This window comes from Gluconacetobacter entanii (genome assembly GCF_013155425.1).
Lineage (GTDB): Bacteria > Pseudomonadota > Alphaproteobacteria > Acetobacterales > Acetobacteraceae > Novacetimonas > Novacetimonas entanii.
Window position 1 is genome coordinate 1 of the sequence record NZ_JABJWD010000011.1, and the last position, 57,671, is coordinate 57,671.

At 65.3% G+C, this 57,671-nt stretch carries 45 protein-coding genes and 2 tRNA genes (1 of these 47 running past the window's edge); 8 read left to right on the top strand and 39 right to left on the bottom strand.

Annotated elements, in window-relative coordinates:
- The first annotated feature begins 132 nt into the window (after positions 1-132).
- Positions 133-528, top strand: a complete 396-nt coding sequence (locus HNH97_RS02930) for a transposase (RefSeq protein ID WP_171789806.1) — start codon at positions 133-135, stop codon at positions 526-528.
- Between the two features lie 89 nt (positions 529-617).
- On the opposite strand, the gene gltX is transcribed toward HNH97_RS02930, so the two are convergent.
- The 4 genes from gltX to HNH97_RS02950 all read right to left on the bottom strand — a co-directional run bounded on the left by gltX (position 618) and on the right by HNH97_RS02950 (position 5,132).
- Positions 618-1,952, bottom strand: a complete 1,335-nt coding sequence (gene gltX / locus HNH97_RS02935; RefSeq protein ID WP_171789807.1) for a glutamate--tRNA ligase — start codon at positions 1,950-1,952, stop codon at positions 618-620.
- Positions 1,953-2,023: 71 nt separating this feature from the next.
- Entirely contained in the window at positions 2,024-2,392 is a 369-nt protein-coding gene (locus HNH97_RS02940; protein WP_171789808.1) for a hypothetical protein, read from the bottom strand.
- Positions 2,393-2,453: 61 nt separating this feature from the next.
- Positions 2,454-3,692: a beta/alpha barrel domain-containing protein gene (locus HNH97_RS02945; RefSeq protein ID WP_227744566.1), complete on the bottom strand. Its 1,239-nt coding sequence runs from the start codon at positions 3,690-3,692 to the stop codon at positions 2,454-2,456.
- A gap of 36 nt (positions 3,693-3,728) precedes the next feature.
- Positions 3,729-5,132, bottom strand: coding sequence for a class II 3-deoxy-7-phosphoheptulonate synthase (locus HNH97_RS02950; RefSeq protein WP_110914535.1), 1,404 nt, complete (start codon positions 5,130-5,132; stop codon positions 3,729-3,731).
- Between the two features lie 335 nt (positions 5,133-5,467).
- Here HNH97_RS02950 and HNH97_RS02955 point away from each other — a divergent pair, with 335 nt between their 5' ends.
- A complete protein-coding gene (locus tag HNH97_RS02955; RefSeq protein WP_110095279.1) occupies positions 5,468-5,821 on the top strand; it encodes a hypothetical protein in 354 nt (117 codons plus the stop codon).
- A 185-nt stretch (positions 5,822-6,006) separates the two neighbouring features.
- Here HNH97_RS02955 and gorA read toward each other — a convergent pair whose 3' ends face one another.
- Positions 6,007-7,407, bottom strand: a complete 1,401-nt coding sequence (gene gorA, locus HNH97_RS02960) for a glutathione-disulfide reductase (protein WP_171789809.1) — start codon at positions 7,405-7,407, stop codon at positions 6,007-6,009.
- 246 nt (positions 7,408-7,653) lie between these two features.
- Positions 7,654-8,532, bottom strand: coding sequence for a ferredoxin--NADP reductase (locus HNH97_RS02965; protein ID WP_171789810.1), 879 nt, complete (start codon positions 8,530-8,532; stop codon positions 7,654-7,656).
- A 289-nt stretch (positions 8,533-8,821) separates the two neighbouring features.
- Between HNH97_RS02965 and HNH97_RS02970 the strand changes: the two genes are divergently transcribed.
- Positions 8,822-11,266 carry a helicase-related protein gene (locus tag HNH97_RS02970; RefSeq protein WP_171789811.1) on the top strand — a complete coding sequence of 815 codons (2,445 nt, stop codon included), beginning with the start codon at positions 8,822-8,824 and terminating at the stop codon, positions 11,264-11,266.
- Between the two features lie 295 nt (positions 11,267-11,561).
- Here the strand turns inward: HNH97_RS02970 and serS are convergent, their stop codons facing one another.
- The 8 genes from serS to HNH97_RS03010 form a co-directional block, all read right to left on the bottom strand.
- Positions 11,562-12,839 carry a serine--tRNA ligase gene (gene serS / locus HNH97_RS02975; protein ID WP_171789812.1) on the bottom strand — a complete coding sequence of 426 codons (1,278 nt, stop codon included), beginning with the start codon at positions 12,837-12,839 and terminating at the stop codon, positions 11,562-11,564.
- A complete protein-coding gene (tatC, locus tag HNH97_RS02980; protein ID WP_110912364.1) occupies positions 12,839-13,648 on the bottom strand; it encodes a twin-arginine translocase subunit TatC in 810 nt (269 codons plus the stop codon). Before tatC ends, serS begins: the two co-directional genes overlap by 1 nt.
- 11 nt (positions 13,649-13,659) lie before the next feature.
- A complete protein-coding gene (gene tatB, locus HNH97_RS02985; protein ID WP_171789813.1) occupies positions 13,660-14,271 on the bottom strand; it encodes a Sec-independent protein translocase protein TatB in 612 nt (203 codons plus the stop codon).
- A gap of 102 nt (positions 14,272-14,373) precedes the next feature.
- Positions 14,374-15,051 carry an SMC-Scp complex subunit ScpB gene (gene scpB, locus HNH97_RS02990; RefSeq protein ID WP_171789903.1) on the bottom strand — a complete coding sequence of 226 codons (678 nt, stop codon included), beginning with the start codon at positions 15,049-15,051 and terminating at the stop codon, positions 14,374-14,376.
- A gap of 104 nt (positions 15,052-15,155) precedes the next feature.
- Complete coding sequence (locus HNH97_RS02995; RefSeq protein ID WP_171789814.1) at positions 15,156-15,995, bottom strand: segregation and condensation protein A; 840 nt, start codon at positions 15,993-15,995, stop codon at positions 15,156-15,158.
- A gap of 47 nt (positions 15,996-16,042) precedes the next feature.
- A complete protein-coding gene (locus HNH97_RS03000; RefSeq protein ID WP_171789815.1) occupies positions 16,043-17,038 on the bottom strand; it encodes an SPOR domain-containing protein in 996 nt (331 codons plus the stop codon).
- On the bottom strand, positions 17,035-18,837 hold the full coding sequence (gene argS / locus HNH97_RS03005) for an arginine--tRNA ligase (protein WP_171789816.1): 1,803 nt from the start codon (positions 18,835-18,837) through the stop codon (positions 17,035-17,037). Before argS ends, HNH97_RS03000 begins: the two co-directional genes overlap by 4 nt.
- A gap of 109 nt (positions 18,838-18,946) precedes the next feature.
- Positions 18,947-20,128, bottom strand: coding sequence for a deoxyguanosinetriphosphate triphosphohydrolase (locus tag HNH97_RS03010; RefSeq protein WP_171789817.1), 1,182 nt, complete (start codon positions 20,126-20,128; stop codon positions 18,947-18,949).
- Positions 20,129-20,259: 131 nt separating this feature from the next.
- On the opposite strand from HNH97_RS03010, the gene HNH97_RS03015 reads away from it, so the two are divergent.
- Together HNH97_RS03015 and HNH97_RS03020 are read left to right on the top strand one after the other, a co-directional pair.
- A complete protein-coding gene (locus HNH97_RS03015) occupies positions 20,260-20,628 on the top strand; it encodes a HesB/IscA family protein (RefSeq protein WP_110912360.1) in 369 nt (122 codons plus the stop codon).
- Between the two features lie 6 nt (positions 20,629-20,634).
- Positions 20,635-21,417 carry an exodeoxyribonuclease III gene (locus HNH97_RS03020; protein ID WP_171789818.1) on the top strand — a complete coding sequence of 261 codons (783 nt, stop codon included), beginning with the start codon at positions 20,635-20,637 and terminating at the stop codon, positions 21,415-21,417.
- 167 nt (positions 21,418-21,584) lie between these two features.
- On the opposite strand, the gene HNH97_RS03025 is transcribed toward HNH97_RS03020, so the two are convergent.
- The 16 genes from HNH97_RS03025 to HNH97_RS03110 form a co-directional block, all read right to left on the bottom strand.
- Positions 21,585-22,439 carry a cell envelope integrity EipB family protein gene (locus HNH97_RS03025; protein ID WP_171789819.1) on the bottom strand — a complete coding sequence of 285 codons (855 nt, stop codon included), beginning with the start codon at positions 22,437-22,439 and terminating at the stop codon, positions 21,585-21,587.
- A gap of 6 nt (positions 22,440-22,445) precedes the next feature.
- Positions 22,446-24,263, bottom strand: a complete 1,818-nt coding sequence (aspS, locus tag HNH97_RS03030) for an aspartate--tRNA ligase (protein WP_171789820.1) — start codon at positions 24,261-24,263, stop codon at positions 22,446-22,448.
- A gap of 140 nt (positions 24,264-24,403) precedes the next feature.
- On the bottom strand, positions 24,404-25,504 hold the full coding sequence (gene mtnA / locus HNH97_RS03035) for an S-methyl-5-thioribose-1-phosphate isomerase (protein ID WP_171789821.1): 1,101 nt from the start codon (positions 25,502-25,504) through the stop codon (positions 24,404-24,406).
- Between the two features lie 357 nt (positions 25,505-25,861).
- The gene (gene htpG / locus HNH97_RS03040) at positions 25,862-27,733 is read right to left on the bottom strand and encodes a molecular chaperone HtpG (protein ID WP_171789822.1); all 1,872 of its coding nucleotides are present in this window, start codon (positions 27,731-27,733) and stop codon (positions 25,862-25,864) included.
- Positions 27,734-27,852: 119 nt separating this feature from the next.
- Complete coding sequence (locus tag HNH97_RS03045) at positions 27,853-28,503, bottom strand: NUDIX hydrolase (RefSeq protein WP_227744568.1); 651 nt, start codon at positions 28,501-28,503, stop codon at positions 27,853-27,855.
- A complete protein-coding gene (locus HNH97_RS03050; RefSeq protein WP_171789823.1) occupies positions 28,503-28,997 on the bottom strand; it encodes a cupin domain-containing protein in 495 nt (164 codons plus the stop codon). Before HNH97_RS03050 ends, HNH97_RS03045 begins: the two co-directional genes overlap by 1 nt.
- A 200-nt stretch (positions 28,998-29,197) precedes the next feature.
- A complete protein-coding gene (locus HNH97_RS03055; RefSeq protein WP_244949264.1) occupies positions 29,198-29,926 on the bottom strand; it encodes a hypothetical protein in 729 nt (242 codons plus the stop codon).
- A gap of 2 nt (positions 29,927-29,928) precedes the next feature.
- Complete coding sequence (locus HNH97_RS03060) at positions 29,929-32,145, bottom strand: beta-glucosidase family protein (protein WP_171789824.1); 2,217 nt, start codon at positions 32,143-32,145, stop codon at positions 29,929-29,931.
- A gap of 354 nt (positions 32,146-32,499) precedes the next feature.
- Positions 32,500-32,970 (bottom strand): cellulose biosynthesis protein BcsD, encoded by a 471-nt coding sequence (bcsD, locus tag HNH97_RS03065; protein WP_110095297.1) that lies wholly within the window; start codon positions 32,968-32,970, stop codon positions 32,500-32,502.
- Positions 32,970-36,737 (bottom strand): cellulose synthase subunit BcsC-related outer membrane protein, encoded by a 3,768-nt coding sequence (locus HNH97_RS03070; protein ID WP_276556966.1) that lies wholly within the window; start codon positions 36,735-36,737, stop codon positions 32,970-32,972. Before HNH97_RS03070 ends, bcsD begins: the two co-directional genes overlap by 1 nt.
- Before the next feature lie 131 nt (positions 36,738-36,868).
- Positions 36,869-41,461, bottom strand: coding sequence for a UDP-forming cellulose synthase catalytic subunit (gene bcsA / locus HNH97_RS17820; protein WP_265176126.1), 4,593 nt, complete (start codon positions 41,459-41,461; stop codon positions 36,869-36,871).
- Between the two features lie 276 nt (positions 41,462-41,737).
- Positions 41,738-42,856 carry a hypothetical protein gene (locus HNH97_RS18265; RefSeq protein ID WP_265176125.1) on the bottom strand — a complete coding sequence of 373 codons (1,119 nt, stop codon included), beginning with the start codon at positions 42,854-42,856 and terminating at the stop codon, positions 41,738-41,740.
- Complete coding sequence (locus HNH97_RS03095; protein ID WP_227744572.1) at positions 42,853-43,941, bottom strand: glycosyl hydrolase family 8; 1,089 nt, start codon at positions 43,939-43,941, stop codon at positions 42,853-42,855. The genes HNH97_RS18265 and HNH97_RS03095 overlap by 4 nt, the downstream gene beginning before the upstream one ends.
- A gap of 679 nt (positions 43,942-44,620) precedes the next feature.
- Entirely contained in the window at positions 44,621-45,097 is a 477-nt protein-coding gene (locus HNH97_RS03100; RefSeq protein ID WP_110912350.1) for an RrF2 family transcriptional regulator, read from the bottom strand.
- Positions 45,098-45,394: 297 nt separating this feature from the next.
- A tRNA-Glu gene (locus HNH97_RS03105) sits at positions 45,395-45,470 on the bottom strand.
- A 99-nt stretch (positions 45,471-45,569) separates the two neighbouring features.
- Positions 45,570-45,920, bottom strand: a complete 351-nt coding sequence (locus HNH97_RS03110; protein WP_110912401.1) for a hypothetical protein — start codon at positions 45,918-45,920, stop codon at positions 45,570-45,572.
- A gap of 50 nt (positions 45,921-45,970) precedes the next feature.
- On the opposite strand from HNH97_RS03110, the gene HNH97_RS03115 reads away from it, so the two are divergent.
- Together HNH97_RS03115 and rpoH are read left to right on the top strand one after the other, a co-directional pair.
- Positions 45,971-46,942 carry an RluA family pseudouridine synthase gene (locus HNH97_RS03115; protein WP_171789827.1) on the top strand — a complete coding sequence of 324 codons (972 nt, stop codon included), beginning with the start codon at positions 45,971-45,973 and terminating at the stop codon, positions 46,940-46,942.
- A 255-nt stretch (positions 46,943-47,197) separates the two neighbouring features.
- On the top strand, positions 47,198-48,097 hold the full coding sequence (gene rpoH / locus HNH97_RS03120; RefSeq protein WP_171789828.1) for an RNA polymerase sigma factor RpoH: 900 nt from the start codon (positions 47,198-47,200) through the stop codon (positions 48,095-48,097).
- 173 nt (positions 48,098-48,270) lie between these two features.
- Here the strand turns inward: rpoH and HNH97_RS03125 are convergent, their stop codons facing one another.
- From HNH97_RS03125 to argC, 5 genes are all read right to left on the bottom strand, one after another.
- On the bottom strand, positions 48,271-49,560 hold the full coding sequence (locus HNH97_RS03125) for an adenylosuccinate synthase (RefSeq protein WP_171789829.1): 1,290 nt from the start codon (positions 49,558-49,560) through the stop codon (positions 48,271-48,273).
- 89 nt (positions 49,561-49,649) lie between these two features.
- Positions 49,650-50,813 carry an ATP phosphoribosyltransferase regulatory subunit gene (locus tag HNH97_RS03130; RefSeq protein ID WP_171789830.1) on the bottom strand — a complete coding sequence of 388 codons (1,164 nt, stop codon included), beginning with the start codon at positions 50,811-50,813 and terminating at the stop codon, positions 49,650-49,652.
- An 82-nt stretch (positions 50,814-50,895) separates the two neighbouring features.
- Positions 50,896-52,077 carry a phosphoserine transaminase gene (locus tag HNH97_RS03135; RefSeq protein ID WP_171789831.1) on the bottom strand — a complete coding sequence of 394 codons (1,182 nt, stop codon included), beginning with the start codon at positions 52,075-52,077 and terminating at the stop codon, positions 50,896-50,898.
- 61 nt (positions 52,078-52,138) lie between these two features.
- Positions 52,139-52,222 (bottom strand) — tRNA-Leu (locus tag HNH97_RS03140).
- 76 nt (positions 52,223-52,298) lie between these two features.
- A complete protein-coding gene (gene argC, locus HNH97_RS03145; RefSeq protein ID WP_171789832.1) occupies positions 52,299-53,243 on the bottom strand; it encodes an N-acetyl-gamma-glutamyl-phosphate reductase in 945 nt (314 codons plus the stop codon).
- Between the two features lie 93 nt (positions 53,244-53,336).
- On the opposite strand from argC, the gene mazG reads away from it, so the two are divergent.
- Positions 53,337-54,158: a nucleoside triphosphate pyrophosphohydrolase gene (mazG, locus tag HNH97_RS03150; RefSeq protein WP_171789833.1), complete on the top strand. Its 822-nt coding sequence runs from the start codon at positions 53,337-53,339 to the stop codon at positions 54,156-54,158.
- Positions 54,159-54,253: 95 nt separating this feature from the next.
- Here mazG and HNH97_RS03155 read toward each other — a convergent pair whose 3' ends face one another.
- The 4 genes from HNH97_RS03155 to ntrX form a co-directional block, all read right to left on the bottom strand.
- A complete protein-coding gene (locus HNH97_RS03155) occupies positions 54,254-55,099 on the bottom strand; it encodes an inositol monophosphatase family protein (RefSeq protein WP_171789834.1) in 846 nt (281 codons plus the stop codon).
- Positions 55,100-55,311: 212 nt separating this feature from the next.
- Positions 55,312-56,598: a GTPase HflX gene (gene hflX, locus HNH97_RS03160; protein ID WP_110912400.1), complete on the bottom strand. Its 1,287-nt coding sequence runs from the start codon at positions 56,596-56,598 to the stop codon at positions 55,312-55,314.
- Positions 56,599-56,618: 20 nt separating this feature from the next.
- Positions 56,619-56,903: an RNA chaperone Hfq gene (gene hfq / locus HNH97_RS03165; RefSeq protein WP_110912341.1), complete on the bottom strand. Its 285-nt coding sequence runs from the start codon at positions 56,901-56,903 to the stop codon at positions 56,619-56,621.
- A 129-nt stretch (positions 56,904-57,032) separates the two neighbouring features.
- Positions 57,033-57,671: the final stretch of a nitrogen assimilation response regulator NtrX gene (gene ntrX / locus HNH97_RS03170; protein WP_110094501.1), read on the bottom strand. The gene runs 753 nt beyond the window's last position; only the last 639 of its 1,392 coding nucleotides appear in the window; the start codon falls outside the window, past its right edge — the gene reads right to left on this strand; the stop codon is at positions 57,033-57,035.

Consider the following 57,671-nt stretch of genomic DNA (forward strand, 5'->3'; position numbering starts at 1 on the left):
CAAACGGCTTTTTGAAGCGGTTTCTGACGATGCCGACATGGAATATGCGATGATCGACGGCACGGTGGTCCGGGTTCACCGCCATGGCCAAGGCGCAAAAGGGGGACCCGAAACCAGGCGATAGGGCGCAGTGTGACGGGCTGGTCCACCAAGATCGTCGCCATGACTGACGCCCTGGGCAATCTGGTCCGCTTTACGCTTATCCCCGGCCAGCATTACGACACAGTCGGGGTGGCGCCGCTTCTCGAACCCGCGGATTTCAAGGGTATTCTTGCCGACAAGGCATTCGATGTGCACTGGATCGTGGACACCATACGCGCGCAAGGGGCCCGCGTGGTCATTCCCCAGCGTCGGAACCGCCTCGACAGGCGACCCTTCGATGGAGCCCTGTTCAAGGCGCGCCATCTCATCGAGAACTTCTTCTGCAAGCTCAAGGAGTTCAAGCGTATCGCCATGCGGAGCGACAAGACCGACAGATCATTCGCAGCGATGATTTATCTCACCGCCGCAATCATCAATTCGCGTTAATTCCCAACAGACCCCAAAAACTCTAAAAAACAATCGGTTTGCAAAGGGCAATGCCCTTTGCCGGGTTTCAGGGCAACGCCCTGATCCCCTTACCGTGCCGCAATCCGCAGGCGTCCGGCCACGCGGTCATATCCCATCAGCGGCAGCAGGTCGCGCATCTCCGGCCCCTTTTCCTCCCCCGTCAGGGAAAGGCGCAGCGGATGGAACAGGGCCTTGCCCGTGCGTCCCGTTGCTTCCTTCAGGGCGGTGGTCCACGTCTTCCATGTCTCTGGCCCCCACGGTTCCGCAGGCAGCAGGTCCACGGCCTTGAGCAGGTAGTCACGCTCCTGCGCCTCCATGACGGGCGGCACGATGGAGCCGGCCACCACGTCCCACCAGTGGCGCAGTTCACCGATCATGTCCACGTTGCCCCGCACCGCCAGCCAGAAGGCCTCCGTCGCGCCCTCGGGCAGGCGCGGGCGCACCTCCTCGAACGACATGGTGTGCATGATGCGGCGGTTCAGCCCCAGCAACTGCCGCATGTCGAACCGCGCGGCGGAACGTGAAACGCGCGACAGGTCGTAACTTGCCGCCTGTTCGGCAAAGGACATCGGCTCCGGGTCATCCGCGCTGCCCAGGCGGGCAAGGTAGGAGACGATGGCCGAGGGCTCGATCCCGTCCTGCCGGAGCGAGCGCAGCGACAGGCCATCGAACCGCTTCGACAGCTTCCCGCCCCCTTCATCCAGCAGCAGCGGCAGGTGTGCGAAGCGGAAATGGTCCGCCGCAACACCCAGCGCCACGGCAATGTCGATCTGCACGCCGGTATTGGTGACGTGGTCCTCGCCGCGCACCACATGGGTGATGCCGGTTTCGATGTCATCGACGACGGAGGCCAGCGTATACAGCACCGTCCCGTCCGCGCGCACCAGCACGGGGTCGGAAATCGACGGCAGTTTCACCCGGCTTTCGCCCATCACCATGTCGTCCCAGCGCACCATGCGGTCCGACAGGCGGAAACGCCAGTATGGCACCTTGCCATTGGCTTCGGCCTGCGCGCGCTGCTGCGGCGTCAGCTTCAGCATCGCACGGTCATAGATCGGCGGCTTGCGCGCGCGAATCCGCGCCTCACGCTTGGAGGCAAGTTCCTGCTCGCTTTCGAAACAGGGATACAGCCGCCCCGTGGCCTTGAGATGTTCGATCGCCAGCGCGTAGCGGTCCAGACGGTCCGACTGCCGCACGAATTCATCCCATTCGATACCCAGCCACTGCAGGTCCGCCTGCAGGGCCGTGACATATTCCTCCCTGGAACGTGCCACGTCGGTATCATCGATACGCAGAAGGAACTGCCCACCATAATGGCGGGCATACAGGGCGTTGGCGATGGCCTGCCGGGCGTTGCCAACATGGATCAGTCCGGTCGGACTGGGCGCAAAACGGAGTTTCATGCGCCCTTTATGCGGGGATCGCGTGGGAAAAACCAGTCACCAGATGCACCATCGCATCCATGGCGGCGGGCCTAGTCCTCCTCATCCTCATCCTCTGCCCGGCGGGGGTCGAGCGCACGCCAGTCGCGTTCCATCTCCGACGCGCGGTGGGCGGCGAAATCGTCGAGTTCATTGGCCGAACGCCAGCCGTCATCGCCCGCTTCCAGCACTTCCGCATCCTCGCCATAGGCGAACCACGCCTGCAGCACTTCCCTGGGCGACAGGCCCGCGCTGCGGCAGCGTTCGATGCTGTCGCGAACATAGGCACGGGCAAAGGCATTGGCGTGGATCAGGTCGGGGAAACCGCCGATTTCCTCCACAATATTGTCTTCGGCGCCACCGGACAGGTCGATGATACGCACACGCCAGCCCCCTTCGGGAGCAAATAGAGTTTCCGACACGATCGGCCCTTTCGTTGGTGTGAACGGCAATGCCGGGACGCAATGGTCCCGGCCCCACCGGTCAGGAGTGGCGCACCGTATCGCGCCCGCGCGCATGGCGCAGCAGGAATTCCCGCCCGACCTTCACCCGCGGTTCCCCGTCATAGGCGACGATGTCCGCCGTGGCATAGGTTTCGGACCAGCGGTCGGGAATGAACGACCCCGTGCCGATCACATCCACCGGCGCGTGCGCGTCCGCCATGCTGAGGCATTTTTCCACGCTGAAGCCCGAGGACGCGACGATGCGCACATGCGGGAATCCGGCGGCGTCCAGCACCTCGCGCATGCGCCAGATCGCGGCGGCCGACACCCCCGTCCCCACAAGGTAGCGCAGTTCCTTGTCCGAGCGGTAGCGCCGGATCGTGCCCGGCGTGTTGCGTTCCAGCGCCGCATACGACCCCTGCGGGTCCAGCCCCTCCAGGAAACGGCCGCCATGGGTGTCGAGCCGCACGCTCAGTCGTCCCGCCGCCGCAAGGTCGGGGAAACGGCGACATACCTCCAGCGCGTCCGTCAGTTCGCGGCCGAAGTAATCCACCAGCACCACAAGGTCCGAATCGGGATAGACGGTGTGGAACATCTCCGCCGCGCGCAGGGTGGACCCGGCATAGCCGATCAGCGCATGCGGCATGGTGCCAAGGCCGAAGGCCGTGTCGAAGAAGGGCGCGGTGGCGTCATTCGCCCCCCCGATGAAGCCCATTGCGCCTTCGGCCTGCGCTGCGCGGCTTCCGACCGACGCGCCATAGGCCATCTGGACCTGCATTTCATATCCGGCACAGTGCCGCGCCTCCATCGCCATGAAGCGCACGTTCGGCAGGGCCAGCGCCATCTGGTACGCATTGTGCGCGGCGACGCAGACCGGCCCCAACTGCTGCAGCAGCAGGGTTTCAAGGTCCGCAAGATGGGCGAACGATCCCGTGACATAGGCCAGCGGTTCGCCCGCCCCCACCCATGCCCCTTCGGGGAACATCACGTCGCATGTCACGCTGATCCCGCGCGCCTGCGCCACCCGCGCCAGCCAGTCAACCATCAGGCGCGGGGCGGAGACGACCGGCCGGCGCAGGAACAGCGCGTACGTCACCGTGCAGTCCCCGAAATGGGTGACGATTTCACAGGTGCGGTTGAAATAGGCATCGGTGCGCGCCGCAATGGCCGCATCGTCGGGCACCCCGTAAAGGGGGGAGGAACATGCCCCGCCCGTCAGGCCGCCTTCCTCCGTGTGGCCCTGCCCCGGTGAAGACGCGTCATGGTCGGGTCTGGACATGTTTCCTCCGTCACTACCGCCCGTCTGGCGACAGGCCTACTTTCCCCCGGCGGGCGTGTGGTGCTTGCGGGTCTTGAGTTCCTCCGCCAGGCGGAACGCCATTTCCAGCGACTGTTCCGCATTCAGGCGCGGGTCGCAGAAGGTCTCGTACCGCTCGCCCAGGTCATCTTCGGTCAGGCACTGCGCGCCGCCGATGCATTCCGTCACGTTCTGGCCGGTCATTTCGAAATGGACGCCGCCGGGGAACCCGCCCTCGGCCTCGAACACATCGAAAAAGCCCTTCACTTCCGCAAGGATCGCGTCGAACGAGCGGGTCTTTACCCCATTCGTGGTCGAACTGGTATTGCCGTGCATGGGATCGCACAGCCATGTGACCGTCCGGCCCGTGCCCTGCACCTTGCGCAAAAGCTGCGGCAGGTGGTCGCGCACCTTCGTCGCCCCCATGCGCGAGATGAGCGAGATGCGCCCCGCCTCGTCCGTGGGGTTGAGGATGTCGAGAAGCCGTTCAAGGTCCTCGATGGTCGTAGTGGGGCCGACCTTGATGCCGATCGGGTTGCGCACGCCACGCAGGAACTCCACATGCGCACCGTCAGGCTGGCGCGTGCGGTCGCCGATCCACACGAAATGCGCGGAACAGTCATACCATTCCCCCGACGTCGAATCGATGCGCGTCATCGCCTGCTCGTACCCCAGCAGCAGCGCCTCGTGCGAGGTGTAGAACTCCGTCTCGTCCAGTTGCGGCGTGGAGGCGGTCGTCAGGCCACACGCCGCCATGAAATCCAGCGTCTCGCCAATGCGCTCGGCCAGCAGGCCATAGCGCTGCGCCATGGCAGAGCGTTCGACGAAGCCGAGGTTCCAGCGATGCACCTCATGCAGGTTGGCATAACCGCCACTGGCGAACGCGCGCAGCAGGTTCATCGTGCCGGCCGACTGGAAATAACCGGTTTCCATGCGCAGCGGATCGGGAATGCGCGATTCGGCGGTGAACGCCGCGCCGTTGATGTTGTCCCCGCGATAGGACGGCAGCGTCACGCCATCGCGCGTTTCCGTGTCGGACGAACGCGGCTTGGCATACTGTCCGGCCATGCGGCCCAGCTTGATGACCGGCACCTTGGCGCCGAACGTCAGCACGACGGCCATCTGCAGCAGCACGCGGAAGGTATCGCGCACGATGTCGGCGGTGAATTCGCTGAAGCTTTCGGCGCACGCGCCGCCCTGCAGCACGAACGCCTCGCCCCGCGCGGCCTGCGCCAGGTGGGATTTCAGGCGCCGTGCCTCCCCCGCGAAGACCAGTGGCGGATAGCGGCGCAGCCGTTCCTCCACCGCCTCCACCGCTGCGGGATCGGGATAGGTCGGCACCTGCCTGATGGGAAACGACCGCCAGCTTCCGGGCGTCCAGTTCTGCCGCGCGGAGCTGTTTTTCATGTGCGTCGCACTCATGGGTCGTGTCCTGTGTCCTCTGGTCAAAACGATATTCACCCCCGGGCGCGGACCTGCCATCCGCCTTCCTGCCCACGAGGGGGTTGCCTTTATGTCGAAAAAACCCCCGCTGGCAAAGCATCTTGTTATGCCGGGGGCACATTTGCTGTTATTATATGTCCCGCATGGCGTTGCCGGATCGCCACAGCAGGCGGCCCAATGCAGCATTGGCGGTCGCATTGTCGCCCGGTTCGTTCCATATGACACATCAACATGGATGGCCTGCTGCCATGCGCCTTACACTGCGTGGCGGGAATTGGCATTGTAAAGGGCCGTAAGCGGAAGGAAACCGAACCATGCTCATGTCGCGTGGAAAACTCATGACAGCACTCGCCGCGGGGCTGTGCCTGTTCAGCGTCAGCGCCAACGCCGCGCCCCCGGGTTCATCGGACCAGGATTCGGGTTCGGACAACAGCGAGGACCGCATGACCGTTCATGGTCAGCGCAACCGCCTGCCCCCCGGTTACCAGGATGCGCCGTCAATGGAACTGAACCATGGTCCCGACCCCGACCATGCCGAACATGTCCACCGCGATTCCGTGACCGGCACCGACCTGTCGCGCTTCGGCTCCTCCTATCAGGCGAGCGGAATCAATGGCGACGGGCAGCTTGGCGATTCCACCGGCAATGGCTGGGTCGCGCCGCGCTGATTTTTTCTTCCCTGTCCGTCAGGCCATCGGGGCCGGACGGACTTGGGGAACCTGAAAAAAGACTGCCTGTGCAGCATCGGGCAAATCGTTTCAGAAGTTTTTGGTGAAGCTTTTTCCAAAAAGCTTCGAAAGACGCCGCCTTTTTCGATCAAAAGGGGGCACCCGGAAACTTTTATTCCTTTTTCTTATTCTGCCGGGGTCTGCGGCGTCTCGCGCGTGCGGGTACGCATGGTCACGAATTCCTCGGCCGAGGTCGGGTGGATGCCGATCGTGCGGTCCCAGTCCTGCTTCGTCAGGCCGGCCGTCACCGCGATCGCCAGTCCCTGCATGATTTCCGGCGCGTCATCGCCCAGCATATGCGCGCCCAGCACCTTCTGGCTGGCCTGATCCACCACCAGCTTCATCACCGTGCGCTGCGGACTGCCGCCAAGCGTGTTGCGCATGGGGCGGAAGCGGCTGAGATAGATATCCACCGCGCCCTGATGCGCCGCTTCCTCCTCCGTCAGGCCAACGCTGGAGACGGGGGGTGAGAAAAACACCGCCTTGGGTGTCGTGGCGAACGACCATTCGCGCACATGATCCGCAAACAGGTACTCGGCCAGAATATGCCCTTCGGCAATGGCGACCGGCGTCAGGTTGAGCCGGTTGGTCACATCCCCGATGGCATAGATCCCCTCCACCGAGGTCTGGCTGTGGCGATCCACCACGATTCGCCCGCCAGAAACCGTCTTCACGCCCACATCCTCAAGCCCGAGCTGCGCGATTTTCGGCCGTCGCCCGGTGGCAAAGAAGACGCAGTCCGTCTCGATCGCCGCCCCATGGTTGAGGGTCACGACAAAGCTGCCATCGCTCCTGCGTTCGATCGCAGTGGGCGTCGTGCCACGGTACTGGCGGATGCCGCGCAGGTCAATCGCCTCATGCAGGGCGGTGCGCAGGTCCGCATCAAATCCACGCAATGGCTGGTGCGGGCGATAGACAAGGTCAACCGTGGAGCCAAGCCCTGCGAAGATCCCCGCGAATTCCACCCCGATATACCCGCCGCCAACGATGCAGACCCGTTCGGGCCGCTGCGGCAGGTGGAACGCCTGATCGGACGTGATGGCATGTTCGATGCCCGGGATATCGGGCACGAAGGGCGTCGATCCGACAGCGATCACGATCCGCCGGGCCGTGACGCGGCGGGGTGCGGCATCGGGGTCCAGCGCCGACGGCCCGATGGACAGGGTGTGCGCGTCCTCCAGCCGGGCATGGCCGGTAAACAGCCGCACCCCGGCCTTTTCCAGCATGGAGATATAGATGCCGTTGAGGCGCGAAATCTCACGGTCCTTGGCGGCGATCAGCGCGGCCCAGTCATGGTGCCCGCGCTGCGTGTCCCAGCCAAAGCCGTGGCTGTCATCCACATCCGCGCCATACTCGCTGGCCTGCACCATCAGCTTTTTGGGAACGCAGCCAAGGTTGACGCAGGTGCCCCCCCAATGGCTGCTTTCGGCCACGCCGACACGCGCGCCATGCGACGCCGCGACACGCGCGCACCGCACCCCGCCGGAGCCTGCGCCAATCACAAACAGATCAAAATCATATGCCATGGGAAGTGCTGCACCCTGCTGGAAAAAGGCCGCGCAAGAAAGATAAAAAGTTTTGGTGAAGCTTTTTCCAAAAAGCTTCGGGAAACGTCGCCTGTTTGGAAAAAGGCGACACCCAAAAACTTTTATTCTTATCAAGAGAGTGTTCAAAAACAGTCTCTTATGGCCGGATGCACAATCTCAGCACATCCGACAGGCCGCAACCACCTCCCCCGCGCAACAAGGGAGAAGGTCGCGGCCATCGTTCAGTCAGCGCTCCGCGAACGCCTTTTCAACGACATAGGCACCGGGCTTCGAGTTATTGCCCTCGTCAAAGCCACGCGCCTGGAGCATCTTTTCCGTATCGGCCAGCATTTCCGGCGAACCACAGATCATGACGCGGTCATGCTCGGGGTCGAGTTCGGGGATGTTGAGATCCTTGAAGATCTTGCCCGTCTCGATCAGCTTGGTGATACGGTCGGTCACGGCGAACGGTTCACGCGTGACGGCGGGGTAGTAGAGCAGCTTGCCCGACACATCCTCGCCCAGGAACTCGTGATGCGGCAGTTCGTGGCGGATATGGTTGGAATAGGCCAGCTCGCCAGAGATACGGACCGTGTGGCTCAGGATCACATGGTCATAGCGCTCATAGCATTCCGGGTCCTTGATCAGGCTCATGAACGGGGCGAGGCCCGTGCCCGTGGACAGGAAATACAGGTTGCGGCCCGGACGCAGGTTGTCCAGCAGCAGGGTTCCCACCGGCTTGCGCCCGATCAGGACCTTGTCGCCCACCTTCACATGGCGCAGGCGCGAGGTCAGCGGGCCATCAGGCACGGCGATGGAGAGGAATTCGAGGTTGTCCTCGTAATTCGCGCTGGCGATGCTGTAGGCGCGCAGCAGCGGCTTCCCCTCGACCTCGATGCCGATCATCGTGAACTGCCCGTTTTCGAAACGAAGCGCGGGGTCACGCGTTGTAGTGAAGGAAAACAGGCGATCCGTCCAGTGATGGACCGTCAGCACCGTTTCCGCGTTCAGGTGGCCATATTCCTTGACCGGCGGGGCAAGGTGATAAACCCCCGGCTGCCCCTCCACCGGTGCCAGACCGGACGGGACTGCATCAGCGGCGGGCGTGATCAACGTATCCGACATAAGGTCATTATTCTCCCGACTGACGCGGACGCGCGACAGGTTCCCCTGACATATGCGTCCGGCGACAATTTTTCCAAGGCGGGAATGTTTAGGCATCTGGCGCGTGGTATTCCAGCATAAACCTGCATAAATCGCCCCGCAGGAGGCAGAATTGCGTCTGATGCGACCCAGATGCGCCCCCGGCATGTGGATTTCATCCCGCCATCACACGCCCGGGGGCACGAATTCGCGGCCATGTTGCACGCACGCGACATTGTCGTGCGCGTGCGAATGACGCACATAGTCAGGCATGACATCTGATCTTCCCGCCCGTGCGGCGCCTGCCCTGATCGCCATGGACGCGGCCATCGCGGCCACCGGCCTGAATGTGGAAACCCGCGAACGCCAGAAGCTGGAACGCATCATCGCGCGCCTGCTGCAGCCGGGTGCGGAACATATCGACGCGGCCACGTTCCGCACCGCGCTGTGCACGCTGCGGCGCAAGCCGTGGGGGTCGCGCCTGATGGACATGACCCGCCGGGCGGGGCAGGTCTGGGTCACCCGCGCGGATGCGGAGGCGGCAGCCACGACGCTGGACGATCCCGAACCCGACGATGCCCGCCTGCTGGCGGCGCTTCGCCCGGTCATCCGCGCGCGCCTGCGTGAACAGGGCGACAGCGCGCAGGCGGCGGTGGACAATGTGCGCACCGACCTGTTCGACGGGACGGGCCGCGTGCTGGCGTCCGCCGAACTGCGCACGCTCGCCCTTGCGGCGGCCGATGCATTCGACCTGCCCGATGCCGAGGCCTTCGCCCGGCAGGTGGAGGACGCCGACAGCCGCACCCGCACCCGGCGCGAGGAAATCGAGCAGACCGCCCGCGCCCGCCGCAAGGAAGAGGTGCAGCGCCTGCGGGAGTGGGAGACGAAGCTTGTCCCCTTTGCCGAGGTTCCGGGTCTGCTGCGCTGCTCCCACCGTGAGGCGCTGCGCTGGATCGCGGAAAAGCGCCTGCCGGTCGCGCGCCGCGTGCCGCAGAAGGACGGACAGGAACGCTGGGAATTCGACCCCGCCGAACTGATCGCCCTGCGCCCGCAGGTGCAGGCATGGCGGCAGGAACGCCCCGACCGTGGCACGCCCGCCCCGATCGCCCCCGACATGGGCGACCGGCGCGTGGGCAACGCCGTGATCGCGCAGGTCGCGGCCCTTGACCGCTATGCCGCGCATTTCACCACCGCACGCGCGCTCAAGCGCCGCATCACGCTGGTGACCGGCCCGACCAACAGCGGCAAGTCGCACACCGCGCTCGATGCGCTGGCACGGGCCGAAAGCGGTCTGGCGCTGGCGCCGCTGCGACTGCTGGCGCATGAATTCCGCGAATCCCTGACCGCGCGCGGCGTGCCCACCTCCCTTGCCACCGGGGAGGAACGCATCGACGTCCCCGGCAGCCGCCACCTTGCCGCCACGGTGGAGATGTGCCCGCTGAACAACCCCGTCGATGTCGCCATCATCGACGAGGCGCAGATGCTGACCGATCCCGACCGCGGGGCGGCATGGACGGCGGCGATCATGGGGGCGCCGGCGCGGCACCTGTTCATACTTGGCGCGCCGGACTGCATCCCCATGGTCCGGCGCATCGCCGAACTGTGTGGCGACCCGGTGGACGAGATACACCTGGAGCGCAAAAGCCCGCTTGTCGCCGCCGACACGCCCGTGCGCATCCAGGACCTGCAGCCGCATGACGCGCTGATCGCGTTTTCCCGGCGCGAGGTGCTGGACCTGCGCGCACTGCTGCTGGCGCATGGCAAGCGGGTGGCCGTCGTCTATGGCGCGCTCAGCCCCGAAGTGCGCCGTGCGGAGGCCCAGCGCTTCAACCGGGGGGAGGCCGACATCCTGATCGCGACGGACGCGATCGGCATGGGCCTGAACCTGACCATCCGCCGCGTGATCTTCGCCGCCCTGCGCAAGTTCGACGGCACGCAGACGCGCGACCTCAATGCGCAGGAGGTCAAGCAGATCGGCGGGCGTGCCGGGCGCTTCGGCAAGCATGAAAAGGGCGTCGTCGCGGTGCTGGAAGGCGTGGGCAGCCCGTCCTTCATCCATGCGATGCTCGCCGCCCCTCCCGCCCGCCTTGATGATCTGCGCCCGCAGGTCCAGCCCGATGCGGACATCGTGCAGGCGGTGGCCGCCGAAATCGGCTCCGACAGCCTGTTCGGCGTGCTGGTGCGCATCCGCCGCGCCGTGCTGCGCCGTGATGACCCGAATTACCGGCTGGCCAATATGGAACAGGCTTTCGCCATCGCAACTGCGCTCGAAGGGGTGGAGGGGCTGACGCTGGCGCAGCGCTGGATCTATGCCATGTGCCCGGTCGATGACCGCGACAACGGCATACAGCGCCTGGTGGGCTGGGCCGCCGACCACGCGGCGGGCCATGCCGTGCCGCCGCCAGGCACCGGCCGCCTGCCCCCCGCCGAACGGGCGGAGCGCAGCGAACTGGAACGCGCGGAAAAGCGGCACAAGCGGCTGGTGGCATGGCGGTGGCTGGCGCTGCGGTTTCCCGATGCCTATCCCGACCGGGAGAATGCGGAGATCGCGACCACGCGCCTCAATGACTGGATCGAGGACGTCCTGCGCCAGCAGAGCACACGCACACGCGCCGAACTGCCGCAGATGTCCCCGCGCCGCCGCAACCACGACCGCATGGATCGCGGCCCCCGTGCGGAGGACCGGCCCCGCGGCAGGTCACGACGGAGGAAATGAACGTCCTCCATGCACCGCAATCGGCACATGGAACATCCGGGCTCTGCCCGGACCCGGCAGGGAGCGCGGCTCCCTGCACCCTGATTCGTTAAAAAGTCACGGTTTCCAAAGGGTAATACCCTTTGGTGGGGGTTCGGGGGCAAAGCCCCTGAGACGGTCGGCGCGTGCGACATCCGGGCTCTGCCCGGACCCGGCAGGGAGCGCGCTCCCTGCACCCTGATCCGTTAAGAAGTAATGGTTTCCAAAGGGTAATACCCTTTGGTGGGGTTTCAGGGGCAAAGCCCCTGAGCGAAACCTACTTCGCGCCACCCCTGATGACGTCCGTCCCGCCCATATAGGGCCGCAGCACCTCCGGCACCGTGATGGAGCCATCCTCGTTCTGCCCGTTTTCCATCACCGCGATCAGGGTACGCCCGACCGCAAGCCCGGACCCGTTGAGTGTATGGACAAAGGCGGGCTTGCCATCCGCCGCGCGGTAACGGGCGTTCATGCGGCGGGCCTGAAAATCGCGCGTGGTGGAACATGACGAGATTTCGCGCCATGCCTTCTGCCCCGGCAGCCATGCCTCGAGGTCGAAGGTGCGGGCAGCGCCAAAGCCGGTATCCCCCGCGCACAGCAGCATCCGGCGATAGGGCACGCCAAGGCGTTCGAGCACCATCTCCGCACAGCGGGTCATGCGTTCATGCTCCGCCTCGCTGTCCTCCGGCGCGGTGATGGACACCATCTCCACCTTCTGGAACTGGTGCTGGCGCAGCATGCCGCGCGTGTCACGCCCCGCCGCCCCGGCCTCGCTGCGGAAGCACGAGGACAGGGCCACCATGCGGCGCGGCAGCGTGTCGGCGGCAAGGATTTCACCCGCGACGGAGGCCGTCAGCGGCACCTCCGCCGTGGGGACCAGCCAGCGACCATCGGTGGTGCGGAAGGACTGGTCCGCGAATTTCGGCAGCTTGTCGGTGCCGTACATCGCCGCGTCATGGACCAGCACGGGGACGGAGGTTTCATCATACCCGTTTTCGCGCACATGCAGGTCCAGCATGAACTGCCCCAGCGCGCGCTCCATCCGTGCCAGCGCGCCACGCAGGACCACGAAGCGCGCACCCGACAGGCGCGACGCGGTTTCGAAATCCATCAGGCCCAGCGCCTCGCCCAGTTCGAAATGCTCCTTCGCGGGGAAAGCCATCTCCGGCACGCTGCCCCATGTGTGGCACACGACATTGCCGCTTTCGTCACGCCCGTCGGGCACGTCCGCCGCCAGCCGGTTGGGCAGGCATTCCAGCGTCCCGCGCAGCTTCGTATCCAGGTCGGCCACCTGCGTGGACAGTTCCTCCATCCGCGCGCGCAGGGCGGCGGATTTTTCCTCCACCGCCGAACTGTCGGCCCCGGTGCGACGCAGGGCGCCCACTTCCTTCGACAGCGTCTTGCGCTGGGCCTGACATTCCTGCAACGCGGTTTCAGCGGCGCGCCGTTCGCGGTCCAGTTCGAGGATGGCGCTCGCGACAGGCGGTTCGCCCCGGCGCTTCAGGTCGGCGTCGAACGCGTCGGGATCGGCGCGAAGGGCGCGCAGGTCGTGCATCAGGAATCCTCCTCGGTCTCATCCGCGCGGCGGGGTGCGACCATACGCGCGCAGACGATGGAAATTTCGTAAAGCCCGATCATCGGCACCGCCAGACCGGTCTGGGTAATCACGTCGGGCGGCGTCAGGATCGCGGCGATCACGAACGCCCCGACATAGGCATACCGCCGCACCCGCGCCAGTCCGTCCGCCGTCACCAGTCCCACGCGCGCCATCAGCGTCAGCACGACCGGAAGTTCGAACGCGGTGCCGAACGCCAGGATCAGCTTCATCACCAGCGACAGGTATTCCGACACCTTGGCCTGCAGTTCGATCTGGATGCCATCGGCCCCGTGCCCGCCCGTGCTCTGGAAGGAAAGGAAGAACTTCCACGCGGCGGGAAAGACGAAATAGTAAGCCAGCGACGCGCCCAGCGCGAACATCACCGGCGTCGCCACGAGGAACGGGGCAAAGGCGCGCTTCTCGCTGCGGTACAGGCCCGGCGCGATGAAGATCCATGCCTGGATCGCCACCATGGGAAAGGACAGGCACGCCGCGCCAAAGAACGCCACCTTCATGTAGGTGAAGAACGCCTCCGCCAGCGCGGTATAGATCAGGTGCGGCTGTTCCCCCTGCTGGCGCATGATGTCGGCCAGTGGCCGGGCAAGGAACATGTAGATCTGGGTCGAATAATAATAACAGATCGCGAAACAGACCGCGAAGGTTACGACCGACCACAAAAGCCGGCGTCTGAGTTCCACCAGATGCTCAAGCAGTGGCATGGGCTGGTCATCAAGCGTATCGTCGTTCAGCGTCGTATCCCCCGGCATGGGCCAGACATTCAGGAACTGGGCGTATCGGCCGCACGCGCCGGGGCGACGCGGTGGCCAGCATGGATCACGCGCACCGGCGGCAGGAACGTCGGCGGGTGCAGGCGCGCACGTTCATCGGCAATCCGGCGCGCGACCTGCGGCGGCACGAAATCGGGCGCGGGCGGCCCGGCCATCACGGGCCATGCGACAGGTTCATCATGCAGCGACGGGATCGTCGGCGTCCCGCGATAGCGCGACGGCATCGCCACCTCGTCCAGCGGGGGATGCGCCGCATCACCTGCGGGCGGCGGCGGGGTGATGGTGGGCGGCGACAGCGCCGTTTCCGCATCAAGCGGGCGTTCATCAAGCGTCCGGCGCAGGCTGCCATCGCCATCGACCGCGCGCATGATCTGGTCACGCACATTCATCCGGCGCAGGCGCCCCAACTGGTCGCGGGCCTCCGTCAGGTCAGCCTCACGCACCATTTCATCGACATGGGTCTGGAATTCGGCGGCCATCCTGCGCGCCTTCTTGATCAGGCCGGTCACCGTGCGGATCGCCACCGGCATGTCCTTCGGCCCGATCAGCAACAGGCCCACGGCCCCGATCAGGGCGAATTCAGACCACGCGAAATCGAACATGACACCCTGCCCTCTCCTGCCCCCGCGCGCGGCACAACCGCCCGCCGGGACCAGAATTCCACCAACCCGTCGCATTGCGCGAAAAACCTGTCCGCAGACCTATCACGCATCGGGCGGGGCGCAAACCGCATCGTCGGTCCCCTCCTGCGCGCCGTCCTCCTCTGCGGCGTCGGACCCTGCATCGAACATGTCCCCCCTTGCCTGCCCCCCGCCACCCGGGGGCTGCAGGTCGGGCACATCAACCAGCAGTTCCTCCCGACGGGGCAGGTCACGCAGGTCACGCAGCCCGAAATGCCGCAGGAACCCGGCCGAGGTCCCCCACAGGATCGGCCGCCCCGGCACCTCCTTGCGGCCAAGCGGCACCACAAGTTCGGCCTCCAGCAGGGTATCGAGCACCTGCTGGCTGAGCGAGACACCGCGTATCCCCTCGATCTCCGCACGGGTGCAGGGCTGGTGATAGGCGATGATCGCCAGCGTCTCCATGGTGGAACGCGCCAGCCTGCGCGGACGGCGCAACACGCGCGTCAGGCGCGGCGCAAGGTCGGGCGTGGTGCGGAACTGCCACCCGCCCGCGACCTCCACCGGCATGACGCCGCGCCCTGCATACAGCGCCAGCAGCGCATCGAGCGTCGCGCGGGTATAGGCCGCAAGGTCATCGACACCGGCGGGGATCTCCCCCTGCGTTTCCAGCAGTTCCGCAATCGCACGTTCGCTGACTGGTTCGGCGCGCGCGAAAATCAGCGCCTCGACCAGGCGCACGGACATGTCCGACACCACCATGTCCACCGGGGCGGCACGGGCCGCATCCACGGGCGCGGCCTCCGGCTGCGGGGCCTCCGGCAGGGGCAGTTCGGGGGTCTGGTCCCCGTCGGGCGGGATAGTCGTCATGCCGTCTCCACTCCTGTTTCCACTCCTTCGGCCTGCGGGTTGCGGCGCAGTTCGATCCGGCCGAATTCCTCGTCCTGACGCAATTCTATGACGCCGCTCTTGGCCATTTCCAGCGAGGCGAGCAGGGTGCCCGCCACCGCCGCACGCTGCTGCGCGCGGCGTTCATCCTCCCGCGCCGCATCCATCCGCCCCGCCTCATGCGCGCTGGGCAGGAACGCATCGAGGCTGCACCAGTCGGGCACCATGTCCGCACCCAGCAGGTCGCGCAGGCGGCGCAGCGCGTCCTGCACCGTCCAGAAATGGAACTGGCGCGGGCGATAGGCGCGTTTGCGCGCGTGCCGCCGCATGGCCGTCATGTAGCCACGCATCAGTTGCGCGACATCCACCGCAAGGCCGGAGCGGTCGATTTCCACCAGGTCCTCGGCCTCCCCGCGTTCGAACACGTCATGGCCAAGGCAGGGCCGCGCCGCAAGCCAGCGCGCCAGCAGCCCGATCCGTTCCAGTTCCACCAGACGCGCCTGCAGCGCACCCGCCGCCTCTTCGGCGTCGAGGGCGTCTTCCTCATGCGCGGGCAGCAGCAGGCGTGATTTCAGCCACGCCAGCCATGCCGCCATGACCAGCCAGTCCGCCGCAAGTTCCAGCCGCAGGCCGCGTACGGAATCGACGACGGCCAGGTACTGTTCCACAAGCTGGAGGATGGAAATGCGCGCAAGGTCCACCTTCTGCGCACGCGCCAGTTCCAAAAGCAGGTCCATCGGCCCGTCGAACCCGTCCAGATGCAGGATCGGGGCCATGACGGACGGGACGTGCGCCTGTGCGGTGTCCTCAGCGGACATGCGCACGTCCCCGGCCACCGGCATGAAAAACGGTCATGGCCCGGGGCTCAGAACCGGACCGGGTTACAGGCCAGTCCGTGCGCCTTGACCTGCTGGCAGAAGGCGGAAGCCTGCGCGGTGGAGGCAAATCCCTTCACCCGCAGACGGTAGAACACCGTTCCGTTATGTTCGGCACGCACGATCGCAGGCTGCCGGTCCCCGAACAGGGAGGCATACTGGCGTTGCAGGCGGCCCCAGCTTTTCTGGGCCGCGGCCTCGCTGTCGAGGGCGGCAAGCTGCACCCCGTACTGCCCGCCCGCCGCATGGGTGGCCGCGGCGGCATGATGGGCGGCCGGTGCCGGGGCGGACGCATGTTCGTCCTCATCCGGGGCGGATGCCTCCTCCTGCGTGGCCTCGGCCTGTGGTGCGGGGGCGGCCTGTGGCGGCGGGGCGGGTGCCGGTGACGGGCCTGCATCCGACTGGGCCGAGGCCAGGGGCTGGGCCTGTACGCCCGGTGCCGCAGGACCGGCCTGCGCGGGGGCCGCCCCGTCGCCCGCTGCCGGGGCCGGTGTCTCCGCCTGCCCGTACTGGCGGGCCATGTCGTCGGGTCGTGGCTGTTCCGGGCCGGGGGCCATGTGCGCGCCATCGCCACCATCGCCCGCGCCCGGACCATCGGCGCCAAGCACCTGCATCCCGCCCGGATCCGTCGGTTTGACACGCAGCGGCCCCGGCGGCGGCCCGATCACGGGAATACCGTTCTGGTGATGGCCAAACAGCGACCATCCGCCCACGAACACGATCAGGAGCCCCCCAAGGCCCGCAGCCCCGAGCAGCAGTTTGCGCGTCATGGGATCGTTGCCGCCCAGCAGCCCCGATCCCACGCGCGTCAGGGAGGACAGGATCCCGCGGCGCCCCCGGCCCGTGGGGCCATCGGCGTCAGTGGGCTCCATCGGGGTGCGTGGCCCGATATCGTCGTCCTCGTCATAATCGCGGCTCATACGCTCGCGCTGGCGGTTCAGCCGGTCTTCGGGCGGGGTCCGATCGGTGGGGTCTGCTGCGCTCATCGCATCTCCTTGACCGGCTCGACGCCAAGGACGCGCAGACCCGACCGGATCACGCTCGCCGTGGCTTCGACCAGTGCCAGTTTCGTACGCGTCAGTTCGGCGTCATCCTCATGCAGGAAACGCAGGGCGGCATCGTCACGCCCACGATTCCACAGCGCATGGAAATCCGCCGCCAGTTCCTGCAGGTAGAAGGCGATCCGATGCGGTTCATGCGCGATGGCGGCACTTTCGACCACGCGCGGCCACTGCGCCATACGGCCCAGCAGCGCGAGTTCCGCATCCGACGACAGCCCCGACAGATCAAGGGCGGACAGCGCCTCCACTGACAGGTCGCCCGCAAGCGTGCCCGCCTGCGCCAGTTCGGCCGCACCACGCAGCACGGAGCAGCAGCGCGCATGGGCGTACTGCACGTAGAAGACGGGATTGTCGCGGCTCTGTGCGACGACCTGGTCGAGGTCGAATTCCATCTGCGCATCGGCCTTGCGCGTCAGCATGGTAAAGCGCACGGCATCGCGCCCGACCTCGTCAATCAGGTCGCGCAGGGTGACGAACGTACCCGCGCGCTTGGACATGCGCACCGGCTGCCCGTCGCGCACGATGCGCACGATCTGGCACAAAAGCACGTCAAGCTCGGGCTTCCCGTCCTGTCCCAGCGCCGCAACCGCGGCCTTCATGCGCGTGACATAGCCGCCATGGTCCGCGCCCCACACGTCGATCAGCACATCCGCGCCGCGCGCGATCTTGTCCGCGTGGTAGCCGATATCGTTGGCGAAATAGGTGTTCGACCCGTCGGACTTGCGCAGCGGACGGTCCACGTCGTCGCCGAATTCGGTGGAGCGGAACAGCGTCTGCGGCCGGGCCTCCCAGTCCTCGGGCAGCTTGCCCTTGGGTGGCTCCAGCACGCCTTCGTAAATCAGGCCCTTGGCCGCCAGGCGGTCGATGGCGCGGTCGGTCTCCCCATCGGCAAGGATCTTCGCCTCGCTGGTGAAGACGTCGTGATGCACGCCAAGCGCCTCGAGGTCCTCACGGATCATGGTCATCATGCGGGCGACCGTTTCGGTCCGCACGGTCTTCATCCACACATCCACCGGCGCGGGACGGCCGCCTTCGGCCGCAAGCGACGTGCCGTGGCGCTGTGCCAGTTCCTCGCCCACCGGCACGAGGTAATCACCGCCATACTGGATCCCGCCGGGGACGAGGGCCGCGAATTCATCCTGCGTCAGGGGCGTGCCGATCGCCTGCAGGTACCGCCAGTACGCCGCCCATGCCAGTGCGGTGACCTGCGCGCCGGCATCGTTGATGTAATATTCCTTGGTCACGCCATACCCCGCCTTCGACAGCAGGTTCGCCAGCGCGTCGCCCACCACCGCGCCACGGCAGTGCCCGACATGCATCGGCCCCGTGGGATTGGCGGAGACATATTCGACATTGACCGTGGTGCCCGCGCCCACCTGGCTGTCGCCATAGGATTCGCCCGCGCGCAGCACCTGTGCCGCGACCTCCTGCAGGACCGACGGCGCAAGCTTCAGGTTCACGAATCCCGGCCCCGCCGCCTGCGCCGAGGCAATGCCGGGCACGGATTCGAGCACGCGGGCAAGGTCCGCCGCAATGTCGGCGGGCCTGCGCCGCGCGACCTTCGCCACCAGCAGCGCCGCATTCGTCGCAAGGTCCCCATGCGACGGATCGCGCGTGGGCGTGACCTCCACCCGCGCCACGATGGCGGGGGGCAGGTCGGGCACGACCTGGCCCAGTGCCTCGCGCACATGCGAAAGATAGCGGACGAACAGACTGTCAGACATGTGGTGCGGTTTCCCAAAATTGACACCCGGAGCCACAGGCCCGGAAAACAGAACGCGGCGGAGCGGCCACATCCCGGAATGGAACATGGCGGCATGATGCCATGCTGTTTCACCCCGGCGAGGACAGGTCCGTCAACCGCCGATATTCCTCCATCGCGAGGCGGTCGGTCATCCCGGCTATATAATCCGCCACGACGCGGTGCGCATCGGCCAACTTTTCGGCGCTCCGCGCGGCCAGCGCCTGTTCACGCCAGCCATCGGGCAGCAGCGTCATGTTTTCCGACAGGATGGTGAAGATCGATTCGACCGTCAGCCGCGCCTTGCGCGTCATGCGGTTCACCCGCCAGTGGCGATAGAGCCGTGCATACAGGAACTTGCGGATCTCCAGGTTAGCGGCGCGCATGGCGTCGCTGTATTCCACCACGGGCCACGGCGCATGGCGGATATCATCGGCGCAGGTGGGGGAGAGGCGTTCAAGGTTGCGCTGCGTCTGCGCCGTAAGGTCGGTGGCCAGCACGTTGATGACCCGGCGGATCGTCTCGTGCCGCAGGCGCGGGTCGTTCGCGCCGCACCGCTCGGCCCCGACCTCGCGCTGGACCTGCCGCGCCTGGGCCAGCGCCTCGCCCACCACGGGCAGGTCCTCGAGGTCGGGCAGGTGCAAAAGCCCCGCGCGCAGCCCATCGTCAAGGTCATGCGCGTGATAGGCGATATCGTCCGACTGCGCCGCGACCTGCGCCTCCGCCGAGGCGAAGTTGTCGAGTTCCAGCCCATGGCGGGCGGCATATTCGGCGACATAGGCCGTGGGATGGTCCACCGGCCCGTTATGCTTGGCCAGTCCCTCCAGCAGTTCCCATGTCAGGTTCAGCCCGTCGAAGGCGAAATAGTGCCGCTCCAGCGTCGTCACCAGCCGCAGGGACTGCGTGTTGTGGTCGAACCCGCCCCATGGCTGCATCGCCGCCGACAGCGCTTCCTCCCCCGCATGGCCAAAGGGCGTGTGGCCGACATCGTGCGCCAGCGCCAGCCCTTCGGTCAGGTCCTCGTCCAGGTTGAGCCTGCGGGCGATGGAGCGCGCGATCTGCGCCACCTCGAGCGAATGTGTCAGGCGGGTGCGGAAGAAATCGCCTTCGTGGTTGAGGAAGACCTGCGTCTTGTACTGCAGGGTGCGGAAGGCGGCCGAATGGACGATCCGGTCACGATCACGCTGCCATGGCGTGCGCGTGGGGGCTTCGGCCTCCTCATGGAGGCGGCCACGTGCGGTCGCGATCTGGACAGCATAGGGAGCGACACTCATATATACCTCTATCCCGCATGAAGGCCGGGCGCGATGGCCGCGCATCCGTCCTTTGTCCGATAACCCGCCCCGGGCGCGAAGGCCACCATGCTGCCGCGTCCGCCGGTTTCGTCACACGATGGTGATACCCGATGGACAAGACCGCCGACCACCCCACTTCCACCCGCTTCCGCGTCTCTGACGGTGCGGTCAGGCGCCTGCGCGAAATCATTGAGGAACAGGACGATCCCACCCCCACGCCGCCGGGCCTGCGGGTTTCCGTGCTGGCGGGCGGGTGCAACGGGTTCCAGTACAAATTCGCGCTGGAACGTGACCTTGCCCCCGATGACATCCTGATCCCGGCGGGGGAGACACATGTGATCGTCGATCCCGCCAGCCTCGACCTGCTCGATGGCGGGGAACTCGACTTCAAGGACAGCCTGATGGGCGCGCATTTCACCATCCACAACCCGCAGGCCACCTCCTCGTGCGGGTGTGGCACCAGTTTCTCGGTTGACTGACGCGCAATGAAATTCGCCACCTGGAACGTCAATTCCATCCGCCAGCGGCAGGATCATGTCCTGCAATGGCTGGAGCGTGAACAGCCCGACCTGCTGGGCCTGCAGGAACTCAAATGCACCGAGGAACAGTTCCCCGCCGACATGTTCCGCAAGGCCGGGTATGACAGCGTCGTCGTCGGGCAGAAAAGCTATAACGGTGTCGCCATCCTCTCACGCGTGCCGTTCACTGTGACGCACCGCACGCTGCCGGGATGGGAGTGTGACCCGCCGCAGGCGCGCTATGTCGAAATCCGGACCGGGGCGCTGACATTCGGCAACCTCTACCTGCCCAACGGCAATTCGGGTGGGGATGCGGGCTATGCCAACAAACTCGCCTTCATGGCGGCACTGGCGGAACATGCGCGCGTCCTGCTGCGCGCGGGCACGGATTTCGTGCTGGCGGGGGATTACAATGTCTGCCCCACGGACGAGGACCTTGCCCCCGGCGCACTTTCCCCCGACGATGCGCTGGTGCGCCCGGCATCGCGCGCGGCCTTTCGCACGCTGCTGTGGCTGGGGCTGACCGACGCCCTGCGCGCGCTGCATCCGGTGGGACGTTTCTATACCTTCTGGGATTACCAGGCCGGCGCATGGCAGCGTGACAGCGGGTTGCGCATCGACCACGCCCTGCTCTCCCCCCGCCTGGCCGAACGGCTGCTGAGTGCCACCCCCGACCGGGAGGAGCGGAACATGAAACAGCCCTCCGACCATGTGCCGCTGATCGTCACGCTGCGCGACGGGGCCGCCTGAACGGTTTTCGAGCGTGCGATGCCGTCGCCTGTATGAAACATCCGGGCTCTGCCCGGACCCGGCAGGGAGCGCGCTCCCTGCACCCTGATCCGTTTTATGAAGTCATGGTTTCCAAAGGGTAATACCCTTTGGTGGGGGTGCGGGGGCAAAGCCCCCGGTCATGCCCGTCAGTGGGGTTTCACCATGACCGAGCAATGGCGCGGTGCGGGCAGCGGGGTAAAGGTGCGTAGCGTGCCGCGCATGCGGAATTCCCCGAAATTCATGTCCAGCCGATCGGACACGCCATTTTCAAAATACCGCATGCCGATATCGAAATCCGGCGGCATGTCATGCGTCGCATGGTCGTAATAGGCCACATGCGTCCCGACCGACCCCAGATGCACCAGCGCGGGGATGTCCGTCTGTGTGGGTGGGGGTTTCCATCCCATCAGGACGATGAAGGTGTCGATCGCCCCCTTTTCGGTCGTGCCGTCGAACAGGGCGGGTTCGATCGTGGCCTGCCCCGCGCGACCGGCGGCGATGATCGCGCGCGTATGCGCCACGGGAAACAGCGTGCCCGCCGCCAGCGGGACGACGCTCACGCCGGGCTGGGTATAATGCACCTGCCCGCCGGTGGCGGCCATCGTCGCCTCCCCGCTGATCTTCTGCTCCGTCACGCCACTGCCGTACTGATGGGTGCGAAAGACCATGTGACCGCCGTCCTTGTCCTCCAGCACGGCGTAATCGGTGCGGATTTCCGTCTGCGCGCCACTGCGGGTAGCGGTCTGGAGGTTGAGTTCCTGCTGCGTGGACCATGCGGAACACGCATCGGACAGCACATAGGTCATGCTGCCACTGGCGGAGACGATCTGCCCGCCACTGACGGATTCCAGCGTCAGGTCATACACCGCGCGATGCGGCGCAAGCGGCGTCGGGGCCTCCGCCCGGGCCGCAGGCGTCCCCATGGCCAGCAGGGCGGCGCCCATGCACAGGCCCCGCCAGCGTGGCGCGTTCATGACGCAGGCACGGATGGCGGGGCGCATGGGGGCTCAGTCTTTCTTCGCGGTGGCGGCAGTCTTCACGACCGCGGGCTTCGGCTTGGGCAGGTCGAGCGCCAGCGACAGTTCCTTCAGGCGCGCGGCCTCCACCGGGGCGGGCGCGCCCATCATCAGGTCCTCGCCCTGCTGGTTGAGCGGGAAGAGGATGACCTCGCGGATGTTGGGTTCATCGGCCAGCAGCATGACGATACGGTCCACGCCCGGCGCGGACCCGCCATGCGGCGGCGCGCCATAGCGGAAGGCGTTGAGCATGCCGCCAAAGCGGGCCTCGACCTCGCTTTCGGGATAGCCCGCGATCTCGAACGCGCGGATCATCACGTCGGGACGGTGGTTGCGGATCGCGCCCGACGACAGTTCGATGCCGTTGCATACGATGTCGTACTGGTACGCCTTGATCGTCAGCGGGTCCTGCTTCTCCAGCGCTTCCATGCCCCCCTGCGGCATGGAGAACGGGTTGTGGGAGAAGTCGATCTGCCCCGTGTCCTCGTTACGCTCGAACATCGGGAAATCCGTGATCCAGCAGAAACGGAAGGAGTTTTCCTCGATCAGGTCAAGCTCGGTCGCAACGCGGGTGCGCACGAGGCCTGAGAACTTGGCGACATCATCGCCCTTGCCCGCCGCGAAGAAGACCGCATCGCCTGCCTTCAGGCCCGTCTTGTCACGGATGGCGGCAACGCGTTCGGGCTCCAGGTTCTTGGCGATCGGTCCCTTGCCGCCATCTTCGGCAAAGATGATGTAGCCAAGGCCACCGGCACCGGCTTCACGCGCCCAGGCATTGAGCTTGTCAAAGAACGCGCGCGGCTTGTCCCCTGCCCCCGGCGCGGGAATGGCGCGCACCTGCCCGCCATCGGCGACGATGCGTGCGAACAGGCCGAACCCGGAGTCCGCAAAGGACTCCGTGACGTCGGAAATCTTCAGCGGGTTGCGCAGGTCGGGCTTGTCACTGCCATAGACTTCCATGGCGGTGGCATAGGGAATGCGCTCGAACGGGGCCTTGCTGACGGTGCGGCCACCGCCGAATTCGCGGAACACCCCTTCCATCACAGGCTCCAGCGTCGCGAACACGTCTTCCTGCGTCGCGAACGCCATTTCGAAGTCAAGCTGGTAGAACTCGCCCGGCGAACGGTCGGCACGCGCGGCCTCGTCGCGGAAGCACGGCGCGATCTGGAAATAGCGGTCGAAGCCCGCGACCATCGCCAGCTGCTTGAACTGCTGCGGGGCCTGCGGCAGGGCATAGAACTTGCCCGGATGCATCCGCGCGGGCACGAGGAAGTCGCGCGCGCCCTCCGGCGAGGACGCCGTCAGGATCGGCGTCTGGAATTCGACGAAGCCAAGGTCCGTCATCCGCCGCCGCAGGCTTGCGATCACCTGCGCGCGCAGCATGATGTTGCGATGCACCTTCTCGCGCCGCAGGTCGATATAGCGGTAGGTCAGGCGCAGGTCCTCGGGGTAGTTCTCGTTCCCCGCGACCTGGAACGGCAGCACGTCGGCGGCGGACTGCACGTCGATCTGCTGCGCCCGGACCTCGATGTCGCCGGTCGGCAGGTTCGGGTTCTTCGTCGCGGCGTCACGCAGCACGACCTCGCCCGTCACGGTCAGGACGCTTTCGACGCGGATCTTTTCCGCCAGTTCCAGCACGGGGGAACCTGCCGGGATCACGATCTGGGTCAGGCCGAAATGGTCACGCAGATCAATGAACAGCAGGCCGCCGTGGTCCCGCTTGCTGTGTACCCATCCGGAAAGGCGGGCCGTCTGCCCGGCGTCGCTGGCCCGCAGGGCCGCACAGCTATGGGTACGATAGGGATGCATGATCTCGTCCTGTCCAACCTGTTTCAGGGTTCCGGGCGACCGTCACAGCCGTCCGTTCCCGCAGGCGCGACAAAGCCAATCTGGCCCCGCGCTGTCAAGTTCGGACACCCCTGTAACGCCGCACGGACGCTTTTTTTCATTTACACATATTCGGGGAACAGGTCGCACAACCCGTCCGCCGTGGCGCTGCAGCGGCCACGTTCGGTAATCAGTCCGGTCACAAGCCGCGCGGGCGTCACGTCGAACGCGGGATTGGCGGCATGGCTGCCCTTGGGCATCAGTTGCACGGTTTCCACCTGCCCCGCCCCCGTCAGGCCGGAGATATGCGTGACCTCCGCACTGGCGCGTTCCTCGATGGGGATTTCGCGCACGCCGTCGGAAATGCTCCAGTCGATGGTCGTGGACGGCAGCGCGACCCAGAACGGCACGCCATTGTCCGCCGCCGCCAGCGCCTTGAGGTAGGTGCCGATCTTGTTGGCGACATCGCCGGTGCGCGTCACGCGGTCGGTGCCGACGATCACGAGGTCCACCTTGCCATGCTGCATCAGGTGGCCGCCCGCATTGTCGGCGATGACCGTATGCGGCACGCCATGGCTGCCCAGTTCCCATGCCGTCAGCGACGCGCCCTGGTTGCGCGGGCGCGTTTCGTCCACCCATACATGCACGTCGATGCCCCGGTCATGCGCCATGTAGATGGGGGCCAGCGCCGTGCCCCAGTCCACGGTCGCGATCCATCCGGCGTTGCAATGGGTCAGGATGTTGATCGGCCCCGCCGCGTCGCCCCGCAGGGCGCGGATTTCCTCGATCAGTTCCAGTCCAAGGCGGCCGATGGCCTCGTTCTGGATCACGTCCTCGTCGCAGATGCGCCCTGCCTCGTCATAGGCGGCGGCGACACGGTCCGCAGGTGCAAGCAGGCGCAGGCGCGTCAGCATCCGCCCGATGGCCCAGCCAAGGTTGACCGCCGTGGGCCGTGTCGCCGCCAGCATCGCCGCGTCACGCTCCATCGCCGCGTCGGATGCATCCACCCGCAGCGCCAGCGCCAGTCCATAGGCCGCGACCGCACCGATCAGCGGCGCGCCACGCACCTGCATGGTGCGGATGGCATGGGCGACCTGATCGCAGTGTGTCAGGCGCAGGATATCCAGCGCCCACGGAAGCCGGGTCTGGTCAAATATCCGCACCGACCATCCGTCCTCGGGGTCAACCCAAACGCTGCGATACGAGACATCGTTGATTTTCATGCGTCGTTTGCCGTTGTCAAAATCAGGAACTTACCATTCTTCAGGGGCGTGCAAGGAAGCATCCACGCGACATGTATTCAAGTCCCGATCATACCAGCCGGCCATGATCGCACATGATCGCCACACCCGTGCCCGGATTACCATGATACCGCCCACCCGGCATCGTACAAATAATGAAGAAGTTTTTGCCGAAGCTTTTTTCAAAAAGCTTCAGGAGACACCGCCTTTTTGAAAAACGGCGGCAGCCGGGAACTTCTGTTCCATCAATATATCATCGCAAACCTGCGGGACAAAAAAATATCCCGCCATGCACGGCGGCATGACGGGATATCGCAACGACGGGCCGCAAAGGCCGCGTCAGTCCGCCTTGACGGCCACCTTCGACAGCAGCGTCGTCAGGCGCTGGGCAAAGCCGGTCGGGTCCTTCGGGCTTTCGCCATCCTGGATGCGGGCCATGTCCATCAGGATCAGGGCAAGGTCGGTGATCGACTCCCCGGCCTTCACGCGCTGCGCGAGTTCATGGATCAGCACATGGCGCGGATTGACCTGCAGGACCGGCGCGGTGTTGGGCACGTCCTGCCCGCTGCGCCGCATCAGGCGGATCATCTGCAGGTCGGGGCCGTTTTCGGCCGCACCCAGCACGACCGCGCTGTCCACCAGGCGATTCGTCGCCTTCACGTCGGACACCGCATCGCCCAGCGCTTCCTTCAGCGCGGGGAGGACGGATTCAAGGTCGCTCTTTTCCTCCGCCGTTTCTTCCGGCGCGCCGAACTTCTCAAGGTCGGCGTGGAACTGGCTGATGTTGCGCAGCGGCGTGTCCTTATAGACGCCAAGACGGTCGGGCCAGAAGGAATCCACCGCATCCGACAGCAGCAGCACCTCGATCCCGCGTGCGCGGAACCCCTCGAGCTGCGGCGAGGACGGCAGCATTTCCGTGCGATCCCCCGTCAGGTAGTAGATCGCCTCCTGCTCCGGCTTCTTGCGTTCCAGATACGCATCGAGCGTGGTCCAGCCTTCCTGCGTGCTGGAACGGAAGCGCGCGATGGTCGCAAGTTCGGTGCGGTGTTCGGCGTCGTCCCAGATGCCTTCCTTGAAGGTCGGGCCGAAATTGTCCCAGAACTTCTCGAAATCCGCCTCGTCCTTGGAACGGGTCTTGAGTTCGGAGATCACGCGGTTGGTCACGGCCTTGCGGATGCGCGCCAGCACCGGGGTCGCCTGCAGCATCTCACGCGAGACGTTGAGCGGCAGGTCCTCCGTATCGACGACGCCGGTCACGAAGCGCAGCCATGGCGGCAGCAGCCCGGCCTCGTCGGTGATGAACATGCGCCGCACATGCAGGCGGATCTGGCTTTCACGCACGGGTTCGCCGAATTCGAACGGCTTGCTGCCCGGGATGAACAGCAGGGCGGAGAATTCCAGCGTGCCTTCGGCATGCCAGTGCAGGGTCGCCCATGGCGTGTCGAAATTGTGGCTGACGTGACGGTAGAACTCGTTAAGCTGTTCCTCGTCAATCTCGCCACGGCCCTTGCGCCACAGCGCGGTGCCCTTGTTGGCGGTGCTTTCCTCACCATCCTTGACGATGCTGATGGGCCACGAGATATGGTCCGCCCACTTGCGCACGATCGTCTCAAGCTGGAACGAATCAAGGAAATCGTCGGCATCTTCCTTGATGTGCAGGATGATGTCCGTGCCCGCCTTTTCCCGCGTGGCGGGGGAAATGGTGTAGTTACCCTTGCCGGTGGAGGACCAGCACCAGGCTTCGTCGCTGCCGGCCCGGCGCGAGATCACGTCCACGCGGTCCGCCACCATGAACGCGGCATAGAAACCGACGCCGAACTGCCCGATCAGGCTCGGCTTTTCTTCCGGCTTGGCCTTCTGCAGTTCCTCTCCGAACGCACGGGTGCCCGAGCGCGCGATGGTGCCGAGGTTGCGCGCCAGTTCTTCCTTGCTCATGCCCGCGCCATCATCGCTGATGGTCAGCAGACGCGCATCCTTGTCGGGATTGATGCGGATCTTCGCGTCATCCGGCAGGGCGCGCGCACCATCGGTCAGGGCCTCGAACCGGCGCTTGTCGGTGGCGTCGGCGGCATTGGCGACGAGTTCGCGCAGGAAGATTTCCCGTTCGGAATAAAGCGCATGCACCACAAGGTCGAGAAGCCGCCCGACCTCGGCGCTGAATTCATGCTGTTCGCCGCCTGCTGCGGCGGGCGCGGCTGTCTGTTCTGTCATCTTCTTACCTGTTCTCCAGCTTCAGTAACGGCCGAAATATCTTGTGATTGGATATGGAAATGTTTGCGCCCGATTTCAATGGGCTATGTCCGCTCCATGACACAGTGTGTTACGTGCGTTCAGTCGCACCATGTCGGCAGGGCCGGATTGGCGGCGTAATCGAACATCGCGTCGATCTGCGCATGCAGCACGCGGCCAAGCGACAGGTCCTCGGGGATCGCATCGCGCGCGAACCAGCCGATTTCCGATGTCTCCGTGCTGGTCGTGGGCGTGCCACCAAGCAGTTCACATATGAAACACAGCGTGTAACAGGAAAACGGCCCCGGCGGATGCGCCTGCCGCGCGCGGTCCCATACCGCGGCCAGGCGCGTGACACGCACGATATAGCCGCTTTCCTCCCGCACTTCCTTGATGGTGTTTTCCACCGGGGACAGGTTCACGTCCGCCCATCCCCCCGGCAGGGTCCAGCGCCCGTGGTCCAGCACCTCGCGCACCAGCAGGATGCGCCCCTGCGCATCGAACACCGCGCCGCGCACCGTGGCCTTCGGCGTGGCGTAACCGCGCTGCCCTGCGAACAGGTCCGCGATCCGGGGCGCGGGTTCATCGCTGCCCATCGCCATCATCTTCGATGCGATGTCACGCACCGCCTCGTAACGCTCCCGGTCGAAGGGGCTGCCATCGGCATAGGCAAGGCCGCTCTGCGCGATGGCCTGGAGTTCACGGGCCAGGACCAGCCATTGCGGTTCATCCGTCATCATCACATCCTTCATCACGAGTGTCCTGCCCGCGTCCCTGCGGGGGACCAGCCTGGCGGGGCGAGTTCAAAGCGTTCGAACAGGAAGGCAGGTGCAACGATGCACGCCACCAGCGACCATGACCCCATGCTTTCGGCCGCCTGCCATGCGCCTGCGGGGACCACGGCCTGCAATACCTCCCCCGCATCAGGGCGCGGGCCAAGGGTGATGACCTGTTCGGCCTGCCCCCCGGCCGCGATGCGCAGGCGCAGCGGGCCGCCCGCCTGCCAGCACCAGATTTCCGCCGCATCGACACGGTGCCAGTGCGAGCGTTCCCCCTCGGCAAGGAGGAATTCGATCGTGCTGACGCTGCCACGCCCGCCATCGGCACGCGCCTCACGCCAGACCTCGCGATAGCTGCCGCCCTCCGGGTGCGGGGCCAGCGACAGGGCGGCACGGACCCGCGCCGCATCCAGTCCCGGGTCGCGCAGGTCCAGCGCCGTGCCGTGCGTGGGGGGAGTTTCGGTCATGGGGACACCTCCTCTGCCTGAATGGGAAAACGATGCGCAACCGTGCCCGAGCAGGCGGCGGGCGGCAAGGCAACGCACCCCCATCGTGCCCGGGGCGCGCCGTCATGGTGGATTGTGGGTGTCGGGGATGTTGCTCGGGGCCTCGCCCTGAAACCCGCCAAAGGGCATTGCCCCCTGGGATCCATGACTTTGCCGCATCTTCACGCTGGCGACGTGAATTCCAGTATCGCGCCGGTATAGGTTTCCACCACCTCGCTGAACGCCACGCCATCATGGCGCGACAGGACCGCACGGTTGCGCAGGATCTCGCCCGGGACCACGATCGCGCCCGATGATGCAGGCGGCAGCGCCTGTGCCTCCCACCCTGCGGGCAGCGGTGACCACAAAAGGGTCGAGTCCAGCGTGCGCCGGGTAAACCCCAGATCCGCGACGACATGGCCGAACGGCACGTCCGTCTGCTCCAGACGCGCATTCATCGCAGGCGTCAGGCGCGCAGGCACATACCAGTTATCGGCAAGCGAGAGGACATGCGACCCGCACGACAGGGCCACGCGGCGATGGCGCACGGGTTCATCCGCCCCCACGCCAAGGTCCGCGCGCACCTGCGCCGGGATGGCCATCCGTGTTTCGGGCAGGCGCCGCGCCAGCACCCGCGCGGGCGTGGCCATGGCGTGACGGGCGCACCAGTCCTCCAGCGTGACGGTCGCACTTGGCTGCGTCAGCAGGGCGACCTGCAACGTGCGGATTTCGGCCTGCATCCGCATCCGCGCCATGGGCGTATCGGGCCAGTCCGCGGCCATGGCCGTCCCTCCCCCTCCGAACAGCAATGCCGCGCCCAGCACGATGGCCGACAGGCGTGAACGGGGCGGGCCACCACGATGCCCGTCAGGTTTCCATGCGGTCCCCTGCCCCATGCGCGCGCCCCTCATGCTCAGGGCGCCATTTTCCGGCCGCCGAGGTGGATCGTGGCCTGCTGCGACTCATCCGTGGCGGACGATCCCAGCCAGACGCGGTATGTGCCTGACGGCATGCTCCAGCGGTCATGCTTCTCATCGAAATGCGCCAGCACGCGTGGCTCCAGCGTGACCGACAGTTCGCGGCTTTCGCCCGGTGCCAGCGTCACGTGCTGCCATCCCGCCAGACGCCGTCCCCCGCCATCGGGCAGGCGGACATAGACCTGCGGCACATCCACGCCCGGCCGCGTGCCGGTATTGCGCACCGTAAAGGTGGCGATGACATCATCCCCATGGTGCCGGACCCGCAGGCCATCATGGGCGAAGCTGGTATAGGTCAGGCCATAGCCGAACGGAAACAGCGGTTTTGCGTGCGTCCGGTCGAACCAGCGATAGCCGACCTCGCTGCCTTCGTCATAAACCAGTTCCTGATCGGTATGGAACTGCATCTCGAACACGTTGGTGGCCGTCACACCCGCGATGTCGGGATGGGCCAGTTGCGCGGGCGATGCGGGGAATGTCATCGGCAGGTGGCCGGCCGGGGCGACCTTGCCATACAGCAGGCGGGCGATCGCCGCGCCACCGCCCGAACCGGGATACCATGCCTCCATCACCGCGCCGACACTGTCCAGCCACGGCATCATGACGGGGTTGCCCGTTTCCATCACCACCACCGTGCGCGGATTGGCGCGCGCGACCGCAGCCACCAGCGCATCCTGATTGCCGTCCAGCGTCATGGCGTTGCTGGTGTCCATGCCTTCATAGGAAAACTGCGTCACGAACACGACCGCCACATCCGCCCTGCGCGCCGCATCCACTGCACGGGCGATGTCCGTGCCGGAGGTATAGGTCAGGCGCGCGGACGGGGCTTCGGCCTGCATCATGCGATAGGGCGCGGAGGGGAAATAGACGGGATCGCCCGGCCATTCCTTCTTGCCCGGTCCCTTGACCACGCCGATCGCGGGCGCACCGATCGGATCGACCTGGCTGGACCCCCCGCCAGAGATCACGCCCACATCGGCATGCCCGCCAATCACGGCCACCCGCGCGGTGGGCGACAGCGGCAGCAAGTTTCCACTGTTCTTCAGCAGGACCGCGCCTTCTTCCTCGTCCCTCTGGGCGGCGAGCGTATCGGTCACGACGTCAAGTGGCTGCATGACCGGCGGATGGTCCACCAGCCCCACGTCATACATGCTGCGGATGATGCGCTGCGCCATGTCGTCCACACGGCTGGCGGGAACGCGGCCCTCCTTGACGTCACGCGCCAGGATCTCGCGGAAATAGGGACGCGCGTCGGCATCGTCACCCGACGATTCCTGGTCCAGTCCCGCCAGTGCGGAGCGCGCGGAGGAATGGGTCGCCCCCCAGTCGGACATGACGAAGCCGGGATATTTCCAGTCCTGCTTGAGCACCTTCGTCAGCAGGTACGGGTTTTCGCAGGCATAGACATCGTTGACGCGATTGTACGAACACATGACCGAACCGGGATGCCCGACCTCCAGCGCGATCTCGAAGCCGAGCAGGTCGCTTTCACGCATCGCCGCATTGTCGATGTCCGCGCTCATGGTCATGCGCGAGGTCTCGAGGTCGTTCATCGCGAAATGCTTCAGCGTGGAAATCACATGCTGCGACTGGATGCCCGCGATGGTCGCCCCGACCACACGCCCCGTCAGCAACGGGTCCTCGCCCGCATATTCGAAATTACGCCCCCCGCGCGGGTCGCGCGTCAGGTCCGCGCCACCGCCCAGCAGGACATTGAGCCCCTGCCGCCAGGCCTCGCTGCCGATCATCGCCCCCCCCTGCCGGGCCATGTCCGGATCCCACGTGCTCGCGGTGGCAAGGCCGGAGGGCAGCCCGACCGCCTGCCCGTGCGGACGTATGTGCGAGGGATTGCGCAGGCCGAGGCCGGCGTCACCGATCTGCAGCGGCGGCAGGCCCGCCGGGGTCTTCAGGTAGGCGGCCGAGCCCAGCCCACCGGGCGGGATCGGGGCATTGCCCATCGTGCCGCCCCCATCAATGGTGAAAACCATCGACAGCTTGTCCTGCAGCGTCATGCGGGACAGCAGGTCGCGCGCACGGGTATCGGCCGTGGCCGGGGCGTCATGCCCGTGCCGCGCCTGCGCGCCGGGAGACAGCGCCACCAGACCGCCAAGCGCCACCGCGGACAGCAACACCAGTTTACGAGACATCGTCATGTGCCGATCATCCTCCCCATACCTATTGCAGAACCCGAAGACGCTGACACCAGACGCTGGCACGCCGCCCCCATTTGATCCCGAAGATGAACACCCCCCCGCCAAAAGTGCATGACCTATCGCAATGTCGGTCAGGAAAAATCAACGAATGGGACGTTATCATCAGGGACAGCCGATACAGACCTGCCCCATGGCGCAATCCCCGCAGACAGCAAAAAGCCCGGCCATCCCGAAAGGGGACGACCGGGCCGCCATGACTGGCTGGCAGTTATCGCGCCGGGTGCTGCTGCATCCCACGCGACCGCAGAGGCCTGCCTGATAAACAGCGGCGGACCAGACCGCCGTTGTCGCGCCTCAGTTCGCGGAACTACGCACGCGCATGTACATGATGATCGTCTGGCGCGGAACCGCGTTGAGGTCTTCGGCATCAACGTCGCGCGTGACGACATAATCACCGAACGCACCCGCCTGCGACGTGACCCAGCGGCCATACAGGCCTTCGAGCACCGGGGCCAGCCACGTGCCCGACGGCTCACCCGCGCTGCCGACCTGCGGCAGGTTTTCATGCACGATGCGCAGGGACTGGTCCTCGGGCAGGAGTTCGAGCGTCACGGTGCCCCAGCCAATCATGGCCAGCAGCGCGTTCAGTTCGATCTGCAGCTTGTCAACGGTCTGGCACGGCGGCGGCATGATGCGCGTGCCCATGCCCCGTCCAACCTCACGCAGGAGTTCGTTCCTGACCTCGATCCCGACCTGATCGTCAATTTCCCAGGACAGGGTCTGAAGAAACAGGGTGAAGTCCGGTTTTTTCTCATAAATTGTCATTACTGGTCCATAATAAGATAGTGAGCCGAGATCATGGCGCCGCCCTCATCCCAGTTGCCAGCCTTCTGGAAACGACCGGACAGGTCAAGGCGCAGCGAATGGCTGACGCGATAACCCACCCGTCCATCGAAACCACCAACAAGGCTGCCGACATCATCGCCGGGATACCGGGCCGATTCCAAGGATAGTTCAGCAGTAGATACACCCGCCAGCCCGTTCGCAAGGGTCTGATACAGCGGATTGGTCGGGAAGAAGGCCGAGCTGTGCTCATGGAACAGCTGATAGCCGATGGATCCGGTGACATCCCAGTCGAACAGGCCACTGTGACCGGAGTAGCGGACAGGCACCGTTGCCGCAAAGTAGGACTGCGGCGAGAAGTAGCCACCCTGCCCGTAGGTATAGAAGTCCTCGTTATGCTTGTACCCGAAATAGGTCAGGTTCACGCCCACGCGGACTTCATGCTTGCGGTTGCGGTAGACAAGGGTATTGGCCCCGAGCCCGCCTTCCACTTCGGTATTGCTCTGGACATGATGGCCGGTCTGGATGGCATAGCCACCACCACCATACAGGATCGTATTGCCCAGCGTGGCCTCGACCTGGCCATGGAAGTGGTTGGTGACGACGCCACCCCACTTCTTGCCGGTCAGGGCATCGGTCATCCCGCCATAGGACAAGACGCTGTTGGTGATGGAACGGCGTTCCCCACTGACACGGAAGGTCACCGGCCCGACACGCGGGGCGAATTCGACGCCGCCGATCACGTTCGGCAGCGTGAAGCCCAGCGGCGAGGCCCCGACATCCGCGCTGACCCAGTTATTGGCAAAACGCACATCCGGCGCCACACCCGCCTCGCGCCCGATCGTATCGGTATTGATGCGATGCTCCGCGCTGTTGTTCTGGTCCTGCAGGTTCCGTTCCAGGGCGAACAGGTTGGTGCCGAAACGCGGGATATCATACCCGGTCTGCGGCAGGTGCCCCGACGTCAGGAAGGTTGGCGTGGCGGTGAAGGTCAGCGCCGACGTGCCCGCCTGCAGCGGAATGCGCCCGACGATCGGCACCGAGGCCTCCGTCAGCGCCCCCATGCCGCGCGTGCCGGAACGGACGCGGAAGCCAAGCCCGGCATCGACGGACGGCGCAAGGTCCTCCGACAGGGTATGGATCTGCCCGTTGATGGACGACAGCATCTGGTCCGAAATCTCGGGCACGCTGCCCGCCGTGCTGTAGCCGTTTTCGCCCGGAGGCGCACCAAGCTGCAGCGCATGGCCATACGCATCACGGCGGAACGGGTTGGCTGTCGGCGGGGCGGTCGCCTGCGTCTCATCGCTGGCGGTGGCTTCCCCACGACTGATCTTGAGCTGCTGGAGGCGCAGTTCGTAGGCACGGCGCAGGTCGGACAGCGTACGTTCGCCATGCCCCGCCGCACGGTCCGCAACCGCCATGGCAAGCCAGCTACGCGCATCCATCGGCGACTGCTGGACCCCATCCTGGGCCAGTTGCATGGCCAGCCCGTCCTTGTTGTCGTTCGCTGCGGCCTGCACGGCGGCCTGCCGCGCGTCAAGATCCTGCGGGTTGTGGCGCAGGACGGACAGGTCGATGTCCAGCGCATGCCCGTACTTGCCGCGCCCGTTATACAGCCGCGCCAGCGCGAGCTTGGGCGAGGTGGCTTCCGGGTCGGCCTGCAGGGCGGGCGCAAGATGGTCATAGGCCGCGGCCTGGTCACCACGCTGGTTCAGCAGGTCCGACTGCGCAACCGAAATCCCCATCCGCAACTGGATCAGCGTCTGGCGCTGGTCGGGCGACATCGCCGAACCGGTCGCGGTCCCGCTGCCATCGCCAAGTGGGGCGAGAAGACGCGCGGCGGCAACCGGGTTGCTGATCTTCATGTATTCGGTGGCATAGGCCAGCCGCTGCTCGGTCGTCAGGTCCGCCGTATGCGTGGAGGCGATGCGCAGCGCCATGTGCGCATGCAGCATGTCGCCCCGCTGGCGGAACAGGTCGGCCACGGCCACGCCACGCGCGCCCGTCGGGTCCGGCACGGCCAGCGCCTCGCGCACGAGCGGGGTGGGGTTGGACACCATCGACAGGCGGGCGGCAAGGTCGGCCTTGATCGCCATTTCATCGGCGATCGTGCGGATGGCCGGTGAATACTCGTCCGGCGACAGACCGGCCAGAAGCCGGCGCGTCAGGGTATCGTTGCCATTGCCCGACGCATACAGGATCGCTGCCTGGTAATCGTCCGGCGTGCGCGGACTCGTCAGGAGCGGGCGCATGACGTTCGACGCTTCGGCACTGTCACCCTGCTGCTGCAGCGCGTTGGCAAGGTTGATGCGCAGCCACGGATCATCCGGATCCTTGGCCATGGCCTGCCGCAGCAGGCTGACCTTCTGTGCAGAATCGGTGGTGCGGGCGGCTTCGGCCATGATGCCCGAAACCTCGATCTGCTGCACCTGCGTGCTGTACCGGCCACCAAGGCGCGACAGCAGGGCGTTGGCTTCGCTCTCCTGCCCCTCGCCCATCAGGACGCGGGCCAGCCCCATCAGCGCGATGGGATTGTCGCCATTGCGCGCAAGGACCGCACGGTAATTGCGTTCCGCCTCACCCGTCTGGCCGGTCGTGCGCTGCAGGTCCGCAAGCATCAGCGTCGCGCCCTCGGACTGTCCGGGCTGGCGTGCCAGCGACATCAGGCGCTGCTCGGCTTCCTGTGTCTGCCCGCTCGCGATCAGGCGGCGGACGGTGCCATATTCCTCGCCCACGGCCATGCCGGCCAGAGCCGGGCGCCAGTGCCCCGCACTCTTGGGATCGGCGGCGATCGCCTCCTCAAAGTAGCGGTGCGCTTCATCGTTATGGCCCCCGCGCATGGCGACAAGGCCGAGGCCGCCGAGTGCATCGGCATCCTTCGCATTCAGGTTCAGCGCGTTCTGGAAGTCCGCCTGCGCTGCGGACAGCCGCCCGGCATTCAGCGCCTTGAACCCGTCCTGCCGCGCCAGCGCGCCCTTGTCAGGCGGGCCGCCCGACGGTTCCGTCATATGGGTCCGCAGCGCGGTGTCCGACGGATGCGCATCCAGCCACTGCTGCATCAGCGGTAGCGTCTCCGGCGTGACCGGCAGCCACGACAGCGTCTGGCGATATGATTTTTCCGCGGTCGCTGCTTCCACCGGGGCGGAGGCACGGTATTTCTCCAGCGCCTGGAGACGCTGCAGCCCCTCCATCCGGGTGGCAGGCTGATAGGTCAGCACCTGCGCCAGCGCCAACTGTGCACGGAAATCCGAAGGATTGGTCTTGACCAGGCTGACAAGTCCGTCACGCGCGGCATTCGCCTGCCCCGGGACGCCCGCCAGCGTCTGGTAATATTCAACCGCCAGAGACGGCGTCGGCGTGGGGCCGTTGAACAGGTGCTGGTACACCTCCACCGCCTGGTCGCTATGGCCCGATGCCGCAAGCGAGCGCGCATGCGCAAGGTCAGGCTGCGAAATCGCCTGTTCATGCAGCAGGTCGTTCAGGCGGCTTTCATACGCACTGCCGGGTGCGGCCTGATGCAGGCGGCGCTGCGTATCAAGGGCGGCGTCGCGATTGCCGATCCGCGACTGGTATTCGCCCTGCGCTTCCAGCAGGTCGATCGAATCCGGTGCAAGGCGCGCGGCACTCTGCAGGGACTGGCGCGCGTTGTCGTACTGGTGCTGCTGCATCCAGAAACGGGCCTGCTGCACCAGCCTCTGCACCACGGCGGCCTGCCCGCTCTGGACGGGGGTCACGGCCCCCGCCTGCATCATGGTGGTATTGGCAGGAGCCTGCTCCGCTGCCTGCTGTGCCCGTGCACCGTTCGCCTGCAGCAACAGGCCTGCAGCGCAGGTCGTTGCGAGAAGACCGGCGGACAGGGACGAAGCATATCGTTTATGGGTCACGACTTGCGCCTCTCATCCTCAAGCTGCTTGAAACGCCGGGCAGCATGCCGCGCCAGGGCCCGTGCAAGGACACTGACAATCAGAACACATCCCAACAGGCCGACAAGCAGCACATGAACCGGCCTGTTGTGCATATACCAGTCAGGCCACAGCCAGACCGGCAGGGAACCGATCGTATAGACCGGCGAATTACGGAAGGACGAAAGCTCCTCACCGTGCGCAAGGACCAGATCCCCCTGGAACTTGGCCTGTTGCTTGCGCTCTCCCATCATCTGGAGAAGGTTGTTCAGCCCCGCCCCGTCGGCGGACAGCAGCGCCAGAACCGTGCGGCCCGCTGTCAGGGGGGATTCCGCCTCGACCATCGCACCGACGCCACCCGTCAGCGGGCTGTCGACATCCTGCGGCTTGCTGTCACGTTCACGATACGCCGTCAGCGGGTCATCAATCGCCTTCAGGACAGTATCCAGCGTGGAGACATGCAATGCAGTGCGCAGGTGGCCATCCGAAATCTCGTAGGACGAGCGCGACAGCAGCGGGGCGATCTCGGCACCGGACGCCAGGGTCGAGATGACCAGCAGGTTGCGGTCGGCCACGTCACTGACATGGTCGGCCGACACGATGTCCACGCCCGCAACCGGATACCATGTCGCCGCCCCCATGAAGCCCATCAGGTCAAGATAGGCCCCGACCACGGCCGCGTTCGGATGTTCCGGCAGCACGACCGCCGTATGCGACAGGTCCGCATAGGTCGTGAAAGGGAAGCCGACCGTCGCCATGTAGGCAAGATTGGGCATCTGGGCGATGTGATAGGCGCGGGAGAAATCGATGGTGGAGTCCGGATCGATCCCGAGATGGAACGCATTGCTGGCGGCGCTGCCCTGGCAGACACCATGGGCCAGGGACAGGGCATTGAAGTAGAAATGCAACTGGTCCTGACCGAACACGGTCCAGGGCGGCACGTCGAGGTCATGCACCTGCATGCCGGCCGAGGGGTGGACAAGGCCGATATTCTGCAGGATGCCGTTCGGTTCACGCAGCCCATAGGAATGCAGGTACACATCGTTGATGCCGACATCGAGACGGGCTTTCTCGACATCCTTCTCCGCACCCGCCGGCGAACGGAAACGCACCTGCATCTTGTACGGGCGGTCGCGCCACGTATAAAGGTCGGGCGAGATACGGAACGGAACCGACAGCACACCGGACGTAAAGCCCGTTTCCTGCAGCTTCTCGGGCGTGACAAGGTCCTTGAAGCGCACCGGATGGTTCATCGCGATGAAGGATGGCGCATCGTTGGGCTTGCTGGGCGCGACGTCCACCGGCGCCACGTTCATGTGGCTGTCAGCCGGCAGGGGCGCGGAACTGAAGGCGATGCCCTTGCTCGCGGTGATGACCTCGTCGCGGTCACGGCCGGTCACCACCAGGATCGTGGCATTCGTGTCTGACGGGTTCGGCAGTTCAAGGATGGCCGGACCGGTCACCTGTGGCTGCCCGAGGCTGGTCGGCAGTTCGTCGGCCACGCCAATCAGGATGGCATTGCCAACCTTCGGAATGGTGGAGGAAACCGGGAAGTTCACGCCAAGGAAGTCGGTCTGCTTGCCAAACCACGATGCGAGGATACCGGCAGCCTTGAGGATCTGCGGATCATAGGTCTGCGCCAGGATCATGGGAACCGTGACGTGCTGGTGCACGTTCTTGTCATAGAACGGCTGCGGCAGACGCGACAGCAGGCGCCGCGGCGGCAGTGCGATGGTCGTGATCTGGAGCTGCGAATTCTCCGAGATCGTCGCCCACATCGTATCGTTCGTGATGTCCGAACATCCCTTTGACCCGGAGGCGAAGTTGAAGTTCAGGCGGTTGCCACTGACGAAGAAGATCGGGTTGATCTCGAACGAGATGGGACCGAATGTCGGGTGTGCCGGATCGGGGCGCAGCGTGCCGATGAACTGTTCGTTCAGCGTCATGGTCACGGAATTGGTTTCCGGACGCAGGTTCGGCGACATCGAACCCGACAGCACAAGCCGTGCCGAGGTCACAAGCTGGTCGGCAGGAATGCCGAACTCGATCCCCTGCAGCGGTGCAAGGCCGCGCATCGTGATGGAGCCTGCGGCGCCAAGGTCCCTGAGCGTATAATTATGGACCGTCGCCGTGTCGGGCGTATTTTCCGCATTGTCCACCATCGCATCCGCGCTGTCCGCCGCAAGCGGCTGCCCCGTGGGGCTGCCGGGTGCCGCGGCCACTGGATCGGACTGGCCCGCGCCATTATTGGTCGGCAGCAGGGCCGGCAGCGGCGGCAGGTCGGTGGTTTCGGGCTGATGGACCGGCGCCTTGGCGGCAATCGCCTTGCTGGCCGCCGGCGCGGCCTGCGCCGAGGACGCGAATGTCAGCAGGGCCAGAAGCGAAACCATTTTCACGGTTCCCTTCAGCATGCGCTCCTGACGGTCGGACTTGTTCGCATCATCCGGCAGGGCATTGCCCTTGTTGGCATCGCCACCGCGGGCCGGGCCCTTGCTGTGGACGATGTCGCCGCTGGAACGGAACAGGCCCTTGACGCTGAGCACCATGTCCAGAAAGCTGAGCAGGGGACGGTCAGGCTTGTAGTTGCCCCAATCGACCCACGCATCGGCACGGCCGAACACCATGCGGATGACCGCGAATTCCTGCTGCAGGTTATCGATGCTCCAGATGAAGATGCTGCGCCCGCTGGAACTGCGGATGAGCTTGGCCGGAAGGTTCAGTTCCTCCCCATCAAGGACCGTGCGGACATATACGGGCGTGGGGCCGGAGATCTTGCCGGGCCAGGACATCTTCACCGCCGCGCCACCCATGGACAGGTCCTCGGTCAGGCCGGTGGTGACGATGGCGCCATCCGCGCTGGAAACCTCCACCGGGATGACGGCGGGAATACGGTGACTGTTGCGCTTCTGCTGGGTTTCACGCCCCACCGCAATGGCCGCGAGGATGATGATCAGGCTGAGCAGCGCCCATGCGGAGTTCAGCAGGTAGGCGCGTTCCGCGATCTGGTCGAGATGGCCAAAGGACAGTTCATAGATACCGCGCACCAGGCCACCGAACATGATGATGCCAAGGATGACGTTCGGATAGACGGCGCCAAGGTCGAAATAACCTTTTTCAAGCAACCCGCCCTTGTCCGTCACGTTGAACTTGCCGCGCGAGGGGCTGAGCAGGGTCACGATCGTCACGCGCACCAGGAACAGCGCCATCGTGGTTTCATAGACCTCACTCCAGAAGGAGTAGCGCCAGCCCTTGTTGATCTTCGACGCCGTGCCGACGGCATGGAACATGTGTGGAATGGCGTAGGCAAGAAGCGCCAGCGGGGAGGCCGCGATGATGTTCTGTCCCAGGAACAGGAACGCCAGTGGCGAACTGAGGAAGATGACGCGCGGCACCGCGAACAGGAACGACGTCATGGCCGACAGGTAACAGAGCCGCTGCCCCCATGACAGTCCCTTCCCCAGCAACGGATTGTCGATGCGGAAGATCTGCAGCATGCCACGCGCCCAGCGCACGCGCTGACCGATATGTAGGATCAGGCGTTCCGTCGCGAGGCCACCGGCAAGCGGGATGCGAAGATAGGCCGTGGACCAGCCCAGACGCTGCATCTTGAGCGCGGTATGCGCGTCCTCGGTCACGGTCTGGGTCGCAAATCCGCCGATCTGTTCAATCGCGGTGCGACGCAGGATCGCGCACGATCCGCAGAAGAAGGTCGCATCCCAGAAGTCGTTGCCGTCCTGCACCACGCCGTAGAACAGGTTGCCTTCGGGAGGGGTGCGGTAACCGGCGGACAGGTTCCGCTGGAACGGATCGGGGGAGTAGAAGTGATGCGGTGTCTGCATCAGTGCGATCTTCGGATCCTCCACCATCCAGCCCATCGTCAACTGGAGGAAGGCGCGGGTCGGGACGTGATCGCAGTCAAAGATCAGGATGTAGTCGCCATCCGTATGGTCGATGGCGTAGTTGAGGTTACCGGCCTTTGCGTGTTCGTTGGTGGGACGGGCGATGTAATTCGCGCCACACTCCCTGGCGAACTCCGCGAATTCGGGACGGCGGCCATCATCGAGGATATGGACCCGCACCTTCTCGGGCGGCCAGTCAATGCCAAGCGAGCCCAGCACCGTCAGGCGGACAATGCTCAGTTCCTCGTTATAGGTCGGGACGAAGATGTCGACCGTCGGCCATTCATCGATATTCGCCGGCAGCGGCAGCGGCGCACGGTGAAGTGGCGCAATCGTCTGGAAATAGCTGAGGAACAGCATCATCAGGGCATAAAGTTCCGCCAGGAGGAGCATTGTCCCCAGCAGGCCCTGCAACCATGTATCAAATGAAAGCGTTTCAGTCAGACGCCACGTCAGGTAACGCAGCGAAACCAGACCTGACAGTACCTCGAGGAAAATCTGTGACCGGCGGCTGGGCTTGTGACCGACAACAAAAAAGATCACGACACATACAAATGCCACAATCAACTGCTGTTCTGGCGGCAGGGTTACGGACGTAGCCGCAATCAGCGCACACAAGCCAAAAACACCGATAAGCAGTCCCACACCACGAATGGAAAGAATTTTTCCCACCCAGCGGGACATTCCTGACTCTGACTGCGTTGACGACCGAACCTCTGGCATAAACAACTCGTCCGAAATGCTGTAAAACAGAAAGATTACGTCAAAAAAACCTGACCCCGACCATCTGTGGTCATGTCGGGGAAAAGCGGGCCCGCCCAGGCAGCAAAGCATCGCCGGGGCCAAAGACAGAACGAATCGTCGAGCCGATGCGAAGACCGGACTTCCCCTGCCGCCACCGTTTCATGGGTGGCCGCAGGGGCAGGTGATCTCCTGAACTAGCTGAACTCAGGAACCTTCTTCGCTTTCGCGACGGCGCAGCAGCGCCTCGCGCAACGTCGGCCGGGGATTAAGCATCTCCGTCGCACGACCACCAAGCGTCATGAACACTTCCGTCATGGTGGGCGACCCGTCGGGGGACGGGATGGGGCTGCCGGGCTGGGAGGCCTGTGTGGAATTCGTGTCTGTCTTGGTCATGCTGGTCACCCTGGAAACATTGCTACGAACTGATCGCGTGGACGCCACGGGAAAGAATTTTCTTTCTTCGCGCGCTTCACGGACGCCCTGAAAGAAAAAGCTCAGGTCGCCGGGGCGTGGACGCTCCCGCGGGCTGAGGCGCGCCTTTGGAACAGGACTCCATTCATCGACGACACCCCTGTCCATCGGGTCCCCACTTATGGGCGATACCGATGGGCGGGGGGAAGAGTTCATTGAAAGCGAAGGCACACGTGAAGCCGCAGGTGCCGTCCGCGCCGGACGCACCGGGGGACGGGAGAAGGGCTCCACCATGCGGGTCGTGTCCGGGCGCGGCTGCGCCGCCGGGGGGGCGACCGGCGCGGGGGCCGCAGGCGGCATCATGTTCGCATAGGGCACCGATGCCGGGTCCGGCGCGGCAGGCGGCGCCTGTTCGGCAACCGGCGGAACAGGCGGCGGCACGGTGTCCTGCACCGGCGTCTCGGGCGCAGGGGTCGGGGCGGCGGCAACGGGGGCCGCAGGTTCGGGCTGTGCCGGCGTGGCCGCAACAGCAGGGGCCGGCGCGACAGGGGCTGGTGCTGCCGGGGCGGGAGCCACCGGCTCTGCCGGAACCTCGGCCGCGACCGGGGCCGGCTTCACCTCGGCCGGGGCAGGCGCAACCGGTTCGGCCTCAGGCTGCGGCGCGGACTGGGCCGCGACATCGGTATCAGGCGTGGAGTCGCCCGTTTCCTCTACCTTCTCTTCATGTTCCAGTTGATCCAGCCGTTTTTCGACCTGCGGGGGCACCGTTGTCGGCTCAAAGGAACGGTCGACAAACGGCCGGTAGGAATAGCCCCCTCCCTCAACGCCGAAGGAACGCAGGACCCGCTGAAAATCCTGCGGACTTTCGGCCCGCTTTCCCCCAGCGACATCATCAGACCCTGAAGCACTCACTTTATAGTCTCCTCTGCCCGCGCGATGTAAACGAGCAGCGTCAACGCTGCAGAATAGTAATCGGGCGCATGGTCCAGTGTCGGGAGTTCCCCGGCAGAATCAAGCCCCGTACATTCGGCAACCGCAAGATATCCGGGCGGGGCGTTGTATGGCGAACGCGCCCCGGTCGTCAGGTCAACCCACCCCGGCAGGGCACTGGCCCCGAAATTGTTCCAGAAGCGGCTGAAATCAGCCAGCACGTCCGGCGCCAGCATATGCGCCCAGTAAAGGTAGAGCGGCACACGAATCGCATCATAGGAGAAGCGCGGCGGCCATCCCGGCGCGATCGACAGCGCGCCGGTGGTGCGGTTGACCGCCAGCCAGTCGGGAGGCAGGCGCCATTGCCCGAAACGCCCGGCGGAGACAAGGCGCAGCCCGTCCTTCATGACCGTGCGCCAGCGCGGGTCCGCCGTCAGGTCGAACGCCTGCAGCAGCGAAGGCATCACGTAATAGGACAGGTTGAGGATCACGCTGTCCTTTTTGATGAACCCGGTCTTGCCGGGCATCAGGACGACATACGGCCCGACCTTCATCGTCATCAGGTTCACGACATCGCCGTAGATGGCCATGGCGTCCTGAACGAAGTCGGCACGCTTGAACCGCTTGCCCGCCCGCCCCAGCGCCAGCGCGATCAGCAGGTCGCCATCGGTTGCGTTGTTCTTGTCAGGCACCGGCGGCTGATGGCCGCTGAGGTAGCGCCAGGAAAACAGCTTGTCATCGGTGTGCTGCAGGTTGGTGCGTGCCCAGACCCATATCGCCTCGAACGCGGCGAGGTCACCTGCTTCCGCGGCGAACAGCATGCCGTAGCCCTGCCCCTCGCTGTGGGATTCGCCACCGTTGCCCGTATCAATGATACGCCCGTCGGAGCGCAGGTACTTGCTGCGGAAGATGGCCCACTGCTGCATGACCGGATCGGGGGCGGCATCGTCCGCGGATGCGTTGCCGGACAAAAGCATCTGAGCACCTCCCATCGCCGCCATGACCGACATAAAGGAACGCCGCCCGACCCCGCGTGCGGTCGGAGAATTCTTTTCTTCAGTCATCATGGAAATCAACTGCATCAGACCTTACATATCCTCAAAGACGCGCATCCAGGGCACCACAGAAACCGGTCGCCAACACCATGGAACCATGATGGGCAGCGGACCCCGTCCCTGCGGCGGATCCATGCATGCCCCTTACGGCTCCCGAAAAATATCCGGACCGGATACAGCACAATTCCCGAAAAGCATCCCCGGTCATGGATTTACTTGGGATATCGCCTGCACCGCGCTCCGATCATAATCATCGCCCCGCCCTTGGCAAACAATGGCAAAGCCCATGCCACGATACGGCCCGACGGAAGTTGTAATTTTATCACAAGCCCCGATCCCGCAATTCCCGCACCATGCAGGAACCCGCACCGGGGACCTTCCCTCGCCAGGGCAGGTGCCGCCTGAACAAACCAGACGCCCCATACCCGAAAGCTTAAGTCGGTGTAATAATATTCTTACGTTCGAAGAAAATTGGAAACCCGAAAGATATTTAAAATTTCAATCCGGGTTGATGCAGATCAATGACACTCATCTGCTGGCAAGTGGCGACGTGCCAATTTTGTATTATATTTACATCTTTACGGACCACAATGGAAAACAGCGGGACAGGAACCTGAAAAAGCAAGTAAAGCGCGCCCCTGCCCCTTTTGTGTGCCCGCTGGCATATCTGCCGGACAGGTCCTGCCGCAGGTTACGGCAGGCGCTCGTCAAGGGTGGCATCATTGGTGATGAACAGCCGCCGCATCATGTCATCGCGCGCGGACATCTTCAGGATATCGGCCAGCGTCCAGCGGTCCAGCACCTCCATGAACGCATCGAGCGCTGTGCCAAGGACAAAGTAGAACTGGCAGAATCCGCTCAGCACACATTCCTCGGCCTCGGTCTTGGGGCGCATGCACGATACCAGTTGCCGCTCTTCCTCGGTCAGGCGCACGACCGCGCCGATCCGGATCTCGTCCGCGGCCTGGCCCAGTTCGATCCCGCCGCCACGGCCGCGCACCGTGCGGATCAGGCCCGCACGCCCCAGCTTGTGGACGACCTTGACCATGTGGGTTTCCGACACCCTGTTGGCCTGCGCCACCTCACGTATCGAAACGCGCGTGTCGGGACGCAACGCCACGTAAAGCAGAACCCGGAGGGCATAATCGGTATGCAGGGTCAAACGCATCTAATCTGTTCGCATCTTCCGAAATGAAGGCGGGACATTACCACACGGCGTAATGACGGCCGCATTCCGCCCTGAAGCGTAAAAAACGATAATATTCCACACCCTACCGAAAAAAGCTTCCGCTATATTTCCATATAAGATTTATTGTGTTTTTGTATATATTGCGCGCCACATGCAATATTGGCCAATAACCGGGAACTGTCCGGCGCAGGACTTAAGCTTGTGGGCGCATGGATTGAAAAGGTGAGAAGGCACGAACATGCCACCGATCCCGGCAGAAACGTGCCGCAGAACCAATGGCGTCCCGTACGGGATTCGAACCCGTGTTGCCGCCGTGAGAGGGCGGTGTCCTAGGCCTCTAGACGAACGGGACAGGGCCGAAGGCGCTTCTAGAGGATTGCGGCCACCGACACAAGCGGACAAATCCCCCAAAATGCGATCTGCATGCTTTTTTCTTCCGCGATGGCCGGTTTCAGGGCGAAACCTGCAGGCGCCCGATGATGCGGTTACGGGCAAGGTCCCAGATGATGACACGGTCCGCCCCACCGCCTGTCAGCGCCACCGCCAGCGTCGTGTCCCCCTGCCGCGCAAGCGAGGTGACATGCGTGCCCGCAGGTTCATCCAGCACCAGCCGCCCCAGATCCTGCGGCAGCACGGCCTGCGCGCCCGTGCCGGCCGCAGCCTGCACCGGTTCCGGCGCGCTGTCGCGGGGATGCGAAATCCGGTGCACCAGCACACCCACCAGCACCAGCGATCCCACCGCCAGCAGAACCCCCATGCCGATCACCGCCGCAAGCAGCGCGCGCGACCCCTGTTTTTCCATCGTGTGCTTTCCGTTTCCGAACGCGAGTTTTTCCATTACATGGACGCCCCATGACCCAAGACATCCAGCCTGCCCCCGTCATTGCCACCGTCGGGGATGCAGGGCAACGCACCGACCGCTTCATGGCCGACACGATCGGCACATTGTCGCGTTCGCGCATCAAGTCCCTGATGGAGGCCGGGCACCTCCTGCGCGATGGCGTGGTGCTGCGCGATCCGGCCGACCCGGTGCGCGCGGGCATGCGTTATGAACTGCGGGTGCCCGCCGCCGCCCCGGCGACACCACAGGGGCAGGACATCGCGCTCGACATCCTGTTCGAGGACCGCGACCTGATCGTCATCGACAAGCCGGCGGGACTGGTGGTGCATCCCGCGCCGGGGAACGAGGACGGGACGCTGGTCAATGCGCTGCTGGGCCATTGTGGCGACAGCCTGACGGGGATCGGCGGCGAACGTCGCCCCGGCATCGTGCACCGGCTGGACAAGGATACATCGGGCGTCATGGTGGCGGCCAAGACCGAACTGGCGCACCAGGCGCTGTCCGCCGCCTTTGCCAGTCGCGATATCGAACGTGCCTACCAGGCGGTGTGCTGGGGTGTGCTGACCCCCACTACGGGATCGTTCGATGGCGCGATCGGGCGCGACCGGCGCGACCGCAAGCGCATGGCCGTCATCAGCAATGGCGGCGGCAAGCATGCCCTGACCCATTACCGCACGCTCGATACCTTCCATGGCAGCCTCAGCCATGTGGAATGCAAGCTCGCGACCGGGCGCACGCACCAGATCCGGGTGCATTTCGCCCATGCGGGACACGCGCTGGTGGGGGATCCGACCTACCTGCGGCGCATTCCCGCCGCCGCGCGCGGCCTCCCTGCCGACGCCCGCGCCGCGGCACTGGATTTCCCCCGCCAGGCGCTGCATGCCGCGCGCCTTGGCTTCGTGCATCCACGCACGGGCGAACACCTGCTGTTCGAGACGCAGCCCCCGCGCGATTTCCAAGACCTGCTTGCCGCGATTGGCTGATATTAAGGCGGTTTAATGCGGCTTTCCTTGACGCCACCGCCAAGGGACAGTATCGCTTGGAACTGTTCGCCGGGGCCGACGCCCCCAGGCTAACTGGACGTCCTGCACGATATCGCCCATTCCGGGGATGTCCTGTGGGGACGACAACAAGTCCAGTCGTGCGTCTCTCGGAAAACGGCTGCAACCCGTCGGTCGCCTGCTCGTTACAGACTGACCCCGCCAGCTTGTTTATCCGGACACAGGAGTCCGATTCTGATGGCCTCTTCTTCCGCAATTCTATCCGGTCCCGAACACAACCTGTCAAAGTACCTTCGGGATATCCGCAAATTTCCGATGCTCTCCCCCGAGGAAGAGCTGAAACTGTCGCGCCTGTGGAAGGAAAAGGGCGACACGGAAGCAGCACACAAACTGGTCACCTCCCACCTGCGTCTGGTGGCAAAGATCGCGATGGGCTATCGCGGTTATGGCCTGCCGGTGGGCGAACTGATCAGCGAAGGCAACATCGGCATGATGCAGGCCGTGCGCCGTTTCGATCCCGAACGCGGGTTCCGTCTGGCCACATATGCCATGTGGTGGATCCGCGCCGCAATTCAAGAATACATCCTGCACAGTTGGTCGCTGGTGAAGATCGGCACCACCGCCGCGCAGAAAAAGCTGTTCTTCAACCTGCGTCGCCTCAAGGGGCAGATGCAGGCCATCGACGATGGCGACCTGCAGCCCGAACAGGTGGACAAGATCGCAAAGTCGCTGGGCGTTCCGGAACAGGACGTCGTCAACATGAACCGGCGGCTGTCCGCCCCGGATCACAGCCTGAACGCCCCCCTGCGCGCCGACAGCGAAGGGGAATGGCAGGACTGGCTGGTGGATGACCACGACAACCAGGAACAGACCCTTGCCGAAAACGAGGAGTATTCCGGGCGCAAGGCGCTGCTGGCCAATGCGATGAAGTCCCTGAACGAGCGTGAACGCCATATCCTGACCGAACGCCGCCTCAAGGACGATCCGGCGACCCTCGAAGACCTGTCGCACGTCTACAACATCTCGCGCGAACGGGTGCGCCAGATCGAGGTCCGCGCCTTTGAAAAGGTGCAGAACGCGATGAAGGCCGAAGTCGCGGCCCGGCGTGAGGAACATGAAAAGGCCCACAAGGGCTGAAACAACGCTGGCGGAACCATGAAAAACGGCCCGGGAGAGCAATCCCCCGGGCCGTTTTCATTATCTTACTGAAATCAATAAAAGTTTTTGGGTGTCGCCTTTTTTCAAAAAGGCGACGTCTCTTTGAAGCTTTTTAGATCAAAAGCTTCACCAAAAACTTTTGTCCTTCTTCCTCAATCCTCGAACGGGTCGCGCATCAGGATCGTGTCGTCACGTTCCGGGCTGGTGGACAGCAGGGTGACCGGCGCCTCCACCAGTTCCTCGATCCGGCGGACATACTTGATCGCCTGCGCGGGCAGGTCCGCCCACGAACGCGCGCCATGGGTCGTGCCTTCCCAGCCCTCCATCGTCTCGAACACCGGGCGGATGCGCGCCTGTGCCGCGGGGGCAGACGGGAAATGCGTGGTCTTCACCCCGTCGAGTTCATAACCGACGCAGATGCTGATCTCCTTGAGGCCATCGAGCACGTCAAGCTTCGTCAGCGCCAGTCCGTTGACGCCCCCGACGCGCACGGCGCGACGCACCAGCACGGCATCGAACCAGCCACAGCGGCGCGGACGACCGGTGACGGTGCCGAATTCATGCCCGCGCTCGCCCAGCGTGCGGCCCATCTCGTCATGCAGTTCGCTGGGGAACGGCCCCTCGCCCACGCGGGTGGTGTAGGCCTTGGCGATGCCCAGCACGAAGCCGACGGATGTCGGGCTGACGCCGCTGCCGGTGCCTGCATTCGCCGCGACCGTGTTGGAGCTTGTGACATACGGGTAGGTCCCGTGGTCCACGTCAAGCATGACGGCCTGCGCGCCCTCGAACAGGATGCGCGACCCGGCGCGGCGGCTGTCGTCAAGCAGGTCCCATACGGGGGCCATGAACGGCAGCACACGCGGCGCGATACCGGTCAGGAACGCCATCAGTTCGTCCTTGGTGAAGGTCGCGGCCCCCAGACCACGCAGCAGCGTGTTGTGGTGCAGCAGCAGTTCGTCAAGCTTCCAGTCCAGCGTCTCCGGCTCCGCAAGGTCGCACAGGCGGATCGCACGGCGCGCCACCTTGTCCTCGTACGCGGGGCCGATGCCACGGCCGGTCGTGCCGATCTTGCGCTCGCCACGCGCGGCCTCACGCGCGCGGTCAAGCGCACCATGCACCGGCAGGATCAGCGGCGCGTTCTCCGCGATTTTCAGCGTGTCGGGCGTGACCTTCAGGCCCTGCGCCGTCACACGGTCGATTTCCTTGAGCAGCGCCTCGGGATCGACGACGACGCCGTTGCCGATCACGCCCGTCTTGCCACGCACCAGCCCCGAGGGCAGCAGCGACAGCTTGTAGGTCTGGTCGCCCACCACCAGCGTATGCCCGGCATTGTGGCCGCCCTGGAACCGCACGACGATGTCCGCGCGGCTGGCCAGCCAGTCAACGATCTTGCCCTTGCCCTCGTCACCCCACTGGGTGCCGATAACGGTGACGTTGGACATGTACTGCTCCTCGCTCTGCTTCTCTGACGATCCGGATGCGCATCGTCAGGCGCGACCGGAAGGAAATCCATGATGATGAAAGAAAAAACTCAGTCCGCCTGACCCGCGCCCTGCACCGGCTCCAGCTTTCCGCCAACCGCGACGAAGGCGCAGCCGAGGCGGTGCGCCTCCGCCGCCGGGTCGGCAATCTCGCCCAGGGCCGCGACCGTCGCATATCCCTGCGCCCGCAGCGCCTGCCCCACACGCGGGTCCATCCCCCACGGCACGAACACCCGCATGCGCCGCGCACGCGGGGGCGCCACACGCAGGATCACGTCCGGACGCAGCGTCAGCCCGCAGGCGGGTTCATCGTCATTGGAACGATAACGCCCACCCCGGCCAAGTTCCTCCTGCCGGCCCAGCGCGTAAACGCTGACGCACACGCCGGTATGGTACTGCCACCCGCGGAATTCGACCGGATCGACCGTCAGGCGGATACCCGGCACCCGCTTTTCAATGGCCGCAACCGTGGCCGCCAGACGGTCGCTGTGCACGCGCGCGGCATCAGGCAGGCTGACCCGCGACAGGACATCAAGCGCACGATGCGCCGACCCCGCCGCATGCAGCAGTTCCGTCAGCACCGGGGCCAGCGCCCCACCATGGCGTGCTACGGCGGCCGCGTCCTTGCGGTCCAGCGCGCGCAGCAGGGCGGAACGGGCCACCGGGGTCAGTGGCTCCGCAGCCAGCAGCGCGGTCGTCAGCGGCGGCATCGTCAGGTCGAAGGAAACATGCGGCACGCCCAGCACCTGCAATGCCTCGGCGCCCAGCGCCACGATTTCCGCATCCGCGACGGGCGTGTCGGGACCGATCAGTTCGATGCCCGCCTGCAGGATCTGCCGGTCGGTATCGCGCGCAGGCCCGCCCATCATCACGCACGCCCCGGCATAGGACAGGCGCAGCGGCCGGGGTTCATTCGCAAGGCGGGTGGCCGCGATCCGCGCGATCTGTGGCGTCATGTCGGGACGCAGCGCCATCATCCGGCGCGTGTCGGGATCCATCAGGCGGAAGGTCTGTTCCGCGACAGCCGCCCCCGACCCCGTCAGCAGCGTCTCCTCGAACTCCAGCAGCGGCGGCGAAACCCGGTCATATCCATGGGTGGCGAACACCCGCATCAGGGTTTCAAGTCCGCTGGCCTCCGCCTCTGCCGCGGGGGGCAGCACATCGACGAAACCGGCAGGCAGCAGCGCGGGATTGAGGGGCGGGTCATCCGTCATGGTTCGGGCCTATGTCTTGGCGTGCGCGCATCAGGCGGCAGGACGTGGTGCCATGCACCACGCACACGGGGCGGAAAAGGGATCAGATATAGGTCGCGCGGACCTGCGCATGCGCCCAGTCGAGCCACGGCACGACCGCCGCAAGGTCCGAGGACTCCACCGTCGCCCCACCCCACAGGCGCAGGCCCGGCGGCGCATCGCGGTAGCTGCCGACATCCATCGCCACACCTTCGGCCGCCAGCAGCGCCACGATCTCCCGCGCGGCCTTCGTCTGCGTCTCATGGTCCAGCGCGGTGAACCACGGCGCGACGATACGCAGGCAGATGGCCGTGCTGGAGCGATGGCGCGGCGACGCGGCAAGGAAGGAGGCCCAGTCGCTGCGTGCCTCCCATTCCTCGATCACGGCGAGGTTGGCGCGACTGCGCGCGATCAGTCCCTTAAGGCCACCGACCTGCTCCGCCCAGCGCAGTCCATCGAGCGCATCCTCCACACACAGCATGGAGGGCGTATTGATCGTATCGCCGTGGAAGATACCTTCGATCAGGCCGTTCTTGTTCGTCAGGCGGAAAATCTTGGGCAGCGGGCGCGGCGCGAGCTGCGAGGTCAGGCGTTCGACCGCGCGTGGCGACAGGGCGAGCATGCCGTGCGCGGCCTCCCCGCCCAGCACCTTCTGCCACGACCATGTCACGACATCGAGCCTGTCCCACGGCAGGTCCATCGCGAACGCGGCCGATGTCGCGTCACAGATCACCAGTCCCTCGCGCCCGGGGGGGATGGCGTCGCCATCGGCAAAGCGCGCGCCCGACGTCGTGCCGTTCCATGTCAGGACCACATCGCGCGACCAGTCCACGTCCGCAAGGTCGGGCACCTCGCCATACCCCGCCTTCAGGACGCGGGCATCGGGAAGCTGGAGCTGCGCGATGATGTCATTGGCCCATGTGGCCGAAAAGCTTTCGAACGCCAGGACATCGACCGGGCGCGGGCCCAGCAGCGACCACAGCACCATCTCCACCGCACCCGTATCGGACGCAGGCACGATGCCCAGCCGCCAGTCGGCCGGCATGCCAAGGATGTCGCGCGAACGGGTGATGACCTCGTCCAAGCGTGCGCGCCCCTCTTTTGAACGATGCGAACGCCCCACCAGCGCCGAGGACAGCGCCGCCACGGACCATCCCGGCCGCTTGGCGCAGGGGCCGGAGGAAAAGCACGGGTTGAGGGGCCGTGCCGACGGCTTTTCGATCTGGATTTCGGGCAAGGAAAACATCGTCCTGTTCGCAACGCGGGCAAAAGGGACGGCGCATCACGACACGATATGATGCGCCAACTGGTACGAGAGGGGGGATTCGAACCCCCATGCCTTGCGGCGGTCGATTTTGAGTCGACTACGTCTACCGTTCCGTCACTCTCGCATGCTGGCCTGCTTAACAGTAAAACAGGGCCGGTGGCAATTCATCGCACACCGCGCAGGCCGCGCGGGCGCACATATCATATCCCGGGCGTGCCCTCCAGCCCCAGCATCAGGGCGATATTCTGGATCGCGGCCCCCGACGCCCCCTTGCCAAGGTTGTCCAGGCGCGCGGTCAGCACCGCCTGGCGATGCGCCTCGTTCACATGCACGCGCAGTTCCATCCGGTCCGTCCCCGCCAGCGTATCGGCGCACAGGCTGTTACACGCCTCCGGCACGCTGATGCGGTCCGACCCACGGTAATGCGCCGCCAGCGCCGCATGCAGGTCCGCGCCCCGCACGCCATGGTCCAGCAGGTCGAGGTGCAGCGGGATGGACACGATCATCCCCTGCGGGAAATGCCCGACCGACGGGACGAACACCGGCACGCGCGACAGGCCGGAATAGAGCTGAGCCTCCGGCAGGTGCTTGTGCTGCAACGCCAGTCCATACAGTTCGAACGCCGGGCCGCCATCGCGCTCATGCGCCTCGATCATGGTCCGCCCCCCGCCGCTATAGCCGCTGACGGCATTGACGGTAATGGGGTAATCCGCCGGCACCAGCCCCGCCGCGACCAGCGGGTGGAGGAGGCCGATGATGCCCGTGGGGTAACAGCCCGGATTGGCGACGCGCGACGCCGTGCGGATGGCCTGCGCCTGCTCCGCGCGCATTTCGGGGAAGCCATAGACCCAGCCGGGCGCCGTGCGGAACGCCGTGCTGGCGTCGAGGACGCGCGGCGCGTGCTGCCCCCGTGCCGCAAGTTCATCGACCATCGCCACCGCATCGCGCGCGGCCGCGTCGGGCAGGCACAGCACCACGAGGTCCACCGCCGACATCAGTTCGCGCCGGGCGTCAGGGTCCTTGCGTCGCGCGGCGTCAATGGAGCGCACATCCACCGGCAGCCCCTCAAGGCGCGTGCGGATCCCCAGGCCGGTCGTGCCTGCTTCCCCGTCAATGAATACCGATGGCCGTGCGTGCGTGTTCATATCCCTGTTTCCCGGCAAGATCCGTCCGACATTGCGTGGACTGGCGGACTATACAATCATCACCCGCCGCCGCAACCACAACAGGAGCGCACGATGCCCGACACCCCCACCACTACGGCCACGCCCGACACGCCGGAGGCACGGCTCGCACTTGGCAGGCTGCTCGACATCATGGCGCGCCTGCGCGACCCGGTGGCGGGATGCCCGTGGGACCGGGAACAGGATTTCGCCACCATCGCCCCCTATGCGATCGAGGAAGCGTACGAGGTCGCCGACACCATCGCGCGGCAGGACTGGGACAGCCTGCCCGATGAACTGGGCGACCTGCTTTTGCAGGTGGTCTATCACGCGCAGATGGCGGCGGAGGCCGGGATGTTCGACTTCGCCACCGTCGCGCGCCTGATCGGGGACAAGATGGTGCGCCGCCACCCCCATGTCTTTGGCGATGCGACACTGGCGCAGGGGCAGTGGGAGGACGGCAAGGAACGCGAACGCGCCGCGCGCGACCGTCGCGGCACGCTCGATGACGTGCCGGTCGGCCTGCCCGCCCTGCTGCGCGCGCGCAAGCTGTCGGCGCGTGCGGCGCGCGTCGGCTTCGACTGGGACAACGCGGCCGATGTCATGGACAAGGTGGACGAGGAAGTGGCCGAACTGAAGGCCGAACTCGACAGTGGCGACAGGGCGCGGATGCAGGACGAACTTGGCGACGTGCTGTTCACGCTCGCCACACTCGCGCGCAAGCTCGACCTTGATCCCGAAGCCTGCCTGCGCCACGCCAACGCCAAGTTCACCCGCCGTTTCACGGAAATGGAGCATGACCTCGCGGATCGCGGGCTGGCCCTGCGCGATGTCGATGTCGGCGTGATGGAAGAAGGCTGGCAGGTGGTGAAACGGCGCGAACGCGGGGAGATCTGAACAAATCAAAGGTTTTTGGTGAAGCTTTTTCCAAAAAGCTTCGAAAGACGCCGCCTTTTTCGATCAAAAGGCGGCACCCAAAAACTCTTATTCGTTTACCTGCCACCCGGCGCACTGAACAGCAGGTCACGCAGCGCCTGCCAGCCTGCACGGTCCGGGGCGTAAAGCAGGCCCCCCTCGCGGTCCGTCACACGATAGGGGGTGCCATCGAAATGCGCGGCGTATCCCCCGGCCTCCTGATGGATCAGCCATCCCGCCAGGTGGTCCCACGGCAGGGTGCGGTTGAACAGCAGGAAATGGCATTTCCCATCGACCAGCATCAGGTATTCATGCGCGGCACAGCGGAAATCCCACGATCCCATCACCCGCGGCAGGTTATGTGTCACGGTGTCACGCAGGTCCGGCGCAAGGTAGCGCCACGACGCATTGCCCGACATCTGCTGTGGTGGTGCGGGCGACGCCACGCGCATCGGCCGCCGTCCACCATCCGGGTCCTGCAGCCATGCCCCCTGCCCCCGCGCCGCCACCGCCGCGACATCGCAGACCGGGTCGAGGATGACACCGCCCACCACCTCGCCATGTGCCACGGCGGACACCATGACGCCAAACAGCGGCACACCGGCGGCATAATTTGCAGTCCCGTCGATCGGGTCGATCACAAAGGCCAGCGCCGCCGTCCCCAGTCCGGACAGCAGCGCGGGGTTGGCGGCAACCGCTTCCTCCCCCACCACCAGCGCGTCGGGATACAGGTCACGCAGGGCACGGGTGATGGCGCGTTCCGCAGCCTCGTCCGCCGCCGTCACGACATCCAGCGCGGATGTCTTGGTGCGGATATCGGCATGATCCAGCCGCCGGAAACGTGACATGATCTCGCCGCGCGCAGCATCACGCATCAGGCCAAGGATCGTTTCCATATCCCCGATGCCAATCCGGTCCGCCATTGCCCGCTCCTCCCTGTCCTGCGCAGGACAGTCTTGGCCCCGTCACGCCCCGAACGCCACCCCCATGCCGGTCACACAACGGTCATCACAATGGGGAGCATTTCAAAAACCAGAAGTTTTCTGGAGGCCACCTTTTTTCAAAAAGGCAGCGTTCCCTGAAGCTTTTTGGAAAAAAGCTTCACCAAAAACTTTTATTATCTTAACGCAATCCCTCAGCTATCCAGACAGGTGACGCCATCGGCGTGCTGCATCTCGAACCGCGCGCGATTGGCGGGCGACAGGCGCACACGCATGTCCACCGCATCCTCATGGTCCGTACGCTCGATCACCTCGCCATGTTCATACAGCCATGCCATCGCCGCGCCGTCGGCAGGCGGCACGCGGTAATGCACCAGTTCCATCGCATGCGTCAGGCGTTCGTCAATGGCGGCGAGCAGGTCGGGCAGGCCATCGCCGGTGATCGCGGAAATGACGATCGCGCCGGGACGCGCGCCCACCGCCTCGCGCCCGCCCATCAGGTCGGCCTTGTTCAGCACCTCGATCACCCGCGACTGCCAGTCGGGTTCGATCGTGCCACTATGGGCCATGCCTTCGAGCACCTCGATCACATCGGCGCGCTGCGCCGCCGTCTCCGGGTGGGAGGCGTCACGGACATGCAGGATGATGTCGGCCTCCGCCACTTCCTCCAGCGTCGCGCGGAAGGCGGCGATCAGTTCGGTGGGCAGGTCGCTGATGAATCCCACCGTATCCGACAGGATGATCTGGCGCCCCGACGGCAGGCGGATGCCGCGCATCGTGGGGTCCAGTGTCGCGAACAACTGGTCCTGCGCATAGACGCTGGCCCCGGTCAGGGCATTGAACAGCGTGGACTTGCCCGCATTGGTGTAACCGACAAGGGCGACGACGGGAAACGGCACGCGCTTGCGCGCCTGGCGGTGCAGGCCGCGCGTGCGGCGCACCTGCTCAAGCTCCCGCTTGAGGCGCACGATACGGTCGCCGATCATGCGGCGGTCGGCCTCGATCTGGGTTTCGCCCGGGCCGCCGAGGAAGCCGAAGCCACCGCGCTGGCGTTCCAGATGGGTCCATGTCCGCACAAGGCGGCTGCGCTGGTATTCAAGGTGCGCGAGTTCGACCTGAAGCGAGCCTTCCTTCGTCGCGGCGCGTTCGCCGAAGATGTCGAGGATCAGCGCCGTACGGTCGATGACCTTGCAGCCAAGCGCGCGTTCAAGGTTGCGCTGCTGCACCGGGGTCAGGCGGGAATCGATGATGACGACGGTAATATTGTCCGCACGCACGGTCGCATGCAGCGACTCGACCTGCCCGCTGCCCAGCAGGGTGGCCGGACGACGCGCGCGCAGCAGCAGCACCGCCTTGCAGATGATGACCAGCCCGATGGAGGCGGCAAGCCCCACGGCCTCTTCCAGCCGGGCTTCGGCGGCGCGGCTTTCATCCTGCCGGTCGGGACGTTCCCATGGCAGGATGACGGCAGCGCGCGTCATGACCGGTCCGGGCGTCGATGTCACAGGAATTCGCCGCTACCGGCCATGGGGGCGGCGTCCTCGCCCTCGGCGGCGGGGGGTTCGAACAGGGTGACGGGGCTTGCGGGCATCACGGTGCTGATCGCGTGCTTGTACACCAGCTGCGTATGCCCATCACGGCGCAGCAGGACGGAAAAATTGTCGAACCATGTAATGATTCCCTGCAGCTTTACGCCATTCACAAGGAAAATCGTAACAGGGGTCTTGGATCGACGGACGTGGTTCAGGAAGACATCCTGAACATTCTGCGAAGGGTCTTTTGCCACGGCTGGGCCTTACTTTGTTGCTGTTGGGCGGTTCACACAACATGGGCGCACCCATGTCCGTGCTACGGCGTTGCCACCGTCCGTATCACGGTTCATTGTTTAGCAGGCCTGCGATCATGGGGCAAAATCTCAGGCAGGGTTGCGGTCTTCCGATGTGACGCCAAGCTGCTTGAGCTTGCGGTGCAGGGCGCTGCGTTCCATGCCCACGAAACCGGCCGTACGGCTGATGTTCCCGCCAAAGCGCAACAGTTGCGCCTGCAGGTACTGGGTTTCGAACAGGTCGCGCGCCTCCCGCAGGGGCAGGCCCATCACATCCTCGTCGGAATCGAATTTCAGCAGCGCGGGCGCACCATCGCCCACCCCCGACGGCAGCATGTCCGCACGGATCGGGTCGGTGCCGTTGCCCGGCATCATGATCAGCAGGCGTTCCATCAGGTTGCGCAGTTCGCGCACATTGCCCGGCCATTCGTAATTCTGCAGCGCCGCGATCGCATCGCCCGACAGTTCGCGCAGCGGCAGGCCCGCATTTTCCGCCGCCCGGCGCAGGAACAGGCGCGCAAGGTCGGGAATGTCCTCGCGCCGTTCGCGCAGGCCCGGCACACGCAACGGCACGACGGCAAGGCGGTAGTACAGGTCCTCGCGGAAGCGGCCGGCGGAAATCTCGGCCTGCAGGTCGCGATTCGTCGTCGCCAGGACGCGCACGTCCACCTTTACCCGGCGTGAACCGCCCAGACGCTCGAACGTCTGGTCCTGCAGCGCGCGCACGAT

Coding starts and splice junctions, on each gene's coding strand:
- gltX (WP_171789807.1), bottom strand. CDS start 1,952: ATGAAACTCCGTTTTGCGCCCAGTCCGACCGGACTGATCCATGTTGGC.
- HNH97_RS02945 (WP_227744566.1), bottom strand. CDS start 3,692: ATGTCCAGACCCGACCATGACGCGTCTTCACCGGGGCAGGGCCACACG.
- HNH97_RS02950 (WP_110914535.1), bottom strand. CDS start 5,132: ATGAGTGCGACGCACATGAAAAACAGCTCCGCGCGGCAGAACTGGACG.
- HNH97_RS02955 (WP_110095279.1), top strand. CDS start 5,468: ATGCTCATGTCGCGTGGAAAACTCATGACAGCACTCGCCGCGGGGCTG.
- gorA (WP_171789809.1), bottom strand. CDS start 7,407: ATGGCATATGATTTTGATCTGTTTGTGATTGGCGCAGGCTCCGGCGGG.
- HNH97_RS02965 (WP_171789810.1), bottom strand. CDS start 8,532: ATGTCGGATACGTTGATCACGCCCGCCGCTGATGCAGTCCCGTCCGGT.
- HNH97_RS02970 (WP_171789811.1), top strand. CDS start 8,822: ATGACATCTGATCTTCCCGCCCGTGCGGCGCCTGCCCTGATCGCCATG.
- serS (WP_171789812.1), bottom strand. CDS start 12,839: ATGCACGACCTGCGCGCCCTTCGCGCCGATCCCGACGCGTTCGACGCC.
- tatC (WP_110912364.1), bottom strand. CDS start 13,648: ATGCCGGGGGATACGACGCTGAACGACGATACGCTTGATGACCAGCCC.
- tatB (WP_171789813.1), bottom strand. CDS start 14,271: ATGTTCGATTTCGCGTGGTCTGAATTCGCCCTGATCGGGGCCGTGGGC.
- scpB (WP_171789903.1), bottom strand. CDS start 15,051: ATGGTGGTGTCGGACATGTCCGTGCGCCTGGTCGAGGCGCTGATTTTC.
- HNH97_RS02995 (WP_171789814.1), bottom strand. CDS start 15,995: ATGTCCGCTGAGGACACCGCACAGGCGCACGTCCCGTCCGTCATGGCC.
- HNH97_RS03000 (WP_171789815.1), bottom strand. CDS start 17,038: ATGAGCGCAGCAGACCCCACCGATCGGACCCCGCCCGAAGACCGGCTG.
- argS (WP_171789816.1), bottom strand. CDS start 18,837: ATGTCTGACAGTCTGTTCGTCCGCTATCTTTCGCATGTGCGCGAGGCA.
- HNH97_RS03010 (WP_171789817.1), bottom strand. CDS start 20,128: ATGAGTGTCGCTCCCTATGCTGTCCAGATCGCGACCGCACGTGGCCGC.
- HNH97_RS03015 (WP_110912360.1), top strand. CDS start 20,260: ATGGACAAGACCGCCGACCACCCCACTTCCACCCGCTTCCGCGTCTCT.
- HNH97_RS03020 (WP_171789818.1), top strand. CDS start 20,635: ATGAAATTCGCCACCTGGAACGTCAATTCCATCCGCCAGCGGCAGGAT.
- HNH97_RS03025 (WP_171789819.1), bottom strand. CDS start 22,439: ATGCGCCCCGCCATCCGTGCCTGCGTCATGAACGCGCCACGCTGGCGG.
- aspS (WP_171789820.1), bottom strand. CDS start 24,263: ATGCATCCCTATCGTACCCATAGCTGTGCGGCCCTGCGGGCCAGCGAC.
- mtnA (WP_171789821.1), bottom strand. CDS start 25,504: ATGAAAATCAACGATGTCTCGTATCGCAGCGTTTGGGTTGACCCCGAG.
- htpG (WP_171789822.1), bottom strand. CDS start 27,733: ATGACAGAACAGACAGCCGCGCCCGCCGCAGCAGGCGGCGAACAGCAT.
- HNH97_RS03045 (WP_227744568.1), bottom strand. CDS start 28,503: ATGAAGGATGTGATGATGACGGATGAACCGCAATGGCTGGTCCTGGCC.
- HNH97_RS03050 (WP_171789823.1), bottom strand. CDS start 28,997: ATGACCGAAACTCCCCCCACGCACGGCACGGCGCTGGACCTGCGCGAC.
- HNH97_RS03055 (WP_244949264.1), bottom strand. CDS start 29,926: ATGAGGGGCGCGCGCATGGGGCAGGGGACCGCATGGAAACCTGACGGG.
- HNH97_RS03060 (WP_171789824.1), bottom strand. CDS start 32,145: ATGACGATGTCTCGTAAACTGGTGTTGCTGTCCGCGGTGGCGCTTGGC.
- bcsD (WP_110095297.1), bottom strand. CDS start 32,970: ATGACAATTTATGAGAAAAAACCGGACTTCACCCTGTTTCTTCAGACC.
- HNH97_RS03070 (WP_276556966.1), bottom strand. CDS start 36,737: ATGCAGGCGGGGGCCGTGACCCCCGTCCAGAGCGGGCAGGCCGCCGTG.
- HNH97_RS03095 (WP_227744572.1), bottom strand. CDS start 43,941: ATGATGACTGAAGAAAAGAATTCTCCGACCGCACGCGGGGTCGGGCGG.
- HNH97_RS03100 (WP_110912350.1), bottom strand. CDS start 45,097: ATGCGTTTGACCCTGCATACCGATTATGCCCTCCGGGTTCTGCTTTAC.
- HNH97_RS03110 (WP_110912401.1), bottom strand. CDS start 45,920: ATGGAAAAACAGGGGTCGCGCGCGCTGCTTGCGGCGGTGATCGGCATG.
- HNH97_RS03115 (WP_171789827.1), top strand. CDS start 45,971: ATGACCCAAGACATCCAGCCTGCCCCCGTCATTGCCACCGTCGGGGAT.
- rpoH (WP_171789828.1), top strand. CDS start 47,198: ATGGCCTCTTCTTCCGCAATTCTATCCGGTCCCGAACACAACCTGTCA.
- HNH97_RS03125 (WP_171789829.1), bottom strand. CDS start 49,560: ATGTCCAACGTCACCGTTATCGGCACCCAGTGGGGTGACGAGGGCAAG.
- HNH97_RS03130 (WP_171789830.1), bottom strand. CDS start 50,813: ATGACGGATGACCCGCCCCTCAATCCCGCGCTGCTGCCTGCCGGTTTC.
- HNH97_RS03135 (WP_171789831.1), bottom strand. CDS start 52,077: ATGTTTTCCTTGCCCGAAATCCAGATCGAAAAGCCGTCGGCACGGCCC.
- argC (WP_171789832.1), bottom strand. CDS start 53,243: ATGAACACGCACGCACGGCCATCGGTATTCATTGACGGGGAAGCAGGC.
- mazG (WP_171789833.1), top strand. CDS start 53,337: ATGCCCGACACCCCCACCACTACGGCCACGCCCGACACGCCGGAGGCA.
- HNH97_RS03155 (WP_171789834.1), bottom strand. CDS start 55,099: ATGGCGGACCGGATTGGCATCGGGGATATGGAAACGATCCTTGGCCTG.
- hflX (WP_110912400.1), bottom strand. CDS start 56,598: ATGACGCGCGCTGCCGTCATCCTGCCATGGGAACGTCCCGACCGGCAG.